Below are 56373 nucleotides of genomic sequence, written 5' to 3'. Positions count from 1 at the left end.
ACAAAAACCGTCAGGCCATAGGCACTCTGGGCAGCAAGAAGCGCCGCTGACACGCGTGGGGGATAATTGGGTCTGGTTTCATCTTCCAACCCCGAAATTCCAAGACTCACCATGCCAGCTTACCGTTCCAAGACATCCACTGCCGGCCGCAACATGGCGGGCGCACGCTCTTTGTGGCGTGCCACCGGCATGAAGGATGCTGACTTCAGCAAACCCATCATTGCGGTGGTGAATTCCTTCACCCAGTTCGTTCCCGGCCATGTGCACTTGAAAGACCTGGGCCAGCTGGTAGCGCGTGAAATCGAAGCAGCGGGCGGCGTTGCCAAAGAGTTCAACACCATTGCGGTAGACGATGGCATTGCCATGGGCCATGACGGCATGTTGTATTCGCTGCCCAGCCGCGACATCATTGCCGACAGCGTGGAGTACATGGTCAACGCCCACTGCGCGGATGCCATGGTGTGCATCTCCAACTGCGACAAGATCACCCCTGGCATGCTCATGGCTGCCATGCGCCTGAACATCCCCGTGGTGTTTGTGTCCGGTGGCCCGATGGAAGCTGGCAAGGTCAAGCTGCTCAACCCCACCACCCAGAAGATCGAGTTCAAGAAGCTCGACCTGATTGATGCCATGGTGATGGCTGCCGATGACAAGGTGAGTGACGCCGATGTGGCCGAAGTGGAACGCTCCGCCTGCCCCACGTGCGGCAGCTGCTCCGGCATGTTCACGGCCAACTCCATGAACTGTCTGACTGAAGCGCTGGGCTTATCCCTGCCCGGAAACGGTACGGTGGTGGCCACACACGCGGACCGTGAAAAGCTGTTCAAGCGCGCAGGCAGCCTGGCTGTTGAGCTGTGCAAGCGCTACTACGAAGAGGACGACACCAGCATCCTGCCACGCTCCATGGGCTTCAAGGCGTTTGAGAACGCGATTGCGCTGGACATCGCCATGGGCGGATCTACCAACACCATCCTGCACATTCTGGCGATTGCGCAAGAGGCCGAAATCGACTTCACCATGGCCGATATTGACCGCATGTCCAAGATCGTGCCGCAGCTGTGCAAGGTCGCGCCCAACACCAACAAGTACCACATCGAAGACGTGCACCGCGCCGGCGGCATCATGGGCATTCTGGGGGAGCTGGACCGCGCAGGCCGCCTGCACACCGATGTGCCCACCGTGCATAGCAAGACCATGAAGGACGCGCTAGACGCCTGGGACATCAAGCGCAACCCGTCTGATGAGGTCAAGACCTTCTATATGGCTGGCCCCGGCGGTGTTCCCACGCAAGTGGCCTTCAGCCAGGCTGCCCGTTGGCCCAGCCTGGATACCGATCGTTCGGAGGGCTGCATCCGCTCTGTGGACCACGCGTTCTCGCAACAAGGCGGTCTGGCCGTTCTGGTCGGCAACATTGCCCTCAATGGCTGTGTCGTCAAAACCGCCGGTGTGGACGATAGCCTGTTGGTGTTTGAAGGCCCCGCCCACGTGGTTGAAAGCCAGGACGAGGCGGTGGAAAACATCCTGGCCGACAAGGTCAAGGCGGGTGACGTGGTCATCGTGCGCTACGAAGGCCCTAAGGGCGGCCCCGGCATGCAGGAAATGCTGTACCCCACGAGCTACATCAAGTCCAAGGGCCTGGGCAAGGCCTGTGCGCTGCTGACGGACGGCCGCTTCTCCGGTGGCACCTCCGGCTTGTCCATTGGCCACGCATCGCCCGAGGCAGCCGCCGGTGGAGCGATTGGGTTGGTCCGCAATGGTGACCGCATCCGCATCGACATCCCCAACCGCAGCATCAACGTGCTGGTGTCTGACGACGAGTTGGCCAAGCGCCGTGTGGAGCAGGACAAGCTGGGCTGGAAGCCTGCGCAGCCCCGTCCCCGCAAGGTGTCTGCGGCGCTCAAGGCCTATGCCAAGCTGGTGATGTCGGCCGACAAGGGTGCCGTGCGCGATTTGTCCCTGCTCGACGACTGAAGTCCTGCGTGCATGACGTTCCCAAGGACCGAGATCGGTCCTTGGTCGGGGCACAATGCGGGTCATGCTGATCCATCCCCAAATTGACCCCGTCGCCCTGCAAGTGGGCCCCCTGGCTGTGCACTGGTATGGCCTCACCTATCTGGTCGCCTTTGCGCTGTTCATGTTTCTGGGCAGCCGCCGGCTGCGCCACGCACCGTACAACGCGCTCACAGGCCCGCAGGCCTGGTCCTTCAAGGACGTCGAGGACATCCTGTTTCTGGGCGTGGTGGGCGTGGTGCTGGGCGGGCGTATTGGCTACTGCCTGTTCTACAAGCCCGTGTACTACGCCACCCACCCGCTGGAGGTGTTTTTTGTCTGGCAGGGTGGCATGAGCTTTCATGGTGGCATGCTGGGTGTGATTGGCTCCATGGTGTGGTTTGCCCGTTCGCGCAGCAAACCGTTTTGGCAAGTGGCTGACTTTGTGGCGCCGTGTGTGCCCACTGGGCTGGCCGCTGGCCGGGTTGGCAACTTCATCAATGGCGAGCTGTGGGGCCGGCTGGCCGACCCCGCGCTCCCTTGGGGCATGGTGTTCCGCGGTGCGGGTGATGCACCACGGCACCCTTCGCAGGTCTACCAGTTCCTCATGGAAGGGCTGCTGCTGTTTGTGCTGCTCTGGTGGTACGCCAGCACACCGCGCAAGCAGGGGCAGGTGGCGTCGGCCTTCTTGTTTGGCTACGGCGTGTTCCGCTTCATCGCCGAATTCTTCCGCGAACCCGACGCCCACCTGGGCCTGCTCAGCCTGGGCATGAGCATGGGCCAGTGGCTATGCGTTCCCATGATCGTCGGCGGCGCCTTGCTCTGGCGCTGGGCCGGCGGCCGCGACACACAAGTTTGATCAGCCTTTAGGGAAAACACCAGTCAGGAAGCCTTGACCGGTGCGGGGGATGGATATGTAATTACCTGTAATTACAGAAAATTATGTCCATGCGTCTGATTCACAACTCTTTGCACGACGAGGTCGCAGACGGCCTGCGGGCGCGAATTTTTGAGGGAGTGCTGGCGCCGGGCAGTTTCATCGACGAAACCGCATTGTGTGAAGAGCTCGCCATCTCGCGCACGCCGCTGCGCGAAGCGCTCAAGGTATTGGCAGCAGAGGGGCTGGTACGCCATGAGCCGCGGCGTGGCAGTTTTGTGAGCCAGGTCACCGAGCAGGATCTGGACGAAATCTTCCCCATCATTGCGCTGCTGGAAGGCCGCTGCGCACTGGAGGCCACGCGCAACGCCACCGATGCCGACATCGCCGCGCTGGAGACGTTGCACACCAGCCTGCAGCAGCACGCCACGGCCAAGCGCATCACCGACTACTACGCAGTCAACTTCACCATCCACGAAGCCATCATCACGCTGGCCAACAACCGCTGGCTGGCGCAAAGCATTGCCGACTTGCGCAAGATTCTGAAACTGGCGCGCCTGCAGCAGCTGCATGCGCCGGGCCGGTTGGAGCAAAGCCTGAGTGAACACTTGGCTTTGTTTGCCGCCATCAAGGCGCGTGACGCCGATGCCGCCGATGCCGCCATGCGCACCCATTTACTGCGCCAACGCGAGGCGCTGCGCGAGCTGGCCCGCAACCAAAAAAGCAGGCTGCTGGCATGAACCAGGACTCGTGGATCAACCGCAATGTGGCGCGGCTCTTGCCCAAGAGTTCCAAGCGAAAAGAGGCGATAGCCCCCGTAAAAAATGAACAAGTTGCTCTTAAAAATGTAGCAACTGGCGTGCCGTCTGCCGCCGGTTCTGTGGCAGGAACCAAGGCGTTGGGCTCAGCGCGCTCCACGCGTGAGCGCCTCAATGCCACGCTGCGCCAGGGGGATGAGGCGCTGTCACCCCGCATGCTGCGCCGCACGCTGCAGGAGCTGCAGGCCGTCATCGACGACCGGGTGAGCGAAGTGGAGGGCGGGCGTCGCGCCACGGCGCTGGCCGCCTGGTATGCCGGTGCGACGTTGGCGCGCCGGCGCGACCTGTGGCTGCTGATGAGCGAAATGTTTGTGGCCGATGCACAGAAGGTCAAGGCCGCGCAGGCCACCTTCGCTGCCGCGGTGGGCACGCCCGATGAAGCCGCCGCCGAAGTGCACTACCGCCGCGCCACCGTGTCCCCGCGCCGCCGCCTGTTGCAGCGCTTCAGCGTGGACGCGCAGGGCATCCGCTTCCTGGTGAACCTGCGCGCCGAGATGCAGCCAGCGCTCAAAACCGACAAGCGCCTGCAGGCGCTGGATGTGGAAATGGAGTACATGTTCTCCACCTGGTTCGACGTGGGTTTTCTGGACCTGCGCCGTATCAGTTGGGATTCGCCCGCCTCGCTGGTGGAAAAACTCATCAAGTACGAGGCGGTACACGACATCAAGAGCTGGGCCGATGTGAAAAACCGGCTCGACTCGGACCGCCGCTGTTACGGCTTCTTCCACCCGCGCCTGCCTGACGAACCGCTGATCTTCGTGGAAGTGGCACTGGTGGACGCCTTGGCCGACAGCATCACGCCGCTCTTGGACGAGTCGGCCGACGCGGCCGATCTGAACGCCGCCACCACGGCCATTTTTTACTCCATCAGCACCACGCAGGATGGCCTGCGCGGTGTGAGTTTTGGCGATTCGCTCATCAAGCGCGTGGTGGAAACGCTGAAGGCCGAGTTCCCCAAACTCAAGACCTTTGCCACGCTGTCGCCTATTCCCGGCTTTCGCCAGTGGCTGGGCAAGAACGCGGCCAGCCTGATCGAACGGCTGGATGCCAACGCACGCGACGAGTTGGGCCGGGCCGTGGGGTTTGAGCCGGTGACGGCCACCCACTTTCTGGCCGCGGCCGAAAATGCGCTCTCGCTCAAACCTTCGTCGGCCGTGCGCCACATGCTGCTGCGCTGTGCCGCGCAGTACCTGGGCCACGAGACCACGCAGGGCAAGCCGCTGGACGGTGTGGCGCGCTTTCATCTCGGCAACGGCGCCCGCGTGGAGCGGCTGAACTGGGCCAGTGATCCATCCCCCAAGGGTCTCAAACAGTCGTACGGGCTCATGGTCAATTACCTGTACGACCTTAAACGCCTGGACAGGCACCGCGAGATGCTGGCCCAGGGCAAGATTCCGGTGGCGTCTGCCATCAGCGAGTTGACTTTCCAATAACGATTCTCAGGAGACAGACATGACTTTGACACGACGTAGTTTCACGCAGGCCATGGGTGCCAGCGCCTTGGCTGGCATGGCCGGTGGCTCTGCTTGGGCGCAGGCGGGCGGTGGGCTGAAAATCTCCCACCAATTTCCCGGTGGCACGCTGACGGAAGGTGACTTTCGTGATCGCCTGTGCCGCAAGTTTGCCGTCGACGTGGAGAAGCGCACGGGCGGCGCGCTCAAGGCGTCCGTCTACCCGGGATCGTCGTTGATGAAGACCAATGCCCAGTTCTCGTCCATGCGCAAGGGCGCGTTGGACATGAGCCTGGTGCCCCTGTCCTACGCTGGCGGCGAAGTGGCGGAGACCAATATCGGCCTAATGCCGGCCCTGGTGCCCAGTTACGAGCAGGGTGCGGCCTGGAAGAATGCCGAGGTCGGCAAGCTCTTGACCAAGGTGCTGGACGACAAGGGCATCATCGTTGTCAGCTGGATCTGGCAGGCCGGCGGTGTGGCCAGCCGCACGCGACCGCTGCTGACACCCGATGACGCCAAAGGCCTGAAGGTGCGCGGTGGCAGCCGCGAAATGGACATGATGCTCAAGCAAGCGGGGGCCTCGGTCATCACGCTGCCGTCCAACGAAATCTACGCCGCGATGCAGACCGGCGCCATGGATGCTGCGATGACATCCAGCACCAGCTTCATCTCGTTCAAGCTGGAAGAAATTGCCAAGCACTTGACCACGGGCCGCGACAAGACCTACTGGTTCATGTTCGAGCCCTTGATGATCTCCAAGGAGGTGTTTGCCAACCTTCCCAAGGCCCAGCAGGACGCGGTGATGGCGGTTGGTGGCGAGCTGGAAGTGTTTGCCCGCGACGCGGCCAAGGCGGACGACAAGGCTGCTGCCGACATCTACGCCAAAGCCGGAGCCAAGGTCTATGACATGGACGAGGCCACGCTGAAGAAATGGCAAGTCATCGCCCGCGAGACCGCGTGGAAAGACTTCAACGACAAGAACGAATCCTGTGCTGCGCTGCTCAAGGCTGCGCAAAAGCTGCTGTGAGCGGCGCCGTTGTTGGGGCGCAGCCCGCCGCGGTCGGCATAGACCCGGACACGCCGGGGTTCTTGCGGCCCTTGGCGCAGTTGCTGCTGTGGATCAACCAGGCCATGGTGCTGCTGGGCATGCTGGCGCTGTTGGCGGCCTCCCTGGTGTTGACCTATAGCGTGGTGTCGCGCTATGTGATGCAGGCCTCCACCGACTGGCAGGATGAAGCCGCCGTGTTCTGCCTGGTGGGTGCCACCTTTTTGTGCGGGGCCTACGTGCAGGGGTTGCGCGGCCATGTGGGCATCGAAGCTGTGGCCACGCTGCTGCCAACGACGGTGAACCGCTGGCGATTGGTGTTGGTCGATCTGATGGGGTTGGCGTTCTGCACTTTCTTCGCTTGGAAGTCGTGGACCTTGTTCCATGAAGCCTGGGTGGAGCAGCAAACGACGTCGTCATCCTGGGCCCCCCCCTTGTCCATTCCCTATGGCCTGATGGCACTGGGCATGAGCCTGCTGAGCTTGCAGCTGCTGGTTCAATGGGGTACGCGGGTCAATGGCCTGCGCAAGCACAACGCAGGAGCTGGCGCATGAGCATGTTGACCATAGGTTTGTTGTTTGGCGCAGTCACGCTGCTGTTCATGTTCTCGGGCGCGCCGATTTCGTTTGCGCTGGGCAGCGTGGCGGTGTTGTTCATGTACTTGTTCATGCCGGCGTCCGCGCTCAACACGGTGACGCAAAACGTGTACGAAGAGATGGCCAGTATCACGCTGCTGTCCATCCCGCTGTTCATCCTCAAAGGGGCGGCCATAGGCCGCTCGCGGGCGGGGCAGGATCTGTATGCCGCCATGCACGTGTGGATGGGACGCATACCTGGTGGCCTCGGTATCGCCAATGTGTTTGCCTGTGCGTTGTTTGCCGCCATGGCGGGCTCCAGCCCGGCCACCTGCTCGGCCATTGGCAGTGCGGGCATTCCCGAGATGCGCAAGCGGGGCTACTCGCCGGGCTTTGCCGCCGGCATCATTGCCGCCGGAGGCACGCTCGGCATCTTGCTGCCGCCATCGGTGACGATGATTTTGTACGCGGTGGCCGCGGAGCAATCGCTGGGGCGCCTGTTCCTGGCGGGCATCTTCCCGGGACTTTTGCTGGTGGCTTTGTTCTCGGTGTACGCCGTGCTGCGCTACCGCAAGGAGTACACGCTGGCCGAAGCCGAATTCAAACGCACCGGCGCCGCTTCGGCGCTCTTGGAGCGCGAGACCTTCAGCACCCGGCAGAAGTTTGAGATGCTCCCGCGCGTCGTGCCCTTTGTGCTGCTGCTGATCGGTGTCATGGTCGCGCTGTATGGCGGTTTCGCCACACCCAGCGAGACAGCGGGCCTGGGCGCGCTGCTCGCATTGGTGCTGATCGCCTCCATTTACGGGGTGTGGCGTCCACGCGATGTGGCGCCGATTCTCACCGCCACGCTGAAGGAGTCCACCATGCTGATGATGATCATCGGCATGTCACTGCTGTTCTCGTACGTGATGAGCTATTTGCACATCAGCCAATCCACGGCCGAGTGGATCGTGGCCATGCACTTGTCCAAATGGGTGCTGCTGGCGGCAATTCTGGTGATGGTGATTCTGTTGGGCTTTTTCCTGCCGCCGGTCAGCATCATCCTCATGACCGCGCCCATCATCCTGCCGCCGCTGAAGGCTGCGGGGTTTGACCTCATTTGGTTTGGCGTGCTGATGACCATCGTGATGGAGACCGGACTGATCCATCCACCCGTGGGGCTCAACATCTTCGTCATCAAGAACATCGCGCCGGACATCCCGCTCAAGGACATCATCTGGGGGGTGCTGCCCTTTGTGCTGCTGATGTTGCTGGCCGTCGTCCTGATCTGCGTATTCCCCGGCATTGCCACGGCGCTGCCCGACGCCGTGATGGGCCTTGCCGCCGTCAAAGCATGAGCGGTGCAATCAGCCTGGCAAGCGCGGACGGCATCGCCCGCGTGACCATCAGCCACCCGGGCAAGTTCAACGCCATGTCGCGCGCCATGTGGCGCGAGCTGCAGGCCGTGTTCACGGCCCTCCAGGCCGACCGAGGCCTGCGCTGCGTGCTGCTGCGCGGGGAGGGTGGCCACTTCTGTGCGGGCGGCGACATTGCCGAGTACCCCAGCTTCCGCTTTGACGAGGCTGCACTGCGCCAGTTCCATGAGGACGAGGTGTGGGGTGGCCTGCAGGCGATGCTGGACTGCGATGTACCGATCGTCGCGCAGATCGAGGGCAACTGTATGGGTGCGGGCGTGGAGATGGCCAGCTGCTGCGATCTGCGCTTGGCAGGTGCCTCGGCGCGCTTTGGCGCACCGATTGCACGCCTGGGCTTTCCCATGGCACCACGCGAAGCGGCCTTGGTCGCGCGGGCAGCGGGGGATGCGGTGGCGCGCGCCATGCTGCTGGCGGCTGAGGTGTTTGACGCATCCGCCTTGGTGGCGCGGGGCTTCCTGCTGCAGGTGCTGGACGACGCCGACGTGGCGGCCCACAGCGAGGCACTAGCCCAGCGCGTGGCCAGCCTGGCGCCTGCCGCTGCCCGCATGAACAAGCAGACTCTGGGGGCGCTTCAAGCATCCAATCGACCTCTAGCCCCCGTGGAGTATGCACAGACAGCTCCTGATTCCATAGCAGGCCTTGCCGCCGCGGCCTACGCCTATGCCGACAGTGCGGAGCACCGCGAAGGCATTGCCGCTTTTCTGGCCAAGCGCAAGCCGCAGTTCTGAACCGACCCTCTACACCAAGACATTCCCATGGCCCATACCGACAACGCCAACCTCTTTGCGGCCCTGCGCGCCGCCTTTCCCGCCGACCTGAGCGCCTGCGCGGTGGAAACCGACAGCGGCCTGCAGTACAGCTGGCGCGACCTGGATCAAGCCACCGCCATGGTGGCTAACCTGCTGGAGTTTCTAGAGCTGCCCCGGGGGGCGCGCATCGCAGTGCAGGTGGAAAAGTCGGTGGAGGCACTGGTGCTCTACCTGGCCACGCTGCGCGCTGGCTTGGTCTATCTGCCGCTCAACACCGCGTACCAAAGCGCGGAGATGGCCTACTTCATCGAGGACGCCAAGCCTTCGGTGGTGGTGTGCAGTGGGCGCAACTTTGGCTGGGTCAGCAAGATGGCCTTTCTGGCCGGCACTGCCCATGTGTTCACGTTGAACGACGACCGCACGGGCTCGCTGCTGGACCGTGCATCCCAGTTCCCCAAGACGCACACCATTGCCACGCGCGCGGCCGACGACCTGGCCGCCATCATCTACACCAGCGGTACTACCGGCCGCAGCAAGGGCGCCATGCTGAGCCACGGCAACTTGCTGAGCAACGCGCGCGTGTTGCAGACCTACTGGGATTGGAAGCCCGGTGATGTGCTCATCCACGCGCTGCCCATTTTCCATGTGCACGGCCTGTTTGTCGCCATCCACGGTGCACTCATCAACGGCAGCAAGATGGTCTGGTGCGCCAAGTTCGACCCCAAGGTGGTGCTGCAGCATTTCCCGCGCGCTACCGTGTTCATGGGGGTGCCCACGCTCTATGTGCGTCTGCTGGCGGAGGTCGGGCTGACTGCGCAGGTGAGCAAAAACATGCGCCTCTTTGTCTCCGGCTCGGCGCCCATGCTGGTGGACACGCACCACCAATGGCAAGCCCGCACCGGCCACACAATTCTGGAGCGCTACGGCATGTCCGAAACCGTCATGCTTACCTCCAATCCCGGCCGTGTGGCCGACGGCAAGCGCAAGGTGGGCACCGTGGGCCGGCCACTGCCTGGGGTGCAACTGCGCGTGCGCGACGAGGCGGGGAAGGATTTGCCACAAGGTGAAACCGGTGGCATCGAGGTGCGCGGGCCCAATGTGTTCCAGGGCTATTGGCAGATGCCCGAGAAGACCGCGCAGGAGTTCACGGCAGACGGCTTCTTCAAGACCGGTGACGTAGGTCGCGTGGATGCAGAGGGCTACGTGACCATCGTGGGCCGGAGCAAGGACCTCATCATCAGCGGCGGCTACAACGTCTACCCGGCTGAGATTGAGGGTTATATCAACAACCTGCCCGGCGTGAACGAGAGCGCCGTGGTGGGCGTGCCCGATGCCGATTTTGGCGAGGTGGGCGTGGCTGTCATCGTGCCCCTGGCGGGTGCTACGGTGGACCCTGCGCAGATCATTGCCACGCTCAAGTCCACCTTGGCCAACTTCAAGGTGCCCAAGCGCTGCGTGGTGGTGGCCGAACTGCCGCGCAACGCTATGGGCAAGGTGCAGAAAAATCTGCTGCGCGAGCAGTACCGCACCGCCTGAGGTCGGGCGCCCGCTGCCCTGTTGCCTCCAGCGGGTTAACCCCATGCCCGAGCGCGACAGTCAAGCCCTGCGGAACAGTCATACTTGGGGCTATGCAGTACGTACTCATCGTTGACGACAACGACGCCAACCTCCATCTATTCAGCACGTTGGTGGAGAAGCTGGAGGGCTGCGTTGCGGTGCCTTTTTCCAGCCCGCAAGAGGCGCTGGATTGGTCCAAGAAAACCCCCGTGGACTTGGTCATCGTGGATTACCAGATGCAGGGCATGGACGGGCTGTCCTTTATCCGCCTGTTCCGCAAACTTCCGGGTTGTGACATCGCGCCCATCATGATGGTCACGGCGAATGATCAAAAGGCGGTGCGCTACCGGGCGCTGGACTCTGGTGCCAATGACTTCCTCAGCAAACCGGTGGACAAGGTGGAGTTTCTGGCGCGCGCCAAGAACATGCTGATTCTCAGTGATGCGCGAAGCAAACTGGCTGACCGTGCGGCTTGGCTGGCGGCTGAGGTGCAAAAAGCCACCGCAGAAATTCTGGCGCGTGAGCGCGATACCGTGATGCGCCTGTCCAAGGCGGCCGAATTCCGGGACCCGGAGACGGGCGCCCATATCTCGCGCATGGCCCATTACTCCAGGTTGATTGCGCGGGATCTGGGCCTGTCCGAAGCCGATCAGGACCTGCTGCTGGAGGCCGCTCCCATGCACGACATCGGCAAGGTGGGCATTGCGGACAACATCCTGCTCAAGCCCGGGCGTTTGAATGAGGCCGAGTTCACCATCATGAAGCAGCACGCCGTCTACGGCTACGAGCTTTTGCGGGGCAGCGCCTCACGCGTGTTGCAGGCCGGCGCAGAAATTGCCCTGGGGCACCACGAAAAGTTTGACGGCAGCGGCTACCCCCGGGGACTCAAGGGTGAAGCCATTCCGCTGTTCAGCCGCATTGTGGCGGTGGCCGATGTGTTTGATGCGCTGACCTCCGAGCGCCCCTACAAGAAGGCCTGGACGCTGGAGGAGGCGGTGGACTTTCTGAACGCTGGCGCTGGCACCCATTTCGACCCCCGCTGCGTGCAAAGCTTCCTCAACGTCTGGGAAGACATCACCGCGGTGCGCGCCCTGCATGCCGACGATGGCGAATCGAAGTTGCTATCGATCTTGTAGCGAATAAGTCAATATATTCGGGGGGCAGCCCCCGTTTATCGCAAAATCAGTACGGGAATATGGCTGTGCGTGAGCACGTGCTGGGTTTCGCTACCCAGCAGTAGGCGTTGCAAGCCGCGCCGTCCGTGTGAGGCCATCACGATCAGGTCACAGTGCTGCTGCTTGGCGGCGGCCAGCAGCGCGTCTGAAACGACTTCGCCACGCACCACCAAGGCTTGGGCTTTGACCCCCTTGGCCTGGGCCGCTTTTTGCACGGCGTCCACCACCACCTGGGCGGCATCGGCCCAGCTCTTCTCCACGCGTTGCACGTCTTCCGATTCGAGTGCAATGCCACCATCGAAATAGGCCTGCGGGTACCGGTGCACCACTTGCAGGGCGATCAGTTCGGCACCGCACAGGGCGGCCAGGTCGATGGCACTGCTGACAGCCTTGTCGGACAGAGGGGCGCCATCGGTAGCGACGAGGATGCGTTGGTACATAAAGGCTCCTTGTAGGTAAGAGGCTTTCAGGTTACGCTCGTTTCCGCATGCCCGCTTGATCTGTATCAAGCTTTTTACACATGTAACCCCGCACACTTCAACCCATGAACGTTGCAAGCTTGCCCAGTCCCGCATTTGCGCCGCATGCGCCTGCCGTGCTGGCTTTGCTGGACGACCCGCTGGAGTGGAGCGCGTTCAGCCGGGCCAACGCCCAGGTGCCGGACCAGTGGGAATCCAGTGTGGTGATTGAGGGCATGCACTGTGCAGCCTGTTCGCTGACGGTGGAAGACGCCTTGCGCCAGGTACCCGGTGTGCTCAGCGCCCACGTAAGTGCGGCCAGCCAGCGTGCGCGCGTGGTGTGGTTGGCCTCTGCCGTGCAGCCCTCACGCTGGATGCAGGCGGTGCAGCGCGCGGGCTACCGCGCCGTGCCTGCCAACGATGTGTTCGCCAGCGAACGCCGCCGCGCGGCCTCCCGCCAGGCGCTGTGGCGCTGGCTGGTGGCGGGGCTGTGCATGATGCAGGTGATGATGTACGCATGGCCCGCCTACATTGCCCAGCCCGGTGACCTGACGTCTGAAATGGAGCAGCTGCTGCGCTGGGCTTCGTGGGTGCTGACGCTGCCGGTGATTCTGTTTTCCTGCGGCCCGTTTTTCAAGAGCGCCGTGCAGGACATCATGCACGCGCGCATCAGCATGGATCTGCCGGTGGCCCTGGGCATGGCGATTACTTTCGCCGTCAGCACCGCGGGCACCTTTGATCCCCAGGGCCTGTTTGGTCGCGAGGTCTACTTTGACTCGCTCACCATGTTTGTGTTTTTTCTGCTGACCGGCCGCTGGCTGGAGCTGCGCCTGCGGGACCGTACGGCCGGGGCGTTGGAGGCGCTGATGAACCGCCTGCCCGACAGCGTGGAGCGCCAGGCGGCAGACAGCAGTTTTGTGCCCGTAGCCGTGCGCCGTCTGCAGGTCGGCGACTTGATCCGTGTGCAGGCCGGCCAGGCCTTTGCCGCCGATGGTGTGGTCGAAGAGGGCCATACGCTGGTGGACGAGGCGCTCTTGTCAGGCGAATCGCGTGCGTTGCCTCGGGGTGTAGGCGCCAGTGTGGTGGCGGGTAGCCACAACCTGCATGCCACGGTGCTGGTGCGGGTGCAGCAAGTAGGGGAGGGGACGCGGTTTGCCCAGATCGTGGCACTGATGGACAGCGCCTCCACCACCAAGCCACAGGGCGTGCTGCTGGCAGACCGGCTGGCCAAACCTTTTCTTTTCTCAGTGCTGGTTGCGGCGGTGCTGGCCTGTGCCTGGTGGTGGGGGCGTGACCCCGGCCACGCGCTGATGGTGGCTGTGGCGGTGCTGGTGGTGACCTGTCCATGTGCGTTGTCACTGGCCACGCCCGCAGCCATGCTGGCGGCGGCAGGCCGCCTGGCCCGTGCGGGTCTGATGGTGCGCAGGTTGCCGGCGCTGGAGGCGCTGGCGGAGGTCGACACCGTGGTGTTTGACAAGACCGGCACCCTGACGCGTGAGGCCATGGGCCTGCATGCCGTGCACACGCGTGCCGGTATCTCGCAGGACGATGCGCTGGCCATGGCTGGCGCCGTGGCGCAGCATTCCTTGCATCCGGCTTCGCGTGCTCTGGCGGACGCGGCGCGCCAAGCAGGGCAGGCGAAGCGTTGGACCTGTGCCGCTGCCGAAGAATTTGCAGGCCAGGGCGTGCAGGGGGTGGTGGTGGGTGCCGGTATGGACGTGGCTGGGCATGGCAGTCTTCTGCGATTGGGCGCCGCCGCGTTTTGCCGAGTCAACAATCCTGCGCCGGGCCAGACCGGCCTGCAGGTGCACCTGAGCGATGCACAGGGTTGGTTGGCTACCTTTGATTTGGATGAGGACCTGCGTGCCGAGGCCGTCGCGGTGGTGCAGGCACTGCAGACGCAAGGTATTGCGGTGCACCTGCTGTCGGGGGACCGCATGGCGTCCGTGGCGCAAGTGGCAAGCCGCTTGGGCATCGCGCAGGCACAGGGTGGCTGTTCTCCGGCCGACAAGCTGGCCTACTTGCAGCAGCTGCAGCGCGCGGGCCACAAGGTGGCCATGGTGGGCGATGGGCTCAATGACGGGCCGGTGCTGGCCGGTGCCCATGTCTCGTTTGCGTTTGGCAACGCCGTGCCGTTGGCCCAGGCACGCTCGGACTTTGTGCTCCTGGGCGGCAGCTTGCAGCAGGTCGTGCTGGCGGTACAACTGGCGCGCAAAACTTTGCAGGTGGTGCGGCAAAACCTTTGGTGGGCGCTGCTCTACAACGCCGCTTGTGTGCCACTGGCCGTGGTGGGCTGGTTGCCCGCCTGGCTGGCGGGGTTGGGCATGGCCAGCAGCTCACTGGTGGTGGTGCTCAATGCCTTGCGTCTGAGCCGTGACACCGCCGCGTTTACACCCGTCGCACTGCAGGGGGCTTGATGGACATTTTGTATTTGCTGATTCCGTTGTCCGTGGTGCTGGTCTTCTTCATCCTGGGAGGATTGTGGTGGGCCATCGACCGCGGACAGTTTGAGGACATTGAGTCCGAAGGTGAGCGCATTCTGCGCGACCCTTGAACCGTGCGCGGGTTTTATGGCCCGCAGTTGATATGGGTCAACCCAGGCACCAGCGCCCGGACTGACACTCGCTTAGCAGTTATCCAAGAAGAGGTACCAATGGCATTTCCAAATCAACAGGCGACCGTGTACAACGACACCGTTGTGCGCCAGTTCGCCATCATGACCGTGGTGTGGGGCGTGGTCGGCATGCTGGTGGGGGTGATCATCGCCGCCCAGCTCGCCTGGCCCGAACTGAACTTCGGTATTCCCTGGCTGACCTACGGACGCTTGCGTCCCCTGCACACCAACGCAGTGATTTTTGCGTTTGGCGGTTGCGGTCTCTTTGCATCGGCCTACTACGTCGCGCAGCGCACCTGCCAGGTACGCTTGTTCGGCGACAAGCTGGCGGCCTTTACCTTCTGGGGCTGGCAGTTGGTCATTGTGGCCGCCGCCATTTCCTTGCCGTTGGGCTACACCCAGGGCAAGGAATACGCGGAACTGGAGTGGCCCATTGACATTTTGATTACCCTGGTCTGGGTGTCGTTTGCCATCGTGTTCTTCGGCACCATTGGCACCCGCAAGGTCAAGCACATCTATGTGGCCAACTGGTTCTTTGGCGCGTTCATTCTGGCGGTGGCCATCCTGCACCTGGTGAACAGTGCAGCGGTTCCTGCGGGTTGGATGAAGAGCTACTCGGCCTATGCCGGTGTGCAGGACGCCATGGTGCAGTGGTGGTACGGCCACAATGCCGTGGGCTTTTTCCTCACCGCGGGCTTCCTGGGCATGATGTACTACTTCATTCCCAAGCAGGCCGAGCGCCCTGTCTACAGCTACCGCCTGTCCATCGTCCACTTCTGGGCGCTGATCTTCACCTACATGTGGGCAGGTCCTCACCACTTGCATTACACCGCCTTGCCCGACTGGACCCAGTCCGTCGGTATGGTCTTCTCCCTGATCCTGCTGGCGCCCAGCTGGGGCGGCATGATCAACGGCATCATGACCTTGAGCGGCGCATGGCACAAGCTGCGTGACGACCCCATCCTGCGCTTCCTGATCGTGTCGCTGTCGTTCTACGGCATGTCCACGTTCGAGGGCCCCATGATGTCCATCAAGACAGTGAACGCCCTGAGCCACTACACCGACTGGACCATTGGCCACGTGCACTCCGGTGCCCTGGGCTGGGTGGGCTTGGTGACCATGGGTTCCATGTACTACCTGATTCCCCGCCTGTTCGGTCAAAAGCAGATGTACAGCGTCAAGGCGATTGAGTTGCACTTCTGGACTGCCACCATCGGCATCGTGATCTATATCGCCGCGATGTGGATTGCCGGTGTGATGCAGGGCCTGATGTGGCGCGCCATCAACCCCGACGGAACACTGACCTACACCTTTGTGGAATCGGTGAAGGCAACCTATCCCTTCTATGTGCTGCGCCTGATGGGTGGCCTGTTGTACCTGGGCGGCATGCTGATCATGCTGTGGAACACGCTGAAGACCGCAACCGCGGGGCGTGCGGTGGCCGTCAACATTCCTGCAGCCGTCGCACACGCTTGAGAGGCTATTCACATGACAAACCCAACACCCAAATCCGGTCTCTCGCATGAGAAAGTAGAGACCAACAACTTTCTGATGATTGTGCTGATCCTGCTGGTGCTGCTGGTTGGCGGCATGGTGGAAATCGTGCCCTTGTTCTTCCAGAAGTCCACCACCGAGCCCATCAAGGGCATCAAACCCTACACCGCGCTGCAACTGGCCGGGCGCGACATCTACACCCGTGAAGGTTGCTACAACTGCCACTCGCAGATGATCCGCCCTTTCCGTGCCGAAACCCTACGATACGGCCACTACTCGGTGGCGGGCGAGTCGGTGTACGACCACCCCTTCCAGTGGGGCAGCAAGCGCACCGGACCCGACCTGGCGCGCGTGGGCGGCAAATACAGCGATGAATGGCACCGCATCCACCTGACCAACCCGCGTGACCTGGTGCCTGAGTCCAACATGCCACCTTACCCCTGGCTGGAAAAGACCCTGGTGGACGCAGAGAGCCTGCCTAGCCACATGACGGCCCTGCGCAAGGTGGGCGTGCCCTACACGGACGAAGAAATCGCCAAGGCCACTGCTGATGTCAAGGGCAAGACCGAGCTGGAGGCGACCATCGCCTACCTGCAGTCCCTGGGCCTGGCTCTCAAGTAAGCCACGAGGAGCACAACATGGATATCAATACCCTGCGCTCGTTGACCACGGTGGTCAGTTTTGTGCTGTTCATTGGCATCGTCTGGTGGGCTTGGTCGCGCAATCGGTCTGCGGACTTTGAAGAAGCTGCCAACCTGCCTTTCGAGCAGGACTGACCCGAACAAGGAATCAAGATGAGTGACTTTACGAACAACTTCTGGTCTGTTTATGTAGCAGCCATCACGGTGGTCGGCATCGTGGCGTGCTTGCTGTTGTTGTGGTTTAGTGGCAAGGCCAAAGCCATGACCGCGAACGACAACACCACCGGCCACGTGTGGGACGGTGACCTGCGCGAGATGAACAATCCGCTGCCGCGCTGGTGGGTGTGGCTGTTCGTCATCACCTTGGTGTTTGCCGGGGTCTACCTGGCGCTCTACCCGGGTCTGGGCAACTTTGCGGGCAAGCTGGGTTGGACCCAGGCCAGCCAGTACCAGGCCGAGGTCGAGAAGGGCAACCAGGAGGTTGCACCTCTGTATGCCAAGTTTGCCACCATGAAGCCCGAAGACATCGCCAAGGATCCCCAGGCCCACGCCATCGGTGAACGGCTGTTCATGAACAACTGCGCCCAGTGCCACGGGTCGGACGCGCACGGTTCCAAGGGTTTCCCCAACCTGACCGATTCCGACTGGTTGCATGGCGGTACACCGGACAAGATCATCGAGACCATCACGCTGGGACGCGTAGGTCAGATGCCTCCCATGGCTGCTGCAGTGGGCACGCCGGATGATGTGAAAAACGTGGCCAACTACGTGCTGAGCCTGTCGGGCAGCCCGCACGACTCGGTGCGCGCCGCCCTGGGCAAGTCCAAGTTTGCAGCGTGCGCTGCCTGCCACGGACCGGACGGCAAGGGCAACCAGGCACTGGGCGCTCCCAACCTCACGGACGATATCTGGCTGCACGGCTACGGCGAGAACGCCATCATCTCCATGGTCAACAACGGCAAGATCAATCAGATGCCCGCCCAGGGTGAGAAGTTCAGCCCTGAGCAGATCAAGGTGCTCGCTTCGTATGTTTGGGGCTTGTCCAACGGGGCCGCAGCCAAGTAAAGGCTTTTGTCAGGAATCCGCTTGAACCCCTCCGCCAACGCCCCGCACAACAAGGTGATCCCTATCGCCGTGTCGCCTGACAAGGGGCCGATTGCGCCGCCTGAAGGGGCCGACGCGGAGATGGTCGCCCTGTACGAGGCGCATAAGAAGATCTATCCGCGCAGCGTGACGGGCTTCTTCTCGCGCTGGCGCTGGGCCTGCGTGTTCCTGACGCAGTTGGTCTTCTACGGTCTGCCCTGGTTGGAATGGGGCCAGCGCCAAGCTGTGTTGTTTGACTTGGGCGCGCGGCGCTTCTTCATTTTTAACTTGGTGCTGTACCCGCAGGACTTTGTTTACCTTACCGGCTTGCTGGTCATCTCTGCACTGGGGCTGTTCCTGTTCACCGCCGTGGCGGGCCGCCTGTGGTGTGGTTATGCCTGCCCGCAAACTGTCTACACGGAGATCTTCCTTTGGTTGGAGAAGCTCACCGAGGGCGACCGCTCGGCCCGTATGCGCCGCGATGCCGGACCGTGGACCCCCGAAAAGCTGCTGCGCAAAACGGCCAAACAGTGCTTGTGGATTGGCGTGGCGTTGTGGACCGGCTTCACCTTTGTGGGCTATTTCACGCCCATCCACGCACTGTCCCATGAAGTGCTGGCGTTGACGTTGGGTCCCTGGGAAATTTTCTGGGTTTTGTTCTACGGCTTTGCCACCTATGGCAACGCCGGTTTTCTGCGCGAGCAGGTGTGCAAGTACATGTGTCCCTATGCGCGCTTCCAGAGCGCCATGTTTGACAAAGACACGCTAGTGGTGACCTATGACCAGGAGCGTGGCGAGCCGCGGGGAGCGCGGTCCAAAAAAGCCGATCCCGCCGCCCTGAACCTGGGTGCCTGTGTGGACTGCAGTTTGTGTGTGCAGGTGTGCCCCACGGGCATCGACATCCGCAATGGGCTGCAGTACGAGTGCATAGGCTGTGGCGCTTGTGCCGATGTGTGCGACACGGTGATGGACAAGATGGGCTATGCGCTCGGGCTGGTGAAGTACTCCACCCAAAATGCCGTGAGCCAGCATTGGACCCCCGCCCAGACCTGGCGCCATGTGCTGCGCCCCCGCGTGCTGGTATATACCGGCATTCTGGGAGCGGTGGTCGTGGCCATGCTGGTCAGTTTGTACTTGCGACCCGGCTTCAAGGTTGACGTGGAGCGGGATCGCGGTGCGCTGGCGCGGATTGCCTCAGGCGGTCGTATTGAAAACGTGTTCCGCCTGCAGGTGATGAATGCGACCGAGACATCGCAGCGCTTTCAGATTGCGGTGGAGGGACTGCCAGGGCTGGCCGTGGCTTCAGAGCCCGCCGTCGAAATTGACGCCACGCAGTCACGCTGGGTCGCCGTGCGGGTGCAGTTGCCGTACGAAGGTGCAGCAGCAGGTTCGCACCCCATCCATTTCACGGTAACCGCCGAGCAGGACGGTGCCCGTGTTACCGAAAAATCTGTGTTCATTGTTCCCCGTTAAGGAGATTTTCATGTCCAATCCCGCAGCTGTTGATTCCCGTCCCTGGTGGCAATTTGGCCATGTGTGGCTGGTCGTCTCAGGCCCGCTGACCGTGGTCATCGCCAGCTTCTTTACGTTCTATCTGGCTGCAGTGGGCTCGGACCCACTGGTGGACGAGAACTACTACCAAAACGGTGTGGAGATCAACCGCACCCTGGCGGATACCCCGCAAAGCCTGGCGCCCGCCATGAAGGCCCGCAACCACGCAGCGACCGGGGTAGCAGATCCCATCGCGGCACCCAAGGCGCCCTGACCGGGGCCTGAAAGGAGTCCTATGCGCGGCAAATGGATGGCCATCGTCTGGCCGGCTTTTTTGATGGCCTGCGTGCTGGAGATTTTTGTTTTCGCCGTCGTGGATCCGCAGGATCTGCAGTGGCTGGGACTGCCCTTGGAGCTGCCTCGCAAGGGCGTCTATACCTTGGCTTTCTTCACGTTTTGGGCGGTGACATCGCTGTCCAGCGGCCTCACCGCCGTGCTCAGCCTGAGTGCGGCTGAAGTCAACGAATAAGGCTTAGTTGCAGACCTTGGGGTTGACAATGTCCTTGAGCGCATCGGTGTTGATGATGCGCACATGCCGCTGCTTCACTTCCACAATGCCGTCGTCCACGAACTTGGAGAACGTGCGGCTCACAGTCTCCAGCTTCAGGCCCAGATAGCTGCCAATTTCTTCGCGCGTCATGCGCAACACCAGCTCGGATTGCGAGAACCCCCGAGCATGCAGACGCTGCACCAGGTTCAGCAAAAATGCCGCCAGGCGCTCCTCGGCCCGCATGCTGCCCAGCAGCAGCATGACCCCGTTCTCACGCACGATCTCGCGGCTCATGATCTTGTGCACATGGCGCTGCAGCGCATTCACTTCGCGGGAGAGTTCTTCAATGCGCTCAAACGGCATGACGCAGACCTCTGCGTCTTCCAGTGCAACCGCATCGCAGCTGTGGCGCTCGCTCACGATGCCATCCAGCCCAATGACCTCGCCGGCCATTTGAAAGCCGGTCACCTGGTCACGGCCATCTTCCGAGGCCACGCAGGTTTTGAAAAAGCCAGTGCGAATAGCGTACAGGCTGGTAAAGCGCTCGCCACTGCGAAACAGGGTGTCGCCACGCTTGACCTTGCGCCGGCTGGCCACTACGTCATCGATGCGGTCCAGCTCGCTGGGGCTCAAGCCCAGGGGCATGCACAGTTCCCGCAAATTGCAATTGGAGCACGCCACTTTGATGGTCTGCGGGCTTAGAGGCGCCGTAGACACAGGCGTGATGGCGATGGGCGTTTGGGCCTCGCCTGGTTTTCCGGTCCGCAAAGTTGTTTCAAACATGGTGTTCCCCTGATGCAAGTCAATTATCCGCCTAGCCAAGCGCGTGCGACTTGATTTGGATCAAGTGCAGGGTCCGGCGTTTGCGTCACAGTTGCTGCGTTAGATGGAGCATTCATGAACGCAGTCGCCGAACCCACCTCTGTACCCGAAGGATTGTTGACCCGATTTGACGTTTCAGGGCCGCGTTACACCTCGTACCCCACTGCAGACCGCTTTGTAGAGGCTTTTACCGCCGAAGACTATGCCCAAGCACTGTCACAGCGCCGTAGCGGGGCCGCCGCGCTGGCGCTGCCGCTGTCCCTGTACGTGCATATTCCGTTCTGCGAGTCGCTGTGCTACTACTGCGCCTGCAACAAAATAATCACCAAACACCACGATCGCGCCGCGCCGTATCTGCGCTACCTGAGCCGCGAGGTGGACCTGCACACCGCCGTCATCGGCCGGGGGCAGACCGTCAGCCAGCTGCATCTGGGCGGCGGCAGCCCCACGTTCTTGAACGACGCCGAGCTGGGCGAGCTCATGGGCATGCTGCGGCGCAACTTCAACCTAGTGCCTGGTGGCGAATACTCCATTGAGGTGGATCCCCGCACCATCGATCCACAACGGTTGGACACCCTGGCCGAGCTGGGTTTCAACCGCCTGAGCTTTGGCGTGCAGGACTTTGACCCTGCGGTGCAGAAGGCAGTGCACCGCGTGCAGCCTGCCGACCAGGTGTTTGCGCTGGTGGAAGCCGCGCGCGCCCGGGGTTTTGAATCGATCAATGTGGATTTGATCTACGGACTGCCCCAGCAAAGCCCTGAGTCCTTTGACCGCACCCTGGCCCAGGTAAACCAGCTTCGGCCCGACCGCATTGCGCTGTACGCCTACGCCCATTTGCCCGAGCGTTTCAAGCCGCAGCGGCGCATTGCCACGGTGGCCCTGCCCAGTGCGGCCTCCAAGGTATCCATGCTGTCGCGCTCGCTCGAAGCCTTCATGGGCGCGGGGTACGTGTACGTGGGCATGGACCACTTTGCCTTGCCGGGAGACGCTTTGGCCGTGGCCAAGCGGCAGGGGCGCTTGCACCGCAATTTCCAGGGTTACAGCACCCAGCCCGATTGCGACCTGATCGCGCTGGGCGTGTCCGCCATTGGCCGCATTGGCGCCACCTACAGCCAAAACGCCAAGACGCTGGACGAGTATTACGACTACCTGGACCAGGGCCGCTTCCCCGTAGTGCGCGGCCTGGCCGTCACCCGCGATGACCTGGTGCGCCGCGCCGTCATCATGGCGCTGATGTGCCAGGGCCAGCTGCAGTTCGAGTCCATCAACCTGGCCTTTCTGGTGGAGTTCAAAAGCTACTTTGCCGCCGAAATGAAAGCCCTGGAAACCTTGGTGGAGCAGGGCTTGGTGACGGTGGATGACAGCGGCATCCAGGTCACCGCACAGGGCTGGTTCTTTGTGCGTGCGGTGGCCATGGTGTTTGACAAGTACCTGCAGACGGACCGTACCCGCGCCCGCTTTTCCAAGATCATTTAGCATCGCCGGATGCAAGCTTCTCTGGCGCTCACCGCCCTGATGATGGGCCTGGTGGGTGGCCCCCACTGTGTGGCCATGTGTGGTGCCGCCTGTGCCGGCATCGGGCAGGCGGCCGGTCCGCGCCAAGCCTCTGCGCTCCTCGGGTTTCAATTCGGTCGTGTGCTGGGCTACTCTGCGCTGGGCGCGTTGGCGGCTGCGTCCATGCAGGGCCTGGGCTGGCTCACGGTGCAAAGTGCGGCGCTGCGCCCGGTGTGGTCCATGGTGCATGTGGCCGCGCTGGTGCTGGGCTTGCTGCTGCTGTGGCAGGCGCGTCAGCCGCTGTGGTTGCAGGCCGGCGCCGGTGCCGTGTGGCGGCGTACCCGCAGCCTGGGCCTGCGCTGGGGCCGTGGTGCGCCCCTGTTTCTGGGCATGCTGTGGGCCTTGTTGCCCTGTGGGCTGCTGTATTCCGCGCTGCTGGTGGCTGCACTGGCGGGGGATGTGCTGGCGGGCGCCGGGGTGATGGCGCTGTTTGCCGCCGGTACCTCGGTGACCATGCTGCTGGGGCCCTGGTTATGGTTGCGCTTGCGCGGCGGACAGCTGGGGGATGGGCAGTGGGGTGTGCGTCTGGCCGGGGCCGCTTTGGCGGCCAGTTCGGCATGGGCTTTGTGGATGGGTCTGGTGCACAATCAGGCCCCATGGTGCGTGACTATTTGACTGCGCTCCGACTCACTCCCCAAGGACGGTGCCTCATATGGACAGTGCTGCCCACACGACCGAAGCCTTGCGGCTCTTGGAGTTGCATGGCCTAGGGATCCTGGATACCCCCCCAGAGCAGGCCTATGACGATGTGGTCAGCCTGGCTGCCTTCATCTGCGACACCCCGATTGCACTCATCTCCCTGATTGACGAAGACCGCCAGTGGTTCAAGGCCAGGGTCGGCCTCAACGACATGGAAACCCCGCGTGGCATCGCGTTTTGCTCCCATGCCATTACCAACCCCGACCAGCTGATGGAGGTGCCCAATGCGCTGGAAGACCCGCGGTTTGTCGACAACCCGCTGGTCACCGGTGGCCCGGAGATCCGCTTCTATGCAGGTGCACCCCTGGTCACCCCGTCGGGTGCGGCGCTGGGTACCGTGTGTGTCATTGACCGGGTGCCCCGTAAGCTGACCGAAGCCCAGGCCAACGCCCTCAAGGCGCTGTCTCGCCAGGTGGTGCAGCTGCTGGCCCTGCGCCGCGCCAATGCCGAGCTCAAAATGCTGACCCGCGCCCAGTTGCTGCGCCAGCAGGAGCTGGAGTCACATGAAAAGCAGCTGGAGGCAGAAAACCACACGCTGACCGAGCAAACCCTGACCGACGCCCTGACCAACCTGAAAAACCGCCGCGCGTTTGACCGCACGCTGGCCAACGAGTACGAGCGGTTTTTGCGCACACGTTCGGGTCTGGCGCTGTTGATGGTGGACGTGGACCACTTCAAGGCCTACAACGACCAGTATGGTCACCAAGCCGGTGACAAGGCCCTGCAGGCAGTGGCCGCGGCCATCAAGTCACAAGCCCGGGCCTATGACCATGTGGCCCGCTATGGCGGGGAAGAGTTTGGGGTGGTGCTGCCCGACACCCAGATTGCAGACATGCGCGCCGTGGCCGAGCGCATCCGCTTGGCGGTGCAGGCCTTGACCGGCCTGCACCGTCCGCTCACCGTCAGTGTGGGTGGTGCCATGGCGGATCCCAATACTTCGCCCGTGGTGCTGGTGGAGCGGGCCGACCAGGCGCTCTACCAAGCCAAGCAAAACGGTCGCAACCGGGTTCAGGCCTCCCTGTAAGGACCTGGCCACTGCCGGGTCAAGGCCGGGCTGGGATAATCCGTTCCATGTCTTCTGTCTTGCCTCTGTCCGGCACCCCCACGTCTGCGTTGAGCCCCTGGCGCCTGTCCGTCGCCCCCATGATGGACTGGACGGACCGCCACTGCCGCTACTTCCACCGCTTGCTGAGCCGCCACGCGCTGCTCTACACCGAGATGGTGACCACCGGCGCGCTCATCCATGGCGATGTACCGCGCCACCTGCGCTTCAATGCCGAAGAGCACCCCGTGGCGCTGCAGCTGGGCGGCAGCGAGCCAGCCGATCTGGCGCAGGCTGCCCGGCTGGGCCAGGACTGGGGCTACGACGAAATCAACATCAACTGCGGCTGCCCGAGCGAGCGCGTGCAGCGCGGGGCTTTTGGCGCCTGCCTGATGAATGAGGCTTCGCTGGTTGCGGACTGTGTGAAGGCCATGGTGGATGTGGTGGATATTCCCGTCACCGTGAAGCACCGCATTGGCATCGACAAGGAAGAGGGCTACGGCTTTGTGCGCGACTTTGTGGGCACCGTAGCTGACGCGGGGTGCGCGGTCTTCATTGCCCACGCACGCAACGCTTGGCTCAAGGGGCTCTCGCCGAAGGAGAACCGTGAGATACCGCCGCTGCGCTACGAACTGGTGCACCAGCTCAAACAAGACTTCCCCCACCTCACCATCGCCATCAACGGCGGGCTCACCACCAGTGCGCAGGTGGCTGAGCAACTGGAGCATGTAAACGGTGTGATGCTGGGCCGTGAGGCCTACCACAACCCCTTCTGGCTTGCCGAGTGGGATGCTACGTTTTTCGGAGCGCCTGGCGCAGAGCTGACGAGGGATAGCGTCGAATTGGCCATGGTGGAGTACATGGAGCGCGAGGCTGCGGAGCATGGTACCTCCTGGTACAGCATTGCCCGCCACATGCTAGGTCTGCGCCATGGCATGCCGGGTGCACGCAAGTGGCGCCAGGTATGGAGCGACCACCGCTACAAGACCCTGCCGGCCCGCGAGGTAATGGAGATCGCCCGGGGCCCTGCGCTTGCCACGGCTTGAGCAGGAGCGCTGGGCCCTGCTGGGGCTATGGCTGATTCCCGCGCTGTGGGCGGTGAACTTCATCGTTGCGCGCTGGGCGCCCGGCACCATTGCCCCTTATGCGCTGGCGCTGGGCCGATGGGCAGTTGCGGGTGTGCTGCTGGGTTGTGTGGCGCGCCAGGAGTTGTGGACACAACGAAGCGCCATTTGGGCCGTATGGCACCAGTACGTGGTGCTGGGTTTTTGCGGCATGCTGGTCTGCGGCGCCTGGGTCTACCTGGGCGCGCGCACCACGGGCGCCATGAATATTTCGTTGATATACGCCGCGTCGCCCGTGCTGATTGCCGTGGGTGCAGTGCTGTGGCTGGGCGAGCGCTTTCGCTTGCAACAGGTGCTGGGCGTGGTGGTGGCGCTGGCAGGGGTGGTGCACGTTATCGTCAAAGGCCAGTGGCTGGCGCTGGGCCAGGTGCAGTGGGTGGTGGGCGACGCGTGGATCGTGGCGGCCATGGTGGCGTGGGCCGCCTATGCGCTGCTGCAAAAACTGTGGCCCAGCCCGCTGGGGCCTACCGCGCGGCTGGCGGCCATTTGTGCGGGCGGTGTGCTTGTGCTGATTCCGTGTGCGGTGTGGGAAGCGCAACTGCCCGAGACACCGGCCTGGTCGTGGGCGGCCACCTGGCTGGTGCTGGCCGCGGCGTTGGCGCCTGGCTTGGCGGCCTACTGGATTTATGGCGCCGCGCAAAAGGTGCTAGGTGCCAGCCGCGTGGCGGTCACGCTCTACCTGGGGCCGCTGTACGCAGCTGTGGCCGCCTGGGGTGTGTTGGGCGAGCCGCTCGGTCTGCACCACCTGGTGGGGGCGGCGCTGATTCTGCCCGGCGTGTACTGGGTGTCGCGGCGCTGACGCGGGCCAGACGCCAAGGAGACAGCCATGGCCAAGCGCGCGCATCACCATGTGTATGTGGTGGAGTTGTCTCCCCAGGTGCTGCAGCAGGCCAAGTTCGTGCGGGCCAACCCCGGTTACATCACCGGCAAGCCCTGCGTGTACGTGGGCATGACCGGGCTGGACCCGGACATTCGCTTTGACAAGCACAAGGCCGGCATCCAGGCGAACAGCTACGTGCTGGAGTTTGGCCTGCGCCTGCTGCCCGACCTGTACGAGGCCTACAACCCCATGCACTACGAGGCCGCACGCGATATGGAGGTGGAACTGGGCATCAGCCTGCGTGCAGCCGGGTTTGGGGTGTGGCAGGCGTAGTTTTGAAGAAAAAAGCCTGCTAGCCCCCGTGAAATATGCGCTAGCAGCTATTAAAAGAGGAGTGATCGACATGCCGAAATCGCTTGAACCTGCAGCCGGACGAGCACCCGCTGCCGCCTTTTTGCCGCTGGATGCCCATGTATTCCGCGCCAGCCAGCTCACGCGCGGCCCCTGGCACCCACAACAACAGCACGCAGGCCCGCCCATCGCGCTGGTCAGCCACGCGCTGGAAGCTGCGGCGCAACCCCACGGCCTGTTGCACATGGCGCGGCTAACCGCCAACCTGCTGCGCCCGGTGCCGATTGCCGACATCGAGGTGCGGGTGCAGGAAGACTATGTGGGCCGCAACGCCGGGCACTTCTCGGCCGTGGCGCTGGCCGATGGCAAGGAGCTGATCCGCGCGACCGCCCTGTTCCAGCGCGAGGGGGAGGTCGACATTCCACAGGGCCTGCCCGGCCACCCGTTGCCCAAGGCGCCCAGGGCGCCAGCCGATTCACAAGTGCAGCGGTTCCCATTTGCAAAAGGCGAACTGGGCTACCCGGACCTGGTGGAGAGCCGCATTGCCGCAGGGCGCATGTTTGCGGGGCCCAGTGCCGTGTGGTTTCGCCTGAGCTACCCGCTGGTGCAGGGCCAAAAGCCCAGCCCTTACCAGCGCGTGGCGGTGGCGGCTGATTCGGGCAATGGCATCAGCGCCATCCTCGATTTGTCCACCCACGTGTTCGTCAACTCCGACCTCACCATCAACCTGTTGCGCCGCCCGGTGGGCGAGTGGATCTGCCTGGACGCCCGTACGCACCTGTCCAGCCACGGTGGCGGCCTGGCCGAGTCATCGTTGTACGACGAGGCGGGGCTGATTGGGCGAGCGACACAAAGCCTGTTTGTGCGCAAGCGGGAGTAGGGCGGCGGGTGCCGGTCTACAGCGGCAAAGGCCGGGTATCGGCCATGGCGTAGCTGGCAAACAGAAAGTCGCGAATGCTTGTCACCTGGCCATGCGACCATTCCAGCAGAACGAAGTAGTCGGGCTGCACATGGGTATGGCCGTCGCGCCAGATCAGGACTGCGGGGTGGCCTTCGACCATGCCCGGCGCTGCCCGCCAATCCGTGGTTTGCCCGTACCGTGTGTAGTACTCGCCAACGGCGGCGCCTTGCAGCTGAAGGCGATTCACCAGGTCCAGACGCACGTCGGCCGCCAACATCGCCCGGATAGCATCGAAATCGCGGGCATTGAACAGTGCGACGTAGTCGCGCAGCCGTTGCGCCTGGTCCGCGGAGAGCTGCGCCGGTGGCCCCGCTTTTTGCGGTAGTTCAGACATGGCACGCAGCCGACCGCGGCCCCGCTGCAGCAAGGATTTCACGGCGGGGACCTGCATGTCCAGAATCTCGCCAATGTCTTGCGCCGAGTACTCCAGAACATCAAAAAGAATCACCACGCTGCGCTGCGATGCAGGCAACTGCATCAAGGCAGGCAATGTCGCCGCGGTGGCCTCGCGCCGTGCCAACTCGTCCACGGGGTCGGGGATCAGGTCCACATCTTCCTCGCTTTGCGAAGGGCTGTGACGGGCCTTGCGTCTCAAGAAATCAAGCGCCAGGTTGTGCGCGATCCGGAACAGCCAGCCCTGCGGATTCTGGATGGACCGGTCGGGCGGGGCGGCTTCCAGCGCGCGCAGAAAGGCCTCCTGCACAATCTCTTCGCCGTCGATCACAGAGCCCACCATGCGCGCGCAGTAGCGGTGCAGCAGTGGCCTGAGGTTCTTGAGGTCGTGCGCAAGCACTTCTGGATGTGAAGTTACAGGAGCGTTCAACGGCGGCTGGGTCATGGGTCCTTGGAAGTTCAGGCGACAACGATGGACGTTACATCGCAGGTCATGGCTTCCATCTGTGCAATTTCTTTGATGCGTTCGAAGTATGCAGGCATCTCTGGATGGGCGCGCATGGCGGCTATGGCCTCGGTGTTGCGCCATTGCCCATAGATCACCACACGGCTGCTGTCGCGCGACAGGTGCATGGACGAGGATACAAAGCCGGGGATCTTGCAAATCCACTGGGTCGTTCCTTCCTTCAGCATCTGGACGAGGCGATCCCGGTGGTCGGGTGCGACGTGGAACACGTTGACCAGGGTGGTCAGTTGGGCATCAACGGCAATGGTGGGGGGCATGGTGGTATTCCTGTTGGGAGTTGGTCTACCCGCATAGACGATTCAGCGGGGCCAAAGGAATCGGTCCATTCAAAAAAAGCGGTCTAGGTGCCTTTGCTCCGGTCTTTCGCGAATGGAGAGCAGCGCAGCAAGGGGGGGGAATCCGCTACGCCCCCAATTAAGGACCGCGAACGGGTTCTCACCCGGCCTTCAGCGCAGCGGTGAGCGTATCCGCCAGTACTCGGGCGGCTGGATGCAGCCTGTCACCTTTGCGCATGATCAGCCCCAGAGTGCGTGTGATGGCTGGCTCTACCAACGGCACGCCAACCAGCCCGGGGTGTTGCACTTTTCCCAGCGCCAAGCCGGGAACTATGGCCAGACCGAGCCCTGCTGCCACCAAGTTGATAGCCCCGGTGACATGGTTGATTTCGTATTGGATGCTGGGGCGTTTTGCTGCCTTTGCAAATGCACTGTCAATCAGCAAGCGATTTCCGCTGGTGCTGGATACGGAGACCAACGGCGCGTTTTCAAGCAACCGCCACGCCACCGTCTTGCGGCGTGCCAAAGGATGGTTTTTGGGAACCACGACAACGTAGCGCTCAGTGCGGATAGGCCAGAAGTCCAACTCCACTTCTTGGCTACCCAGGAAGTTCAGGCCAAAGTCGGCGTGCCCGCTGATGACGCTGTTCAGAACGGTCTGCGCACTTTCGTCTATGACCTTGACCCGCACTGCTGGGTTCGATATGGAAAAGTCCTTCAACACGGCTGGCAACAAATGGTTTGCTACCGAGGGAATACACGCGATGCTGACCTTGCCCGTGCGGGCTACGGCCTTCGCCTCAATACCTTGATAAGCCAGCGTCAATTCATCCATGACGGCAGTGGCATGGGTCAGAAACTGTCTGCCCGCATCGGTGAGTGAAACGCGGCGGGTGGTTCGTTCCAGCAGGCGGCTTTTCAAGTCTTTTTCGAGCTTGTCGATCCGCCGGCTCAGAGCCGGCTGCGATATGAAGAGACTCTCTGCAGCAGCCTTGAAGCTCGACTTCTCGGCGACAGCGATGAAGGCCTGGAGTTCGCCAATATCTGTATTGATGCGCATGACGAATCAATATATCAGATCAATGCAATTGCCTTTCCAATCACGCGTGCGCATCATCCGTTTCCCAAGTTCCGAAAAACATAAAGGAGATGAGATGAAGTTTGAATTCGGTCGTGCAGGTTTGGCACGCCTTCTATGCTTTGCCATGGCACTGCCCGTGGTGCCGTTGGCCAGTGCGGATGAAATTCATGTGGCCAGCTCCGGTGGCTTTGCTGCCGCCTACCGTGCACTGGCCCCTGACTTTGAGGTACGCACCGGTCACAAGCTCGTAGCGGTTTGGGGCCCCTCCATGGGTGAGACCAGTGGCGCCATCCCCAAGCGTCTGGAACGTGGCGAACCCATTGATGTGGTCATCATGGTCGGTGAGGCTATGGACAAACTGATCCAACAGGGAAGTGTGGAAGATGCAGGGCACCGCCTGCTGGCCAACTCCAAGATAGGCGTTGCTGTGCCTGCGGGCGCATCCAAACCCAACGTCACAACGGTGGATGGCCTGAAGCAGGCGCTGCTGAACGCCCGCGCCATTGCCTATTCGGACAGTGCCAGTGGTGAATACCTCTCCAAGGTTCTCTTCCCGCGTCTCGGTGTCGCGGACCAAATCAAGGCCAAAAGCCGCATGATTCCGGCCGAGCCCGTGGCACAAGTGGTGGCACGCGGGGACGCTGACTTGGGCTTCCAGCAGGTCAGTGAGTTGCTGCCGATTCAGGGCATTGATTTCGTTGGGGAAATTCCTGCCGAAACGCAACAACTCACGCCGTTTTCGGCGGGCATTGTGACCCGTTCCAAAGCGCACGCCGCAGCCCAAGCCTTGATTGACTACCTCGCGTCGCCAGAGGCTGCCCCCTTGATCCGCAAGACAGGTTTGAGTCCTGCTGTTGCCGCTGCATATTGAAGGCCACCATCATGACAAACACAAAAAATTCAGAGCCATCCAAGCTGTCGACCGTGTTGCGGGTGACCAGCGGCAATTTTCTGGAAATGTTCGACTTCTTTTTGTACGGCTTCTACGCCACCTACATATCGAAGACCTTTTTTCCCAGCAATGATGAATACGCTTCGCTGATCCTCACCTTCGCAACCTTTGGTGCTGGATTTCTGATGCGGCCGCTGGGCGCCGTGATCCTGGGGAGCTACATCGACCGCATCGGCCGCCGAAAGGGGCTCATCGTCACACTGGGCATCATGGCTTTGGGCACAATTTTGATTGCCTTTGTGCCTGGCTACGCAACGATAGGCATTGCTGCCCCCATCCTGGTTCTGATTGGCCGCCTGCTGCAAGGCTTCTCGGCCGGCGTGGAACTGGGGGGCGTATCGGTGTATTTGTCCGAGATGGCTACGCCGGGCAACAAGGGCTTTTACGTCAGTTGGCAGTCCGCCAGTCAGCAGGTTGCCATCATGGCTTCGGCCATCATTGGCTTCCTATTGAGCCAGTGGCTGACGCCAGAGCAAATTGGTGCGTGGGGCTGGCGCATTCCGTTCTTCATCGGCTGCATGATTGTTCCCGTGATCTTTGTGATCCGGCGATCGTTGCAGGAGACAGAAGAGTTTCTGGCACGCAAGCACCATCCCAGTTTTCAGGAGGTCCTGCAATCGATTGGCAGTAACTGGCGTGTAGTCGTGGCCGGCATGATGATGGTGGTGATGACCACCGTGTCCTTCTACCTCATCACGGTGTACACGCCCACCTTCGGCAAAAGTGTGCTCAAACTCAGCACCGCGGACAGCTTGCTGACTACCTTTTGTGTCGGCATGTCGAATTTCTTCTGGCTGCCGGTGATGGGCGCTCTGTCGGACAAGATTGGACGCAAGAAGATTCTGGTGACGTTCACCCTGCTGCCCATAGTGACGGCGTATCCCATCATGTCCTGGCTGGTCGCCAATATCAGCTTCGAGAATCTGCTGGTGACAGAACTGTGGCTGTCCTTTATGTATGCCAGCTACAACGGTGCTGCGGTTGTGGCGCTGACCGAGGTCATGCCGGCCCATGTGCGCACGGTTGGCTTCTCCTTGGCATACAGCCTGGCAACTGCCATTTTTGGCGGATTCACGCCCATGCTGTCCACCTGGTTGATCGAAGTCACTGGAGACAAGGCAGCGCCTGGGTACTGGATGACTTTTGCAGCAATGTGCGGTTTGGCATCCGTATTCATTCTGTACAAAAACACCAAGGTGCCACGGGCTCAGACTTCTTACGCCGCATAAAGAGCCAACAGGACTACAGAATTCGAAGAAGGGCCTGGTCCTGGCGCTCGGCCTACCTCATCAACCGGTAGCCAACCCCCGTCTCCGTGAGCAAATGCTGCGGTTGGCTGGGGTCCGATTCCAGTTTTTGGCGTAAATGGCCCATGTAGATACGCAGGTAGTGCCCCTGCTCAGCATGGGAAGGGCCCCACACTTCGCGCAACAACTGGCGGTGGGTTAGCACCCGGCCGGCGTTCGCTACCAAGACCAACAGCAGGCGATACTCAATGGGTGTGAGGTGCACCTCGGTGCCCGCACGGCGCACCAGCCTGGCTTGGCGGTCCACCTCGACCTCGCCAAATCGAAACAGCGTTTCGTCGGCTTGGCCGTCGCTTCCCGTGTTGCGCGGCCGTCTCAAATTGGCCCGCACCCGCGCCAGCAACTCGCCAACACCAAAGGGCTTGGTGAGGTAATCGTCGGCTCCGGCATCCAAGGCCGCAATTTTGTCATCCTCCTCCACGCGCGCCGAAAGCACCACGATGGGTACGGCGGACCAACTGCGCACGTCACGAATCACCTCCAATCCATCGCCGTCTGGCAGGCCCAAGTCCAGCACCAGCAGGTCTGGTTTGCGTGTTGCTGCATCCCGCAAGCCGTGCTGGGCGGTGGCCGCTTCAAACACCTGCCAGCCTTCGGCTTCCAGCGCACTGCGCACAAAGCGCCGAATCTGCGGTTCGTCTTCAATCAGCACGGCAACAGGGGACGGGTTGGACATTGGGGAACGTGTCAATCGGTTTCAATGGGGGGCGGCTGCCGGCGCGGTAGCGTCACGATGAATTCTGCACCACCGCCCTCTGCGTTGCGCGCAGCAATGCGCCCTTTGTGTGCATCGACGATGGCCTTGCAAATCGCCAGGCCCAAGCCCACACCGCGTGTGGACGATTCGCTGGCGCCGCGTGTGAATTTCTCAAACAGGTTGCCCTCCCTCCCGCGGCTCGACGCGGGCAGCCCGGCGCCGAAGTCCCGCACCCGCAGTTCCAGCGTGCTCGGGGTCGTGGTCGCAGAGATTTCAACCGCAGGGGTGTGGGGCGTGCTGCCGGTTCCGTATTTGACGGCGTTCTCCAACAGGTTAACCAAGACCCGCTCCATCAGGCCGGCATCGAACTCCACCAGGGGAAATTCATCTGGCATGCGCGCGCTGACTTTCACCGTACCCAGGGCATGTCGCGCGGCCCGGATAGCACTTCCGATCAACTCTTCGACAGACTGCCATTCCACGCGCAACTCCACCTGTCCACTTTCGAGCCGTGCCATTTCCAGCAGGTTGCTGACCAGGGCGCTGAGTTCTCGGGCTTCTTGGCTGATGGACCCAGCCAGCTCCTTTTGCTCCTGGTTCAGGTTGTCAGATGCCGCCAGAGACTCGGCTTGACCCATCAGCGCGGTGAGAGGGGTCCGCACATCGTGCGACATGGCCGCCAACAGAGTGTTGCGCAAGCGCTCTGACTCCATCTGCACGACGGCTGACTGTGCCACCTCCACGTAGTGCACACGTTCCAGCGCAATGGCGATTTGCCGTGCCAAGGTTTCGAGTTGTTGCACCTGTTCGGGAATGAGTAGCCAGCGCGCCTCTGCTGGTTGCAGCACCAGCACGCCACGCGTGCGCATGGGGGCTTGCAGCGGCACATAGTGCCAGGGGTTGGACGGCAACGTAGAGGTCGCCAAACCGGCACGCTGTGCGCGGTGAAAGGCCCAGTCTGCAATGCTCTCGTCCATGCCGGCCGGCAGTGCGGTGGGAATGGCCAATTGGTCTGAGGCATCGGGGAGCAGGATTTTGGCGGCTCCACCAAACGTCCGTTGCACGGCCGCCTCGCCGAGCGCAACGACCTGTTCTGTCAGCAGCGCACCGGAGAGCTCGCGCGTGAGTTCAAACAAGGCCTGCGCACGCCGCTCCCGGCTGGACGACACATGCGCCGAGAAGCGCAGGTTGGCCGTCAGCTGCCCGATCAACAGCCCCACCACAAGCATCACGGCAAACGTTACGAGGTATTGCACGTCGCTGACGGCAAACGACAGGCGCGGCTCCACGTAGAAAAAATCAAACGATGCAACCGACAACACTGCGGCGAGGCTGGCGGGCCCGCGCCCGAACTTGAAGGCGACCAACACCACGCCCAGCAAGAACAGCATGACGATGTTCGCCAGGTCAAACCAGGGCAGCAAAGGCAGCGTGACCAGGGTGGCCAAAATGCAGGCTAGTGTTGCGCCCACATACCTCGTCCATTGCTCGCGCCAGGGCAAGGCTACGGGCTCGGTGTCCATGTTGCGGTTCAGCGGCTGGCCCAGTTTGCGCACGCTCTCGGTAAAGCCCACTTCGACAATGTTCAGCGTGGGCGCCAGGGATGCGAGCCGGCGCGTCAGCGTGGGACGCAGCATGAACCACGAGCCTTGCCAGGCCCGCGGGGCTGGGCGCCCCAAGACCACGGTGGCGCAATTCAATGTCTTGGCATGCAGCAACAAGGCATCGGCGATGTCATTGCCGGTGAGTACTGCGGTGCTGCCTCCCAACTCTTCCGCCAGCTTGAGCACGGCCAGCGTCCGATCACGGTCCGGCGCGGCCTGCCGCTGCAGGGCAGGCGTTTCCACGTAGGCGGCGTGCCAGCGTACGTTGAGCTGCCCGGCCAAGCGCGCCGCAGTGCGCACGGCATGCTCCGCCCCTGCGTGCGGCCCGACACACACCAGCAGGGCCCCCGAGGTGTTCCAGGCGGGTTGGTCCGTGGCGCTTTGCTGGCGCGAGGTTTGCACCAGATGCTGGCGGTAGCTGCGCACATCATCGCCCACATGCTCGGCCGTGCGGCGCAGGGCAATTTCGCGCAGCGCAATCAGGTTGCCCTTGCGGAAAAAGTTCTGGCTGGCGCGCTCGGCCTGCTGCGGGATGTAAACCTTGCCAGCCTTTAGCCGCGCCAGCAGCTCGTCCGCCGTCACATCCACCAGAACGATTTCATCGGCCCCATCCAGCACGGTGTCAGGCACGGTCTCATTGACGCGCACCCCGGTAATGGCGCCCACGGTGCCGTTCAGGCTTTCCAGGTGCTGTACGTTCAGAGCGGTCCAGACGTCGATGCCCGCATTCAGCAGCTCCTGTACGTCCTGCCAGCGTTTGAGGTGGCGTGAGCCCGGCGCATTGCTGTGTGCCAGCTCATCCACCAGCAGTACCTCCGGCTTGGCCGACAAGGCGGCATCCAGGTCCAGCTCCAGCAGCACCTGGCCGCGGTAAGCAATTTCCTGCAGTGGCAGTACCTGCAACCCGGACTGCAGCTCCATGGTGTCCTTGCGGCCATGGGTCTCCACCACGCCTACCAGCACCCGCTGGCCGGCCCGCTGCGCGCGTTGGGCCGCGCTGAGCATGGCGTAGGTCTTGCCCACACCCGCGTTGGCACCAAAGTAGATGCGCAGCTTGCCGCGCTGCTGCGAGGCCTGGGCCTCTTGCATCTGTGCCAGCAGGGCGTCCGGGTCCGGCCGGGAATCAGTTGGGCTTGCCATTCACGGAGTGTGCATCAAGCGCCAGGTTCAGTTGCAGCACATTCACCACGGGCTCGCCCAAGACACCCAGCAGCGGGCGTTCGGTGAACTGCGATACCAGTGCCCGCACAGTTTCCGGGGCGAGCTTGCGGGCTGCTGCCACACGGGGAAGCTGGTACAGCGCCGCAGCAGGGCTGATGTGCGGGTCCAGCCCGCTGGCAGAGGCGGTCACCAGCTCTACCGGCACCGGGGCGGTGTTGGCCGGGTCAGCAGCGCGCAGGGCATCCAGCCGGCCTTTGGCCGCATCCACCAGCGCGGGGTTCAGCGGGCCCAGGTTGGAGCCGGTGGACGCTGCGGCGTTGTTGCCAAACGGGCTGGTGGCAGAGGGGCGGCCCCAGAAGTGACCGGGGTCGCAGAAGTTCTGTCCTATCAATGCAGAGCCCACGGGTTTGCCATCCCGTACGAGAAGGCTGCCATGGGCCTGGTGCGGAAACACCGCCTGCCCGACACCTGTGACCACCAGAGGGTAGGCCACGCCGGTGATGAGCGTGAGTGCAGCAAACAGAACCAGCAGGGGGCGAAGTGTTTTGTTCATGAGGAAGCTCCTTAAACCAGATTCACCGCAACCAGCAACACGTCAATCGCCTTGATACCGACAAAGGGCACGATCAGCCCGCCCAGCCCGTAGACGGCCAGGTTGCGGCGCAAGAGCGCTGCGGCGCCCACGGGGCGGTACCTCACACCCTTGAGCGCCAGCGGAATCAGCACCACGATGATCAGCGCATTGAAGATGACGGCCGACAAAATGGCAGAGCTGGGGCTGCCTAGACGCATCACATTGAGCGCGGCCAGCTGTGGATAGGTACTCACAAAAATGGCCGGAATGATGGCGAAATACTTGGCCACGTCGTTGGCGATGGAGAACGTGGTGAGCGAGCCGCGCGTCATCAGCAGGGCCTTGCCGGTCTCCACAATCTCCAGCAGCTTGGTGGGGTTGGAGTCCAGGTCCACCATATTGCCGGCTTCTTTGGCGGCCTGGGTGCCGCTGTTCATGGCCACGGCCACATCGGCCTGGGCCAGTGCAGGCGCATCGTTCGTGCCGTCACCGGTCATGGCGACCAGGCGGCCCTCGGTCTGGTAGCTGCGGATCAGCGTGAGTTTGTCTTCGGGCGTGGCCTCGGCCAGGAAGTCGTCCACGCCTGCCTCGGCCGCAATGGCGGCGGCGGTGAGTTTGTTGTCGCCGGTGATCATCACGGTCTTGATGCCCATGCGGCGCAGCTCGCCAAAGCGTTCCTTGATACCCGACTTGACGATGTCCTTGAGCTCCACGATGCCCACCACCCGCGTGCCATCGGAAACAGCCAGCGGCGTACTGCCCCTGCGCGCAACTTCGTCTGCAGCGCGCAGCATTTCAGGGGGCATGTGGCCTCCCATGGACACCACAAAACTGCGCACAGCCTCGACGGCGCCTTTGCGCAAATACCGTGTGCTGCCGTCGGGCCGAATCACATCTGCACCACTCATGCGTGTCTGGGCTGTGAAAGGCACCTCTTGGGTGAAGCCCGGCGTGACCTGGATGGACACCATGGTTTCAGCCAGTTTGACGATGCTGCGGCCCTCAGGTGTTTCATCCACCATGGACGCTTGCGCTGCGCACAAGGCCAGTTCATTCTGGGTCATGCCGGGTGCCGGAATGAACAACGCCGCCTGACGGTTCCCGTGCGTGATGGTGCCGGTCTTGTCCAGCAGCAGCACGTCCACATCACCGGCAGCCTCCACCGCGCGGCCCGAGGTGGCAATCACATTGGCTTGCATCATGCGACTCATGCCCGCCACGCCTACAGCCGATAGCAGACCACCAATGGTGGTGGGGATGAGGCACACCAGCAGCGCAATGAGGGCGGTGATGCTGACCACGGTGCCGCTGCCAGCCGCTTCGACACTGAAAATGGAGAAGGGCAGCAGCGTAACGGTGACCACCAGGAACACGATGGTCAGCGCCACCAGCAGAATCGTCAACGCCACTTCGTTCGGCGTCTTCTGGCGCTTGGCGCCTTCCACCATGCCAATCATGCGGTCCAGAAACGACTCGCCAGGGTTCACATCAATACGCACTACCAGCCAGTCGGAGAGCACGCGGGTACCGCCGGTGACCGATGCAAAGTCGCCACCCGACTCCCGCACGACCGGGGCCGACTCGCCGGTGATGGCGCTTTCGTCCACCGTAGCCATGCCCTGGATGACTTCACCATCCACGGGGATCATCTCTCCGGCTTCCACCAGCACCACATCACCCTTGCGCAGATTCTCGGCCTGCTCTGGTAGCCAGGTGGAGCCATGCACGGGCTCTTTGAGCTTCTTGGCCCAGGTGCTTTTCTTCAGACCCTTGAGCGAATCGGCTTGGGCCTTGCTGCGTCCTTCGGCCAGGGCTTCGGCAAAGTTGGCAAACAGCACCGTGAACCACAGCCACACCGCCACGGTGAGGATGAAGCCGGGCGAATCGCTCACGTTGCCTTGCAGCGCCTGCAGGCCCAAAAGCGTGGTGACGATGCTGCCGATGTAGACCACAAACATCACCGGGTTGCGCCACTGCACCGCAGGGTGCAGCTTCGCAAACGCGGCCCACACGGCTGGCTTCACCAGTGCGGGGTCCATCAGGGTTAGGGAAGTTTTGCTTGTCATAAATTTCTCTCGCAAAAAGGAGCGTGCAAACAACGAGCGTTTAAACAAAGGGCCATAGCATCAGGTGCTCGACCACCGGGCCCAATGCCAGCGATGGCACGTAGTTCAGCAGGCCCACCAACAGCACCGTGCCTATTAGCAGCACCACAAACAGCGGACCGTGGGTTGGGAAGGTGCCGGCGGTGGCAGGCAGGCGCTTTTTGGCGGCCAGCGCACCGGCAATCGCCAGCACCGGCACGATGACGCCAAAGCGGCCAAACCACATGGCAATGGCCAGCAGCACGTTGTAGAACGGCGTGTTGGCGGACAGGCCCGCAAAGGCGCTGCCGTTGTTGTTGGCGGCCGAGGTCAGCGCGTAGAGGATTTCCGAGAAGCCATGGGCGCCGGGGTTGGCAATGCCGGCCTTGCCTGCACCCGCCAGCACGGCAACGGCGGTACCTGCCAGTACCAGGATGGGTGTGACCAAAATGGCGATCGAGGTGAGCTTCATCTCGTGCGCCTCGATCTTCTTGCCCAGGTACTCGGGCGTACGGCCAATCATCAGGCCGGCAATGAACACGGCCAGGATGGCGAAGATCAGCATGCCGTACAGGCCGGTGCCAGTGCCGCCAAACACCACCTCGCCCAGCTGCATCATCACCATGGGCACCATGCCGCCCAGGGGGGTGAAGGAGTCGTGCATGGCGTTCACCGCGCCGCAGGATGCGGCGGTAGTGATGACCGCAAACAGGCTGCTGGCGTTGATGCCGAAGCGGGTTTCCTTGCCTTCCATATTGCCGCCGCTCTGCAGGCTGCTGGCGGCTTGGTCCACGCCCAGCGGGGCGATCTGCGGGTTGCCCGCCTGCTCGGCAGGCATGATGGCGATGACGGCAATGACAAACATCACGGTCATCGCTGCCAGTACGGCCCAGCCCTGGCGCTGGTCACCCACCTCGCGGCCAAAGGCAAAACACAGCGCTGCCGGGATCAGGAAGATCGCCAACATCTGCAGGAAGTTGCTGAGTGACGTGGGGTTTTCGTAAGGGTGGGCCGAGTTGGCATTGAAGAAGCCGCCACCATTGGTGCCCAACATCTTGATGGCCTCTTGCGATGCCACCGGCCCCATGGGCAGGGTCTGCGTCTGGGTGCTGGAGTCTTCCATCACGGGTGCGCCCTTGTCGTCCAGCACAGGCTGGCCGTCTGCGCTCAACTTGGGTTGCTGGAACTGGGTGGTTTCCAGCGTGGTGACATCCTGGTAGGCGTCAAAGTTCTGAATCACGCCCTGACCCACCAAAAATACGGCGAACACCAGCGACAGCGGTACCAGCAGCCACACGGTGATGCGGGTGATGTCTGCCCAGAAGTTGCCAATCACGGCAGTCGACTTGGCAGCAAAGCCACGGAACAGCGCAAACACCACCGCTATGCCGGTGGCGGCAGACAGAAAGTTTTGCACGGCCAAACCCAGCATCTGTGTGAGGTAGCCCATGGTGGACTCGCCTGCATACCCTTGCCAGTTGGTGTTGGTGACAAAGCTCACCGCGGTGTTGAACGCGGAGTCCACCGATACATCTGCCATGCCTGCGGGGTTGAGCGGCAACACGGTTTGCCAGCGCTGCAGCAGAAACACGGCCAGCACGCCCAGCGCATTGAAGGACAGCAGTGCCCAGGTGTACTGCTTCCAAGACATGGGCTGGTCGGGTGAAGCGCCTGCCAGCCGGAACAAAGGCGCCTCCAGGCGCAGCATCCACTGTGGCAAATGGCCGGAACTCAGGCGCGCAAGCCAGATGCCCAGAGGCCAGGACGCGATCAAGAGTGTGGTGAGAAAAAGGGCCAGCAGCCCCCAAGCTGAGCTGCTCATCAAAAGTCCTCCGCGCGCACCAGCGCATAGACCAAATACACCAACAGCAGGGCTGCACACGTGCCGCCCAAGCCGTACACCACGTGAAGGGTGTTTACTGTTTCCATCGTTTTCTCCTGCATCAAAGCGATGGGAGAAGTGTGTTCAGGCGCGCGTAAAAACGGGGATGAGATTGCTTGGGCGGGTGTAAAAAAAGCGTAAACGCCGTCTAGTCGTCAACCGCGTGTCTTACATCTGACTCATGCCGCCATCGGCAATGATCTCGGTGCCGACAATAAAGCCGGACTCCTTGGACACCAAGTGCAGCACCGTGGCGGCGATTTCTTCGGGTGTGCCGAAGCGGCCCAGAGGAATCTGCGTCTGAATGCCGGCGGCCATGGCTTGCAGCTGGTCGGGCGCCAGGGCCAGCTTGCCGTACAGCGGTGTGCTCACCGGGCCGGGGCTCACCACATTCACGCGCACGCCCTGCGGCAGCAGCTCGGCGGACAAGGTCTTGGCCAATGAAATCAACGCGGCCTTGCTTGCGGCATAGACGCTGGAATTCGGCATGCCAATGTGGGCGTTAATCGAGCCATTCAGCACGATGGAACCACCACGCTGCATCAGCGCCGCCAGGCGCTGGATCAGGAAGTAGGGGCCTTTGACATTGGTGTCAAAGCTGCTGTCCCACAGCGTTTCGTCGATCTGCGCCAGCGGGCCAAACTTGGCCACACCTGCGTTGATGAATACGCCGTCGATCATGCCCATCCGCGCCTGGAGCTCCGCTACCAGCGCGGTCTGGGCAGACACGTCACCAGCCTCACTGACCAGCGCCAGCGCGTTCGGGCCCAGTTCGGCTTTTACACGGGCCAGGGCTTCGGCGTCCCGGCCGGTAATGGCCACCCGGGCGCCTTCGCGGGCAAAGGCAATAGCGGCTGCGGCGCCAATGCCACTGCTGCCACCGGTGACCAAAATGTTCTTTCTTTCAAAGCGGTTCATGATATTTCCTTCAGTTGTTTCGTTGATGTTTTTTGGGGTTTTCAACCCCACTGCAGGGTTGATAAGGCAAGTGTCCTGCGATTGATCGGTCTACAGGCGCCATGATTTCGTTAAACATGTGCGAAACTGTCGAATATGTTGAGTCTGGAAGATCTTCAGCTGCTGGAAGCGGTGCGCGCCACTGGCAGCCTGTCGCGCGCGGCCGAGCGCTTGGGCAAGGCCGCGTCCACCGTGTCCTATGCGGCACGCCAACTCGAAGAACGGCTAGATGCGCTGCTGTTTGACCGCGCCGGCTACCGCATTGCGCTCACGCCTGCCGGCCTGCTGCTGGTGGAGCAGGGCGCGCAATTGCACGCGCAGGCGAGGCGCCTCTCGGAGCGCGTGAAGCAAGTGGCGCGCGGCTGGGAGTCCGAGCTGCGTATCGTGACCGATGAGTTGGCGAACATCGAGGCACTGCTGCCGTTGGTGGCTGACTTTGATGCGCTCAACAGCGGGGTGCGCCTGCGTTTTGCCCACGAGGTGTTGGGTGGCACTTGGGAGGCGCTGCTCGACCAGCGTGCCGATCTGGTCGTCGCCGCCACCAACGAACCGCCCGCGATGGCGCATCTGCAATGGTTTGAGTTGACGCAGCTGGAGTGGGTATTTGCCGTATCGCCACACCACCCGCTCGCGCGCGAGGCAAAGGACGAGCAGCCCCTGTCGGTGGAGGCCATTACCGCGCACCGTTCAGTGGTGGTGGCCGATACGTCGCGCTTGGCAGTTGCCCGCAGCTACGGCGTGCAGACGCACCAGGAGCGCCTGGCCATGCCCAGCATGCGCGCGAAGATCGCAGCCCAGGTGGCTGGCCTGGGCGTGGGCTGGCTGCCTCTGGAAAAAGTGCGCCAGCATCTGGCGCAGGGCACGCTGGTGGCGCTGGCTACACAAGACCCGCGTGAACCAAATCTGCTGTTTGTGGGCTGGCATTCGCACCGTGCCGGGCCAGCCGTGCAATGGTGGGTGGAAAAGCTGCGCGACCCGCGCCTTATTCCCCCGCTGCTGCACCAGAACTTCTGATGCATTCGCCGGCCTTTGCTATTAAAAGAGTAGCTGCATGTGCATATTCTGCGGGGGATGGAGGTTGATTTTCTCTATGCTTCGGCGTTACCCAGGTACTTTAGGAAGGGCGCGTGCGGCGTAGATTAGCCCTTCAGAACGGCGTTCCGAAACCGGGTCACCAGCGGCCGCTGATCGTCCGTGCGCCAGATTAAATGCACACGGACCCGTAGATCTAGCCAGGGTAGTTCCCGGAACACGACGCCTTCCAATGCATTGGCAACGCCCAGGCTGGCTTGCACTACCGCGAGCCCGACGCCCGCGCTGACCAACTGCAATGACGAGAGCGGGTCCGAAGTTTCATAGACGATATCGGGTGTGAAGCCTGCGCGTTGGCATCCCGCCAGCAATGCGGTGCGTATGGTGTCTACCGGCTGGCGGGTCACTGCGATCCAGGGACGTTGGTCGAGTTGCCTTGGTTGGATGTGTTTCGACTTGCGCAAGGGATCATTCTTGGGCATTGCCAGTAGCAGCGGCTCGTCCACGACGACAGTACCGCTCAGGTCGGGCGCCTGTTCGGGTTCCCTGTAAGTAAAACCAATATCGAGGGTACGCTGACGCAGGTGCTCAAACTGAGTCGTGGTGCCCAGTCCCTGCAAGGACAAGGCAACTGCTGGACTGGTACGTCGAAACCGTTGAAGCGCCGGACTAAGTACGTTGGCATGCATCGCGCCTTCGACATAGCCAATCGCCAGACGCCCTGCCGTGCCTGAGCCCAGGCGTTTGCCAAAGGCTTCCACCCGTTGGGCGTTCGCCATCAGTGCACGCGCCTCGCCCAGCAGATCGTGTCCCTCCTGCGTCAGGCGCAGGCGCTTTTTGTTCCGCTCGAACAGCAATACGCCGAGTTGGTCTTCGAGCTGCTTGATCTGCCGACTCAGTGGCGATTGTGAGATATGGAGGTTTTCTGCCGCACGGCCGACGTTTTCGGTCTCTGCGACTGCAATGAAATACCGGAGTTGGCGCAGATCAAGCATGGTTAAGTCCTTTTAGGTCTCAACTGTCGCACATTCCGTCTTGGACAGAAATTCTCTGTTCGTCGATTCTCGGGACATCACAACTTCTGAGCATCACCATGCAAATTCTTCACATCGATTCCAGCATCCTGACTGACGCTTCCGCATCTCGGTTGCTGAGCGCAGACATAGTCAAAGCGGTTCGCGGCGAACGCCCGAACGCCACGGTGGTCTATCGCGATGTCGTCGCTGACCCTATCGCTCATTTGGATGGCCCTATTGCCGCTGGCTTTCGACCCATTCACAGCGAAAAGCCCCAATCCAGCGTGGCGGAGGAACATACCCGCTCACAAGCGCTTGTCGCCGAGTTGATGGCCAGCGACCTGATCGTCATTGGGGCGCCCATGTACAACTTCTCCATCGCAAGCCAGCTCAAAGCCTGGATCGACCGCGTGGTGCAACCCGGAAAAACCTTTCACTACACCGACAAAGGTCCGGTTGGCTTGGCTGGCGGAAGGCGTGTGATCGTCGCCTCCACGCGCGGAGGCCTCTATTCCGCAGGGTCCGCAGCCGTGATGGATTTTCAGGAGAGCTACCTGAAAGTTGTCTTCGGATTCATGGGCATTACAGACGTGACGTTCGTGCGTGCAGAGAACCTGTCCCGTGGTGCCGAGGCCAAGTCGCTGTCCATGCAGGCTGCGCACGCATCGGTAGCTGATGTTGTGCGCCAGGCTCTCTCCATCTGATTTTTCAACCACTTACCGAACGGAGAGACCCATGCTGTACCTTGTTACTCTGACTTACATCCGCCCTATTGAGGAAGTGAATGCGCACCTGGATACGCACCGCGACTGGCTGATCACCCATACACGAAGCGGTCATATCCTGGTTGCTGGCCCGCTGGAAGACCGAACCGGTGGGTTCCTGTTGGCGCGCGCCGGCAGCCGCAATGAACTGGACCGCATGCTCGCGCTGGATTTCTTTGCGGTGCAAAGTTTGGTGGAGCACCAGGTTCGGGGCTTCGACGGAGCGTTGCGCGCACCGGCATTCCCAGCCGACTGGGCACCCAGTGCCAAAGCAATTGCATGAGGCCGAAGGTGCTATGTCCAATACATCTCACTTCTGGCGCAGCTTGGGTTGCGTCATGGCATTGATCGCCAGTGTTGCGTGGGCGTCCGGTGCCGCCGCCGCTACGCAACCATCCAAGCCGCCAGAGCCTCCAATACGCAACATCGTGCTGGTTCATGGTGCCTTTGCTGACGGGTCCAGTTGGTGGCCCGTGATCAAAATCTTGCAGCACAAGGGCTACCACGTGACGGCGGTGCAGAGCCCGCTGACGTCGCTGTCCGATGATGTTGCCGCCACGCGGCGTGTCCTTGAAAGACAGCAGGGGGATGTGATCCTTGTCGGACATTCCTGGGCTGGAGCCGTTGTGACAGAAGCGGGTCACGCTGACAATGTGCGTGGGCTTGTGTATCTGTCTGCACTGGTGCCTGACGCTGGCGAGTCTGTGGGTGGCATGCTGAGCCGTCTGGCGGCTCCCATGGAAGGGCTGACGCCCGACAAAGACGGGTTTGTCTGGTTGGACGATCCGCTGGCGTATCGGCAGGTCATGGCGGCCGATGTTTCCCTGCCCAGGGCACGGCTGCTGGCGGCCAGCCAGCAGCCGATATCGGTGCGCACCTTTGCTGACAAGGTAACGGTAGCTGCTTGGCAAAGCAAACCCAGTTGGTACCTCGTGACGGAGGAGGACAAGGCCCTCCCGCCGCACGTTCAACGTGCGCTAGCCCAGCACATCGGGGCGAAAACCGTCACGCTAAAGTCCAGCCACATGTCGTTGATCAGCCACCCTGCGGCAGTAGCTTCCCTGATTGTGCAGGCTGCGCGTTCTGCCGGAAGGTAGACCCCAAAGGGCTGGCTTACTTGCTGTAAGTCAAAACAAAGAAGCGGTCAGGGAAGAAGGTGTTGGCGTAGTACGGCGACACACTGGTAGTGATCTTCTTGGCGTAGTCGGCACTGCCTTCGGCAGCGATGGCATACACCTTCTTGGTCTTGGGATGCAAAGCGAAAGTGCGAACTCCCGCTTGCGTTCCCAGTGCTTCCAAGGGCTTGTAGGTGTCTGCATTGACCTGCTCAAAAATGTTCATGACGGCATTGACGCCATTGGCCAGGAACACGCGCTTCAACTCGGGGTCGTAGGCCACGTCGTCGTTACCGCCACCAATTTCTGCGGTGTAAATGATGGCGCCGGTGGTCGCATTCATCACGGCAAATGAGGGCTTGGTCGTGGCATTGCCACGGCAGCCCAGGAAGATGCGACCATTGGCGGCATCCAGCGCCAGACCGTTGGTGGCGGCACAGCCGGGGGTGGGCCACTTAGCAGTCACGGTCAGATCCTTGGTATTGATGCGGTACACCATGTTCTCGTCACGCGAGGCCAAGTAGAAGTTACCCTTGCCATCGGCTTCGGCGTGTTCAGGCTTTTTGGTCGAAACTTTGACAGAACCAACCTTCTGCATGGAAGGCAACTGCAATACGATCAATTCGGTGCCATCTGCTTCAGAACCCATGTTCACAATCACCCGCTGGGTGGCGGGGTCGTAATGCGCCGAGTCCAGTTCCTCACCCAGCTTGATGTCGGGCATGGCTTCCAGCGTGGACAGCTTGAACGGCGACAACGTACCGTTTTCGTTGAACGACAGTCCCAGATCAAATTCGGGGATGATGGTTGCGCCATTGGAGCTGTTGGCGGGTGTATTGCCGATGGTCTTGATCACCTTGCCCGTGGCAATGTCATACACCTGTAGCCCCAGGCCGCGACGTCCGATAAACAGATGGTTAGTGGCAACGTCCAGGCTGACGTAGTCATACGCGCCATTTTTTCCTGGAATGGCAGTGGAGTTTTCCAGCTTCCAGCCGTCAAGGGCGTGGGCGGTGAGGGTAGCAATCGCCAGGCTGGCGGCGGCGATATGGTGGGGTTTGAACGACATGGGGTCTCCTGTTGGCTGAAGGGATGGATCTTGATCCGCCACCATCAAATCACTTTTAGGATCCGCAGCCTAGTCGTAGTTTCCACATTCTTGAGGGCCCCGGTTGGCACCCAATGGCCGTTTTGGGGCGACCAGTGATCAACGCATTAACGCGCCATAGCCGCTGTAAGCCCGGCCCCGTCGTGACAGTCGACGCGATCGGTACTCGGCAGGCTAAGACTTGCGGTCAGGTAACGGACACTGGCAGTCGGGCTCAGCGTCCCGAACTACTCCGCCGCCTCCAAGCCATTCGCAAAATGCTCCCGCACCCGCAGCACCGTCAGCGCTGCGTCGCGCGCGGCCAGTGCTTCCATGATGGCGCGGTGCTCGGCCAGCGACTCTTCAATACGCCCGGTCTTGAGCAGCGAGTTGTGGCGGTTCAGCTTCATCACCTTGCGCAGGTCGGCCACCATCTGGTCGCGCCAGCGGTTGTTGGCAATCTGCAGCAGGCGCATGTGGAACTGTTCGTTCAGCGCAAAGAATTGGTCGGTATTGGCCTTGCCGGGCTTGGCGGCAGTCTCCAGCGCCTTGTGCAGGGCCTGCAGTTCTTTCAGTTCCGCGTCGGTGGCCTGGGTGGCCACCACGCCGGCAGCATCGCTCTCCAGCAGGCTGAGCAGGTGGTACACGTCGGACAGGTCCTGCTGCGACACCTCGGTCACATAGGCGCCACGGCGCACCTTCATGGTCACCAGGCCTTCGGTGGCCAGCACCTTCAGCGCCTCGCGCAGCGGCGTGCGGCTGATGCCGAATTCCTCCGCAATCTTGAGTTCGTCAATCCAGCTACCCGGCTCCAGCTCGCGCTTGAAGATGCGCTGGCGCAGCAGCTCGGCCACTTCCTCGTACAGAGGGCGGGGGGCCAGCGAGACGGCGGGGCGGTTGTCAGACATCAAGGTGGGCATGCAGGTGGAGAGGCCAGTTCAAAAAAGTTGGGAGATTGTAAGCTGCAACCAATATTTTGAATCAATAATTATGAATAATGTAAACTTGCTTCCACCCAAACGCTGCCGGGATTACCCTCCCGTTTCTACCTTGGGGGAGCCCATGAACGACCTGCGGACCACGCCATGACTGACCAGAACCCTGAATTCAAAACCGCCACGCTGGAGCAGTGGGCCAAGGCCGCAGCCAAGTCGGCCCCTGGCGGCAATGTGGACGCGCTGAACTGGATCACACCCGACGGCATCGCGGTCAAACCCCTTTACACGGCTGCTGACACGGCCGGCCTGTTGCACGCCGACACGCTGCCGGGCTTTGAGCCCTACCTGCGCGGCCCGCAGGCAACGATGTACGCGGTGCGCCCCTGGACGATCCGCCAGTACGCAGGTTTTTCGACGGCCGAGGAGAGCAATGCCTTCTACAGAAAGGCACTGGCGGCAGGTGGTCAGGGCGTGAGCGTGGCTTTCGACCTGGCCACCCACCGTGGCTATGACTCCGACCACCCGCGCGTGACGGGCGACGTGGGCAAGGCCGGTGTGGCGATTGATTCAGTCGAGGACATGAAGATCCTGTTCGATCAGATTCCGCTGGACAAGGTATCGGTCTCGATGACGATGAACGGCGCGGTGCTGCCGGTTTTGGCGGGCTATGTGGTGGCGGCCGAAGAGCAGGGCGTGGCACAAGACCAGCTCTCGGGGACGATTCAGAACGACATTCTGAAAGAGTTCATGGTGCGCAACACCTACATCTACCCGCCCGCGCCCAGCATGCGCATCATCGGCGACATCATTGGCTACACGGCCAAAAACATGCCCAAGTTCAACTCGATCAGCATCTCGGGTTACCACATGCAGGAGGCGGGGGCCAACCAGGCGCTGGAGCTGGCCTTCACGCTGGCCGACGGCAAGGAGTATGTGAAGACCGCCATTGCCACCGGGCTGGACGTAGACGACTTTGCCGGGCGCCTGTCGTTCTTCTGGGCGATTGGCATGAACTTCTATCTGGAAGTGGCCAAGATGCGCGCCGCGCGCCTGCTGTGGTGCCGCATCATGAAGGGCTTTGACGCCAAGAACCCCAAGAGCCTGATGCTGCGCACGCATTGCCAGACCAGCGGCTGGAGCCTGACCGAGCAAGACCCCTACAACAACGTAGTGCGCACGACCATCGAGGCGATGGCCGCGGTGTTTGGCGGCACGCAGAGCCTGCACACCAACAGCTTTGACGAAGCCATCGCGCTGCCCACCGAGTTCAGCGCGCGCATCGCCCGCAACACCCAGCTCATCATCCAGGAAGAGACCCACATCACCAACGTGATCGACCCGTGGGCGGGCAGCTACATGATGGAGAAGCTGACGCAAGACATGGCCGACGCGGCGTGGACCATCATTGAAGAAGTGGAAGCCATGGGCGGCATGACCAAGGCCGTGGACAGCGGCTGGGCCAAGCTGAAGATCGAAGCTGCCGCCGCCGAGAAGCAGGCCCGCATCGACAGCGGGCAGGACGTGATCGTCGGCGTCAACAAGTACAAACTCAAGACCGAAGATACCATCGAGGCGCGCGACATCGACAACGTCGCGGTGCGCGACGGGCAGATTGCCCGCCTTAAGGAAATCAAGTCAAAACGTGATGCAGCCCTCGTGGATACTGCGCTGGCTGCTATCACTTCTGCAGCAGAGGCGAATACCGGCAACCTGCTGGACATGAGCATCAAGGCGATCCGTCTGCGCGCTACGGTGGGCGAAGTAAGCGACGCTTTGGAGAAAGCCTTTGGCCGCCACCGCGCGGATACCAACAAGGTCTCGGGCGTGTACGCTGCGGCTTACGATTCGGCAAACGGAGACACCATGGAATACTGGAACGCCCTGAAGGCCGACATTGCAGGTTTCGCCGAAAAGCAGGGCCGCCGTCCGCGCGTGATGATCAGCAAGCTGGGCCAGGACGGCCACGACCGCGGCGCCAAGGTGGTAGCCACCGCGTTTGCCGACCTGGGCTTTGACGTGGACATGGGACCTCTGTTCCAGACCCCCGAAGAATGCGCCCGCCAGGCGATTGAAAACGACGTGCACGCGGTCGGCGTATCGACCCTCGCCGCAGGCCACAAAACGCTGGTGCCCGCCATCATTGCCGAACTGAAAAAGCAGGGCGCCGACGACATCATCGTCTTCGTCGGCGGCGTGATTCCGCGGCAAGACTACGACTTCTTGTATGCCGCGGGCGTCAAAGGCATCTACGGGCCGGGCACGCCGATTCCGGTGTCTGCGCGGGATGTGTTGAGCCAAATCGAAAAGGCCCTCGGGTGACCCCTGATGCCGTGCAGGCCGGTTTGCTGGGGGGAGAGTCCCCCTTGCAGCGCCGTGCCATCGCCAAAGCCATTACGCTGCTGGAGTCCACGCGCGCGGATCACCGCGCCCAGGGCGATGCGCTACTGACGGCGTTACTGCCACATACCGGCAAGTCCCTGCGCCTGGGCATCAGCGGTGTGCCGGGCGTGGGCAAATCCACCTTTATCGAGGCGCTGGGCCTGTACCTGATCGAGCACGGCCACCGCGTGGCGGTGCTCACCATCGATCCGTCTTCCAGTGTGTCTGGTGGCTCCATCCTGGGTGACAAGACGCGCATGGAAAAGCTCTCCATGCACGAGAAAGCTTTTATCCGCCCCAGCCCTTCCAGCGGAACGCTGGGTGGCGTGGCCGAGAAAACGCGCGAGGCCATGCTGGTCTGCGAGGCGGCGGGTTACGACATCGTGATTGTGGAGACCGTGGGCGTGGGCCAGAGCGAGACAGCGGTGCAGGGCATGACCGACATGTTTGTACTGATGCAACTGCCCAATGCGGGCGATGACTTGCAGGCGATCAAGAAGGGTGTGATGGAGCTGGCGGACCTCGTGGTCATCAACAAGGCCGACATTGACGCCGATGCAGCCACGCGCGCGCAAGCCATGATCACGTCGAGCTTGCGCTTGCTGGGCATGCATGGCAACCCGAACGATCCGCACGATGCCAAGCACTGGAATCCCAAAGTCATGAGCCTCAGCGCATTGCACGGCACGGGCGTGGACAGCTTCTGGGCCGCGGTGTCCGAATTCAAAACCCTGCAAACGACCAACGGCCAGTTCCAGGTACGTCGTCAGCACCAATCGCTGGCATGGATGTGGGAGCGCATTGACGCGGGGCTCAAGCACGCGTTCAAGCACAACCCGGCCGTGCGCGAAGCCCTGCCCCGGCTGACGGCAGCGGTGCAGGCGGGGGAGCTTGCGGCCAGCACTGCAGCACGAAATCTGCTTGCAGCCATCGAATCCATTGCGCCAGCAGCTCCTAAATAAATAGCAATCAGAACGTTTCAGACGAGAAGGATTTCCCATGCAAGCCATTCTTGAACAACTCGAAGCCAAGCGCGAACTCGCGCGCCAGGGTGGTGGTGAAAAACGCATTGCCGCGCAGCACAAAAAAGGCAAATTGACTGCGCGTGAGCGGCTAGAGATCCTGCTGGACGAGGGCACGTTTGAAGAGTGGGACATGTTTGTCGAACACCGCTGTGTGGACTTCGGCATGCAGGACCAGAAGATCCCCGGCGACGGCGTGGTCACCGGCTACGGCATGATCAATGGCCGCTTGGTCTTTGTGTTCAGCCAGGACTTCACGGTGTTTGGCGGCGCACTGTCGGAGGCGCATGCCGAGAAGATTTGCAAGGTGATGGACCAGGCGATGAAGGTCGGCGCACCGGTGATTGGCCTGAACGATTCGGGCGGCGCGCGGATTCAGGAAGGCGTGGCGTCTCTGGGCGGCTATGCCGACGTGTTCCAGCGCAACGTGATGGCCAGCGGCGTGATTCCGCAGATCAGCATGATCATGGGCCCCTCGGCTGGTGGTGCGGTGTACAGCCCTGCCATGACCGACTTCATCTTCATGGTGAAGGACAGCTCCTACATGTTCGTGACCGGCCCCGAAGTGGTGAAGACGGTGACGCACGAAGAAGTGACGGCCGAGGAGCTGGGCGGCGCACTCACCCACACGACCAAGAGCGGCGTGGCGGACCTGGCGTTTGAGAACGATGTGGAAGCGCTGCTGATGCTGCGCCGCCTCTACAACTACCTGCCGCTCTCCAACCGCGAGAAGGCCCCGGTGCGCAAGAGTGGCGACCCGATCGACCGCAAGGATCTGAGCCTGGACACCCTGGTGCCCGACAACCCCAACAAGCCCTACGACATGAAGGAGCTGATCGTCAAAACCGTGGACGATGGCGACTTCTTCGAGATCCAGCCCGAGTACGCCAAGAACATCATCATTGGCTTTGCGCGCATGGACGGCCAGACCATCGGCATCGTGGCCAACCAGCCGCTGGTGCTGGCAGGTTGCCTGGACATCAAGAGCTCCATCAAGGCCGCACGCTTTGTGCGCTTCTGCGATGCGTTCAACATCCCCGTGGTCACCTTTGTGGACGTGCCCGGCTTCATGCCCGGCACCTCGCAAGAGTACGGCGGCATCATCAAGCACGGCGCCAAGTTGCTGTATGCGTATGCCGAGTGCACCGTGCCCAAGATCACGGTGATTACCCGCAAGGCCTATGGTGGCGCGTATGACGTGATGGCCTCCAAGCACCTGCGCGGCGACGTGAACCTGGCCTGGCCCAATGCCGAGATCGCGGTGATGGGCGCCAAGGGCGCGGTGGAAATCATCTTCCGCGAAGACAAGGGTGACCCGGTCAAGCTGGCCGCCAAAGAAGCCGAATACAAGGCCCGCTTTGCCAACCCGTTTGTGGCCGGCGCACGTGGCTTTATCGACGACGTGATCCTCCCGCACGAAACCCGCAAGCGCATCTGCCGTTCGCTGGTGATGCTCAAGGACAAGAAGCTGGAAAACCCGTGGCGCAAGCACGGGAATATTCCACTCTGAGACACAAGACCATGGCGAGTTGGAGTACCTGGTTGGACGCATGGCTGAGTGCAGGCGCAGTGCGCCGCGCGCGCCTGGCGCCGCCTGCCGCCTTGCCGGTGCGCTGGGTGAACACCACGCAAGCAGCCATCCGTGTGTTCGATTCCGGGGGCGACAAGCCCTGCATCGTGCTGTCGCCCGACGGCCCCAATGTGATCGAACACTATGCGGAACTGATTGCGTTGTTGACGCCGCATTGCCGTGTGCTGTGCTTTGACATGCCGGGCTTCGGCTTCTCGGCGCCCGGCAGTACCTACGATCACAGCCTGCAGCGTGGCGCCAAGGCCATGCTGGAATTGATGGATCAGTTGGGTGTTGCCAGGGCCACGCTGGCGCTGAGCTGCGCCAATGGCTTCTACGCCATCCGCGTGGCGCAAATGGCGCCGCAGCGGGTGGAGCGCCTGGTGCTGTCGCAAACGCCATCGCTGCAAGCCATGCACCGCTGGACCGACCGCGTGGTGCCCAAGGTGCTGAAGCTGCCGCTGTTGGGCCAGTTGCTGAGCCGCGTGTTCCGCGAGAAGATGGCCAGCGCCTGGTACCGCATTGCACTGCCCAAAACGACGAATGCGGAGCCCTTCCAACGCGTGTCGCGCCACGCGTTGCGCTGCGGGGGCTGTTTCAGTCTGGCCGGAGTGGTGCAGGGCCTCTTGCGCGAGCCGGCTGATGCCACGCGTCTGCATGGCGTTCCCTGCACGGTGCTGTGGGGCACGCAAGACCGCTCACACAAATACACCGAGCCCCGCGCCATCCTGCACGATGTGCCGCATGCGCAGGTGGTGGTGCTGGAAGACTGCGGTCATTTCCCGGATCTGGAAGACCCGCAGCGGTTGGTGCAGACCCTGTTGCAAGGTCTGCCGGAGGTTTCTCGCCATGCCTAAAGCCACCAACGCCGCAGAGGCCCGCGTGCTGACCGACATCCCCAATATCGGCAAATCCATTGCCGGGGACCTGCGCGGCCTGGGCGTGAACACGCCTGCCGATGTGGCGGCCATGGACCCCATTGCCGCCTACGAGGCCTTGCGCACGCCCATGGGGCAGCGCCATGACCCTTGCGTTTTCGACACCTTTCTGGCCGCCAAAGATTTCATGAATGGCGGTCCGGCACTTCCCTGGTGGCACTTCACGCCGCTGCGCAAAGCACAAAAACTGATTCCCGAATAGGAGACTTCGAATGTTCACCAAAATCCTGATTGCCAACCGCGGCGAAATTGCCTGCCGTGTGATTGCCACCGCCAGAAAAATGGGCATCCAAACCGTGGCCGCGTATTCCGATGCGGACAAAGAAGCGCGCCACGTGGCGCTGGCCGACGAGGCAGTCCACATTGGACCCGCGCCCAGCCGCGAGAGCTATTTGCTGGCCGACAAGATCATTGCCGCCTGCAAGCAGACGGGCGCGCAGGCTGTACACCCCGGCTATGGCTTTCTGAGCGAGAACGCCGAGTTCTCCAAACGCTGCGAGGAAGAGGGCATTGTTTTCATCGGCCCCAAGCACTATTCGATTGGCGCCATGGGCGACAAGATCGAATCCAAGAAGCTGGCGGGCAAGGCGGGCGTGAACTGCATCCCTGGCGTTAACGACGCGATTGAAACCGCGGAGAAAGCGGTGGAGATTGCCAAAGGCATTGGCTACCCCGTGATGATCAAGGCATCGGCCGGCGGCGGCGGCAAGGGCTTGCGCGTGGCCTTCAATGACAAGGAAGCCCTGGAAGGTTTTACCTCCTGCCGCAACGAGGCCCGCAACAGCTTTGGCGACGACCGCGTTTTCATCGAGAAGTTTGTGGAGGAGCCGCGCCACATCGAGATCCAGCTGATTGGCGACAGCCACGGCAACGTGATTTACCTGAACGAGCGCGAATGCTCGATCCAGCGTCGCCACCAAAAAGTCATTGAAGAGGCGCCGAGCCCCTTCATCAGCGACGCCACGCGCAAGGCCATGGGCGAGCAGGCTGTGGCGCTGGCCAAAGCCGTGAAGTACCAAAGCGCGGGCACGGTGGAGTTTGTGGTCGGCAAGGACCAGAGCTTTTACTTTCTGGAAATGAACACGCGCTTGCAGGTTGAGCACCCGGTTACCGAGGCCATCACCGGCCTGGACCTGGTGGAGCTGATGATTCGCGTGGCGGCTGGTGAGAAGCTGCCGCTGGAACAAAAAGATGTGCAGCGCAATGGCTGGGCCATCGAGTGCCGCATCAACGCCGAAGACCCGTTCCGCAACTTTCTGCCCTCCACCGGCCGTTTGGTGCGCTTTGCGCCACCCGAGCAGACCATGTGGCAGGGCAACACAGACCACCTGCTCGGCGTGCGCGTGGATACCGGCGTGCAGGACGGCGGCGAGATCCCGATGTTCTACGACTCGATGATTGCCAAGCTCATCGTGCACGGCAAGGACCGCCATGACGCGATTGCCAAGATGCGCGAAGCGCTGAACGGTTTTGTGATCCGCGGCATCAGCAGCAACATTCCTTTCCAGGCAGCGCTGCTGGCCCACCCCAAGTTTGTGGCGGGGGATTTCAACACCGGCTTTATTGCCGAGAACTACGGCAAGGGTTTCCACGCCGAAGATGTGCCGCACGACGATGCGAATTTTCTGGTGGCCCTGGCAGCCTTTGTGCGCCGCAAATCGCGCGAACGCGCAGCCGGCATCAGTGGCCAGTTGCCGGGCTATGCGGTGAACGCAGGTAAGGACTACGTGGTGGTCACCCTGACCGCGGACGGCCAGAACGCTTACACCGCGGTGCACGTGGACGAGTTCGAGGGTGAAACCGGATCCGCCCGCGTGCTGGTGGGCGGCAGCGGCTACGTCATCCGCAGCAAGTCGCGCCTCAACGACATCGCGATCAACGGTACCGTGAATGGCAAGCCATTCACGGCGCAGATCGAGCGCGGCACCCCCAAGAATCCCTTGGCCCTGCGCGTGCAGCACGATGGCACCCGTATCGACGCGTTGGTGGTTTCCCCGCGCATGGCCGCGCTGCACCAGCTCATGCCGCACAAGGCTCCGCCGGACATGAGCCGCTACGTGCTCTCGCCCATGCCAGGCTTGCTGGTGGATGTGGCCGTAGTGCCTGGCCAGAAGGTGCAGGCCGGTGAACGTGTGGCTGTGATCGAGGCCATGAAGATGGAGAACGTGCTGTTTGCCGCCGCCGACGGCGTGGTGGGCAAGGTGCTGGCCGCCAAGGGTGAGAGCCTGAGCGTGGACCAGGCGATCGTGGAATTTGAAAGCTAGAGCCAGCGTACCTAGGTGTAACGCAGGGAGTAAAAAAGATGTCTGTTCAAAAAGTAAGTTACCGCAACCTAAAGGACGCTATCGGAGCGGTGAGGCAAGCCAACGGTGAATGCGTTGTGTTGATGGGGGCTGGTTGCTCCTTTAGTGCTGGCATTCCTTTGGCAGGCGCTTTGGTGGATGAAATTCGCAAGGAGTATCCAGAGGCATACGAACGTGCAAAGCTAGACGCCAAAGCACAAGGTCTTCCAAGCTACAACGAGTTGATGGAGCAGTTGTCGCTTTCTGAGCGTCAACGCTTGCTGAGTGGCTACATCGACCACGCGAAAATTAATTGGGCGCACTTAGCTCTGGCGCAGCTATTCGCCAATCAGAAGATAGATAGGGTTTTGACGGTCAACTTTGACCCATTGCTAATCAAGGCTTGTAGCTTGGTAAATTTTTTCCCTGCTATTTACGACTTGGCCAGTACCAACGAGTTTCGCTCTCATCGCGTAGCTCCTAAATCGCTTTTTTATTTGAATGGGCAGCACACTGGCTTTGTTATCTTGAATGCTGGCGATGAATTGCAGCGGCACAAAGAAAAGCTCCGTACCATTGTCAAAGAAACAGGTGTGAGGCGTACTTGGTTGGTAGTTGGATATAGCGGAGAGGCTGATCCGTTGCTAGATGTGTTGACCGAGTGTGAGTGCTTCGACGGTGATATGTATTGGCTCGGTCATGGCGTTGAACCATCTCCTCACTTGGTTCAGTCAGAGCTTTTTCGTCACGGGCGGCATGCTTTTTATGTAGGAGGGCAGGATGCGGACAAAAGCTTGACCGAAATAGCGCAAAAACTGGACAGCTTTCCTCCGGCGCTGTTAGTTAATCCAGAAAGACATCTACAAGCGGCAATTGAGCATATTAATTTCTCGACTGGCGGTGAGGCTGCGGCCAGTATGCGGAGCAGTTTTGAGGCAAAAGTACAAAGACTGATAGGTACCTCGTCTGAGCCACAAAGCGATAGCCATCTCAGACAAGCGGAAGAATGGTTGCTAAGTGGGCAGTACCAACAAGCGATTGATGCTTTGGCTGGAACGGAAGTAACGGAGCTCAAAGGCATGCTGGCGTGGGCATTTTTAATGCAAGGCAATGCGCTTGACGATGACGCGATGGAGCTGGCCAAGACGAACCTGATCGAAGCGCGCAAGCTTTGGGCCCAGGCAGGTGAAAAGTACGCACAGGCTCTGAGTGTCAAGGTGGACATGCACGAAGCTCTCTACAACTGGGGCAGTACGCTTAGCGCTGAAGCCAAGGAGCTGGCCAAGACAGACCTGACCGAAGCGCGCAAGATCTGGGCCCGCGCAGGTGAAAAGTATGCACAGGCCTTGGGCATCAAGGCGGATAAGCACGAAGCTGCCTAC

At 61.8% G+C, this 56373-nt stretch carries 55 protein-coding genes (1 of these 55 running past the window's edge); 40 read left to right on the top strand and 15 right to left on the bottom strand.

Annotated elements, in window-relative coordinates; all coding sequences use genetic code 11:
• The 11 genes from AC07OE_RS05675 to AC07OE_RS05625 all read left to right on the top strand — a co-directional run.
• Window positions 1-50: the end of a TIGR04438 family Trp-rich protein gene (locus AC07OE_RS05675; protein WP_477889270.1), read on the top strand. 196 nt of this gene lie to the left of the window's left edge; the window shows 50 of its 246 coding nt (coding positions 197-246); its start codon lies beyond the left edge, outside the window; the stop codon is at window positions 48-50.
• Between the two features lie 61 nt (window positions 51-111).
• Entirely contained in the window at window positions 112-1971 is a 1860-nt protein-coding gene (ilvD, locus tag AC07OE_RS05670; RefSeq protein WP_495069584.1) for a dihydroxy-acid dehydratase, read from the top strand.
• Between the two features lie 64 nt (window positions 1972-2035).
• Window positions 2036-2848 (top strand): prolipoprotein diacylglyceryl transferase, encoded by an 813-nt coding sequence (lgt, locus tag AC07OE_RS05665; protein WP_495069583.1) that lies wholly within the window; start codon window positions 2036-2038, stop codon window positions 2846-2848.
• 89 nt (window positions 2849-2937) lie between these two features.
• On the top strand, window positions 2938-3606 hold the full coding sequence (locus AC07OE_RS05660) for a GntR family transcriptional regulator (RefSeq protein WP_495069582.1): 669 nt from the start codon (window positions 2938-2940) through the stop codon (window positions 3604-3606).
• The gene (locus tag AC07OE_RS05655) at window positions 3603-5117 is read left to right on the top strand and encodes a malonyl-CoA decarboxylase domain-containing protein (RefSeq protein WP_495069581.1); all 1515 of its coding nucleotides are present in this window, start codon (window positions 3603-3605) and stop codon (window positions 5115-5117) included. The genes AC07OE_RS05660 and AC07OE_RS05655 overlap by 4 nt, the downstream gene beginning before the upstream one ends.
• A gap of 19 nt (window positions 5118-5136) precedes the next feature.
• On the top strand, window positions 5137-6162 hold the full coding sequence (gene dctP, locus AC07OE_RS05650) for a TRAP transporter substrate-binding protein DctP (protein WP_495069580.1): 1026 nt from the start codon (window positions 5137-5139) through the stop codon (window positions 6160-6162).
• Window positions 6159-6734: a TRAP transporter small permease gene (locus AC07OE_RS05645; RefSeq protein WP_495069579.1), complete on the top strand. Its 576-nt coding sequence runs from the start codon at window positions 6159-6161 to the stop codon at window positions 6732-6734. Before dctP ends, AC07OE_RS05645 begins: the two co-directional genes overlap by 4 nt.
• The gene (locus AC07OE_RS05640) at window positions 6731-8092 is read left to right on the top strand and encodes a TRAP transporter large permease (protein ID WP_495069578.1); all 1362 of its coding nucleotides are present in this window, start codon (window positions 6731-6733) and stop codon (window positions 8090-8092) included. Before AC07OE_RS05645 ends, AC07OE_RS05640 begins: the two co-directional genes overlap by 4 nt.
• Window positions 8089-8898 carry an enoyl-CoA hydratase/isomerase family protein gene (locus AC07OE_RS05635; protein ID WP_495069577.1) on the top strand — a complete coding sequence of 270 codons (810 nt, stop codon included), beginning with the start codon at window positions 8089-8091 and terminating at the stop codon, window positions 8896-8898. Before AC07OE_RS05640 ends, AC07OE_RS05635 begins: the two co-directional genes overlap by 4 nt.
• 27 nt (window positions 8899-8925) lie before the next feature.
• A complete protein-coding gene (locus AC07OE_RS05630; protein ID WP_495069576.1) occupies window positions 8926-10455 on the top strand; it encodes a malonate--CoA ligase in 1530 nt (509 codons plus the stop codon).
• A gap of 92 nt (window positions 10456-10547) precedes the next feature.
• A complete protein-coding gene (locus AC07OE_RS05625) occupies window positions 10548-11612 on the top strand; it encodes an HD-GYP domain-containing protein (protein ID WP_495069575.1) in 1065 nt (354 codons plus the stop codon).
• Window positions 11613-11647: 35 nt separating this feature from the next.
• On the opposite strand, the gene AC07OE_RS05620 is transcribed toward AC07OE_RS05625, so the two are convergent.
• Window positions 11648-12091, bottom strand: coding sequence for a universal stress protein (locus AC07OE_RS05620; protein ID WP_495069574.1), 444 nt, complete (start codon window positions 12089-12091; stop codon window positions 11648-11650).
• 104 nt (window positions 12092-12195) lie between these two features.
• Here AC07OE_RS05620 and AC07OE_RS05615 point away from each other — a divergent pair, with 104 nt between their 5' ends.
• The 9 genes from AC07OE_RS05615 (at window position 12196) to AC07OE_RS05575 (ending at window position 19961) form a co-directional block, all read left to right on the top strand.
• Window positions 12196-14526: a heavy metal translocating P-type ATPase gene (locus tag AC07OE_RS05615; RefSeq protein WP_495069573.1), complete on the top strand. Its 2331-nt coding sequence runs from the start codon at window positions 12196-12198 to the stop codon at window positions 14524-14526.
• A complete protein-coding gene (gene ccoS / locus AC07OE_RS05610) occupies window positions 14526-14663 on the top strand; it encodes a cbb3-type cytochrome oxidase assembly protein CcoS (RefSeq protein WP_094478692.1) in 138 nt (45 codons plus the stop codon). Before AC07OE_RS05615 ends, ccoS begins: the two co-directional genes overlap by 1 nt.
• Window positions 14664-14762: 99 nt before the next feature.
• Window positions 14763-16199 carry a cytochrome-c oxidase, cbb3-type subunit I gene (gene ccoN, locus AC07OE_RS05605; RefSeq protein ID WP_495069572.1) on the top strand — a complete coding sequence of 479 codons (1437 nt, stop codon included), beginning with the start codon at window positions 14763-14765 and terminating at the stop codon, window positions 16197-16199.
• A 12-nt stretch (window positions 16200-16211) separates the two neighbouring features.
• Window positions 16212-16838 (top strand): cytochrome-c oxidase, cbb3-type subunit II, encoded by a 627-nt coding sequence (gene ccoO / locus AC07OE_RS05600; protein WP_495069571.1) that lies wholly within the window; start codon window positions 16212-16214, stop codon window positions 16836-16838.
• A 17-nt stretch (window positions 16839-16855) separates the two neighbouring features.
• Window positions 16856-16993: a cbb3-type cytochrome oxidase subunit 3 gene (locus AC07OE_RS05595; RefSeq protein ID WP_495069570.1), complete on the top strand. Its 138-nt coding sequence runs from the start codon at window positions 16856-16858 to the stop codon at window positions 16991-16993.
• An 18-nt stretch (window positions 16994-17011) separates the two neighbouring features.
• Entirely contained in the window at window positions 17012-17923 is a 912-nt protein-coding gene (ccoP, locus tag AC07OE_RS05590; protein ID WP_495069569.1) for a cytochrome-c oxidase, cbb3-type subunit III, read from the top strand.
• A gap of 21 nt (window positions 17924-17944) precedes the next feature.
• On the top strand, window positions 17945-19414 hold the full coding sequence (gene ccoG, locus AC07OE_RS05585) for a cytochrome c oxidase accessory protein CcoG (protein ID WP_495069568.1): 1470 nt from the start codon (window positions 17945-17947) through the stop codon (window positions 19412-19414).
• A 10-nt stretch (window positions 19415-19424) separates the two neighbouring features.
• Complete coding sequence (locus AC07OE_RS05580) at window positions 19425-19706, top strand: FixH family protein (protein ID WP_495069567.1); 282 nt, start codon at window positions 19425-19427, stop codon at window positions 19704-19706.
• Window positions 19707-19727: 21 nt separating this feature from the next.
• Window positions 19728-19961 (top strand): hypothetical protein, encoded by a 234-nt coding sequence (locus AC07OE_RS05575; RefSeq protein ID WP_495069566.1) that lies wholly within the window; start codon window positions 19728-19730, stop codon window positions 19959-19961.
• Between the two features lie 3 nt (window positions 19962-19964).
• Here AC07OE_RS05575 and fnr read toward each other — a convergent pair whose 3' ends face one another.
• Entirely contained in the window at window positions 19965-20765 is an 801-nt protein-coding gene (gene fnr / locus AC07OE_RS05570) for a fumarate/nitrate reduction transcriptional regulator Fnr (RefSeq protein WP_495069565.1), read from the bottom strand.
• A 114-nt stretch (window positions 20766-20879) separates the two neighbouring features.
• On the opposite strand from fnr, the gene hemN reads away from it, so the two are divergent.
• The 7 genes from hemN to AC07OE_RS05535 all read left to right on the top strand — a co-directional run bounded on the left by hemN (window position 20880) and on the right by AC07OE_RS05535 (window position 27274).
• Window positions 20880-22280 carry an oxygen-independent coproporphyrinogen III oxidase gene (gene hemN / locus AC07OE_RS05565; protein ID WP_495069564.1) on the top strand — a complete coding sequence of 467 codons (1401 nt, stop codon included), beginning with the start codon at window positions 20880-20882 and terminating at the stop codon, window positions 22278-22280.
• A gap of 9 nt (window positions 22281-22289) precedes the next feature.
• Entirely contained in the window at window positions 22290-22973 is a 684-nt protein-coding gene (locus AC07OE_RS05560; protein ID WP_495069563.1) for a sulfite exporter TauE/SafE family protein, read from the top strand.
• A gap of 37 nt (window positions 22974-23010) precedes the next feature.
• Window positions 23011-24081, top strand: coding sequence for a sensor domain-containing diguanylate cyclase (locus tag AC07OE_RS05555; protein WP_495069562.1), 1071 nt, complete (start codon window positions 23011-23013; stop codon window positions 24079-24081).
• Window positions 24082-24128: 47 nt separating this feature from the next.
• Window positions 24129-25145 (top strand): tRNA dihydrouridine(20/20a) synthase DusA, encoded by a 1017-nt coding sequence (gene dusA / locus AC07OE_RS05550; protein WP_495069561.1) that lies wholly within the window; start codon window positions 24129-24131, stop codon window positions 25143-25145.
• Window positions 25132-26022, top strand: a complete 891-nt coding sequence (locus AC07OE_RS05545; protein WP_495069560.1) for a DMT family transporter — start codon at window positions 25132-25134, stop codon at window positions 26020-26022. The genes dusA and AC07OE_RS05545 overlap by 14 nt, the downstream gene beginning before the upstream one ends.
• A gap of 27 nt (window positions 26023-26049) precedes the next feature.
• Window positions 26050-26376 (top strand): hypothetical protein, encoded by a 327-nt coding sequence (locus tag AC07OE_RS05540; RefSeq protein ID WP_495069559.1) that lies wholly within the window; start codon window positions 26050-26052, stop codon window positions 26374-26376.
• 70 nt (window positions 26377-26446) lie between these two features.
• Window positions 26447-27274, top strand: coding sequence for a thioesterase family protein (locus AC07OE_RS05535; RefSeq protein WP_495069558.1), 828 nt, complete (start codon window positions 26447-26449; stop codon window positions 27272-27274).
• A 16-nt stretch (window positions 27275-27290) separates the two neighbouring features.
• Here the strand turns inward: AC07OE_RS05535 and AC07OE_RS05530 are convergent, their stop codons facing one another.
• The 3 genes from AC07OE_RS05530 to AC07OE_RS05520 form a co-directional block, all read right to left on the bottom strand.
• The gene (locus AC07OE_RS05530; protein WP_495069557.1) at window positions 27291-28193 is read right to left on the bottom strand and encodes a sigma-70 family RNA polymerase sigma factor; all 903 of its coding nucleotides are present in this window, start codon (window positions 28191-28193) and stop codon (window positions 27291-27293) included.
• A 14-nt stretch (window positions 28194-28207) separates the two neighbouring features.
• Window positions 28208-28531, bottom strand: coding sequence for a putative quinol monooxygenase (locus tag AC07OE_RS05525; protein ID WP_495069556.1), 324 nt, complete (start codon window positions 28529-28531; stop codon window positions 28208-28210).
• 178 nt (window positions 28532-28709) lie between these two features.
• Window positions 28710-29609, bottom strand: a complete 900-nt coding sequence (locus AC07OE_RS05520) for a LysR family transcriptional regulator (protein ID WP_495069555.1) — start codon at window positions 29607-29609, stop codon at window positions 28710-28712.
• A gap of 94 nt (window positions 29610-29703) precedes the next feature.
• Here AC07OE_RS05520 and modA point away from each other — a divergent pair, with 94 nt between their 5' ends.
• Entirely contained in the window at window positions 29704-30501 is a 798-nt protein-coding gene (gene modA, locus AC07OE_RS05515) for a molybdate ABC transporter substrate-binding protein (protein ID WP_495069554.1), read from the top strand.
• Window positions 30502-30512: 11 nt separating this feature from the next.
• The gene (locus AC07OE_RS05510) at window positions 30513-31811 is read left to right on the top strand and encodes an MFS transporter (RefSeq protein ID WP_495069553.1); all 1299 of its coding nucleotides are present in this window, start codon (window positions 30513-30515) and stop codon (window positions 31809-31811) included.
• Window positions 31812-31863: 52 nt separating this feature from the next.
• Here the strand turns inward: AC07OE_RS05510 and kdpE are convergent, their stop codons facing one another.
• The 7 genes from kdpE to AC07OE_RS05475 form a co-directional block, all read right to left on the bottom strand.
• Window positions 31864-32565: a two-component system response regulator KdpE gene (kdpE, locus tag AC07OE_RS05505; protein ID WP_495069552.1), complete on the bottom strand. Its 702-nt coding sequence runs from the start codon at window positions 32563-32565 to the stop codon at window positions 31864-31866.
• An 11-nt stretch (window positions 32566-32576) separates the two neighbouring features.
• Window positions 32577-35330, bottom strand: coding sequence for a DUF4118 domain-containing protein (locus AC07OE_RS05500; protein WP_495069551.1), 2754 nt, complete (start codon window positions 35328-35330; stop codon window positions 32577-32579).
• Window positions 35314-35904 carry a potassium-transporting ATPase subunit KdpC gene (gene kdpC / locus AC07OE_RS05495; RefSeq protein ID WP_495069550.1) on the bottom strand — a complete coding sequence of 197 codons (591 nt, stop codon included), beginning with the start codon at window positions 35902-35904 and terminating at the stop codon, window positions 35314-35316. Before kdpC ends, AC07OE_RS05500 begins: the two co-directional genes overlap by 17 nt.
• A gap of 11 nt (window positions 35905-35915) precedes the next feature.
• Window positions 35916-37991 (bottom strand): potassium-transporting ATPase subunit KdpB, encoded by a 2076-nt coding sequence (kdpB, locus tag AC07OE_RS05490; protein ID WP_495069549.1) that lies wholly within the window; start codon window positions 37989-37991, stop codon window positions 35916-35918.
• 40 nt (window positions 37992-38031) lie between these two features.
• Window positions 38032-39831, bottom strand: a complete 1800-nt coding sequence (gene kdpA / locus AC07OE_RS05485) for a potassium-transporting ATPase subunit KdpA (protein ID WP_495069548.1) — start codon at window positions 39829-39831, stop codon at window positions 38032-38034.
• Complete coding sequence (gene kdpF, locus AC07OE_RS05480) at window positions 39831-39938, bottom strand: K(+)-transporting ATPase subunit F (protein ID WP_495069547.1); 108 nt, start codon at window positions 39936-39938, stop codon at window positions 39831-39833. Before kdpF ends, kdpA begins: the two co-directional genes overlap by 1 nt.
• A 121-nt stretch (window positions 39939-40059) precedes the next feature.
• Window positions 40060-40809 carry an SDR family oxidoreductase gene (locus tag AC07OE_RS05475; protein WP_495069546.1) on the bottom strand — a complete coding sequence of 250 codons (750 nt, stop codon included), beginning with the start codon at window positions 40807-40809 and terminating at the stop codon, window positions 40060-40062.
• Between the two features lie 135 nt (window positions 40810-40944).
• Here AC07OE_RS05475 and AC07OE_RS05470 point away from each other — a divergent pair, with 135 nt between their 5' ends.
• Entirely contained in the window at window positions 40945-41862 is a 918-nt protein-coding gene (locus tag AC07OE_RS05470) for a LysR family transcriptional regulator (RefSeq protein ID WP_495069545.1), read from the top strand.
• A 125-nt stretch (window positions 41863-41987) separates the two neighbouring features.
• On the opposite strand, the gene AC07OE_RS05465 is transcribed toward AC07OE_RS05470, so the two are convergent.
• Window positions 41988-42875 (bottom strand): LysR substrate-binding domain-containing protein, encoded by an 888-nt coding sequence (locus tag AC07OE_RS05465; RefSeq protein ID WP_495069544.1) that lies wholly within the window; start codon window positions 42873-42875, stop codon window positions 41988-41990.
• Window positions 42876-42973: 98 nt separating this feature from the next.
• Here AC07OE_RS05465 and AC07OE_RS05460 point away from each other — a divergent pair, with 98 nt between their 5' ends.
• Genes AC07OE_RS05460 through AC07OE_RS05450 form a run of 3 tightly spaced genes read left to right on the top strand, consistent with a single transcriptional unit; the run spans window position 42974 to window position 44757 of the window.
• On the top strand, window positions 42974-43600 hold the full coding sequence (locus AC07OE_RS05460; RefSeq protein WP_495069543.1) for an FMN-dependent NADH-azoreductase: 627 nt from the start codon (window positions 42974-42976) through the stop codon (window positions 43598-43600).
• A 31-nt stretch (window positions 43601-43631) separates the two neighbouring features.
• Window positions 43632-43943, top strand: coding sequence for a YciI family protein (locus AC07OE_RS05455; protein WP_495069542.1), 312 nt, complete (start codon window positions 43632-43634; stop codon window positions 43941-43943).
• A 13-nt stretch (window positions 43944-43956) separates the two neighbouring features.
• Complete coding sequence (locus AC07OE_RS05450; RefSeq protein ID WP_495069541.1) at window positions 43957-44757, top strand: alpha/beta fold hydrolase; 801 nt, start codon at window positions 43957-43959, stop codon at window positions 44755-44757.
• Between the two features lie 16 nt (window positions 44758-44773).
• Here AC07OE_RS05450 and AC07OE_RS05445 read toward each other — a convergent pair whose 3' ends face one another.
• Together AC07OE_RS05445 and AC07OE_RS05440 are read right to left on the bottom strand one after the other, a co-directional pair.
• Complete coding sequence (locus AC07OE_RS05445) at window positions 44774-45844, bottom strand: YncE family protein (protein WP_495069540.1); 1071 nt, start codon at window positions 45842-45844, stop codon at window positions 44774-44776.
• A 266-nt stretch (window positions 45845-46110) separates the two neighbouring features.
• On the bottom strand, window positions 46111-46782 hold the full coding sequence (locus AC07OE_RS05440; protein WP_495069539.1) for a GntR family transcriptional regulator: 672 nt from the start codon (window positions 46780-46782) through the stop codon (window positions 46111-46113).
• A 165-nt stretch (window positions 46783-46947) separates the two neighbouring features.
• On the opposite strand from AC07OE_RS05440, the gene scpA reads away from it, so the two are divergent.
• From scpA to AC07OE_RS05405, 7 genes are all read left to right on the top strand, one after another.
• Window positions 46948-49119, top strand: a complete 2172-nt coding sequence (gene scpA, locus AC07OE_RS05435; RefSeq protein ID WP_495069538.1) for a methylmalonyl-CoA mutase — start codon at window positions 46948-46950, stop codon at window positions 49117-49119.
• Window positions 49116-50141 (top strand): methylmalonyl Co-A mutase-associated GTPase MeaB, encoded by a 1026-nt coding sequence (gene meaB, locus AC07OE_RS05430; protein ID WP_495069537.1) that lies wholly within the window; start codon window positions 49116-49118, stop codon window positions 50139-50141. The genes scpA and meaB overlap by 4 nt, the downstream gene beginning before the upstream one ends.
• A gap of 37 nt (window positions 50142-50178) precedes the next feature.
• A complete protein-coding gene (locus AC07OE_RS05425; protein ID WP_495069536.1) occupies window positions 50179-51711 on the top strand; it encodes an acyl-CoA carboxylase subunit beta in 1533 nt (510 codons plus the stop codon).
• An 11-nt stretch (window positions 51712-51722) separates the two neighbouring features.
• Window positions 51723-52628, top strand: coding sequence for an alpha/beta fold hydrolase (locus AC07OE_RS05420; RefSeq protein WP_495069535.1), 906 nt, complete (start codon window positions 51723-51725; stop codon window positions 52626-52628).
• Window positions 52621-52911, top strand: a complete 291-nt coding sequence (locus tag AC07OE_RS05415; protein WP_495069534.1) for a helix-hairpin-helix domain-containing protein — start codon at window positions 52621-52623, stop codon at window positions 52909-52911. The genes AC07OE_RS05420 and AC07OE_RS05415 overlap by 8 nt, the downstream gene beginning before the upstream one ends.
• A 10-nt stretch (window positions 52912-52921) precedes the next feature.
• Entirely contained in the window at window positions 52922-54973 is a 2052-nt protein-coding gene (locus tag AC07OE_RS05410) for an acetyl-CoA carboxylase biotin carboxylase subunit (RefSeq protein WP_495069533.1), read from the top strand.
• A 38-nt stretch (window positions 54974-55011) separates the two neighbouring features.
• A partial coding sequence (locus AC07OE_RS05405) for an SIR2 family protein (RefSeq protein ID WP_495069532.1) occupies window positions 55012-56373 on the top strand: 1362 nt, incomplete at its 3' end.

This window comes from Rhodoferax sp. GW821-FHT09E07 (assembly GCF_059416145.1).
Note: the sequence above shows the minus strand (reverse complement) of the source record. Positions and strands in the feature narration are given on the sequence as shown.

Coding starts and splice junctions, on each gene's coding strand:
- ilvD (WP_495069584.1), top strand. CDS start 112: ATGCCAGCTTACCGTTCCAAGACATCCACTGCCGGCCGCAACATGGCG.
- lgt (WP_495069583.1), top strand. CDS start 2,036: ATGCTGATCCATCCCCAAATTGACCCCGTCGCCCTGCAAGTGGGCCCC.
- AC07OE_RS05660 (WP_495069582.1), top strand. CDS start 2,938: ATGCGTCTGATTCACAACTCTTTGCACGACGAGGTCGCAGACGGCCTG.
- AC07OE_RS05655 (WP_495069581.1), top strand. CDS start 3,603: ATGAACCAGGACTCGTGGATCAACCGCAATGTGGCGCGGCTCTTGCCC.
- dctP (WP_495069580.1), top strand. CDS start 5,137: ATGACTTTGACACGACGTAGTTTCACGCAGGCCATGGGTGCCAGCGCC.
- AC07OE_RS05640 (WP_495069578.1), top strand. CDS start 6,731: ATGAGCATGTTGACCATAGGTTTGTTGTTTGGCGCAGTCACGCTGCTG.
- AC07OE_RS05635 (WP_495069577.1), top strand. CDS start 8,089: ATGAGCGGTGCAATCAGCCTGGCAAGCGCGGACGGCATCGCCCGCGTG.
- AC07OE_RS05630 (WP_495069576.1), top strand. CDS start 8,926: ATGGCCCATACCGACAACGCCAACCTCTTTGCGGCCCTGCGCGCCGCC.
- AC07OE_RS05625 (WP_495069575.1), top strand. CDS start 10,548: ATGCAGTACGTACTCATCGTTGACGACAACGACGCCAACCTCCATCTA.
- AC07OE_RS05620 (WP_495069574.1), bottom strand. CDS start 12,091: ATGTACCAACGCATCCTCGTCGCTACCGATGGCGCCCCTCTGTCCGAC.
- AC07OE_RS05615 (WP_495069573.1), top strand. CDS start 12,196: ATGAACGTTGCAAGCTTGCCCAGTCCCGCATTTGCGCCGCATGCGCCT.
- ccoS (WP_094478692.1), top strand. CDS start 14,526: ATGGACATTTTGTATTTGCTGATTCCGTTGTCCGTGGTGCTGGTCTTC.
- ccoN (WP_495069572.1), top strand. CDS start 14,763: ATGGCATTTCCAAATCAACAGGCGACCGTGTACAACGACACCGTTGTG.
- ccoO (WP_495069571.1), top strand. CDS start 16,212: ATGACAAACCCAACACCCAAATCCGGTCTCTCGCATGAGAAAGTAGAG.
- AC07OE_RS05595 (WP_495069570.1), top strand. CDS start 16,856: ATGGATATCAATACCCTGCGCTCGTTGACCACGGTGGTCAGTTTTGTG.
- ccoP (WP_495069569.1), top strand. CDS start 17,012: ATGAGTGACTTTACGAACAACTTCTGGTCTGTTTATGTAGCAGCCATC.
- AC07OE_RS05580 (WP_495069567.1), top strand. CDS start 19,425: ATGTCCAATCCCGCAGCTGTTGATTCCCGTCCCTGGTGGCAATTTGGC.
- AC07OE_RS05575 (WP_495069566.1), top strand. CDS start 19,728: ATGCGCGGCAAATGGATGGCCATCGTCTGGCCGGCTTTTTTGATGGCC.
- fnr (WP_495069565.1), bottom strand. CDS start 20,765: ATGTTTGAAACAACTTTGCGGACCGGAAAACCAGGCGAGGCCCAAACG.
- hemN (WP_495069564.1), top strand. CDS start 20,880: ATGAACGCAGTCGCCGAACCCACCTCTGTACCCGAAGGATTGTTGACC.
- AC07OE_RS05560 (WP_495069563.1), top strand. CDS start 22,290: ATGCAAGCTTCTCTGGCGCTCACCGCCCTGATGATGGGCCTGGTGGGT.
- AC07OE_RS05555 (WP_495069562.1), top strand. CDS start 23,011: ATGGACAGTGCTGCCCACACGACCGAAGCCTTGCGGCTCTTGGAGTTG.
- dusA (WP_495069561.1), top strand. CDS start 24,129: ATGTCTTCTGTCTTGCCTCTGTCCGGCACCCCCACGTCTGCGTTGAGC.
- AC07OE_RS05540 (WP_495069559.1), top strand. CDS start 26,050: ATGGCCAAGCGCGCGCATCACCATGTGTATGTGGTGGAGTTGTCTCCC.
- AC07OE_RS05535 (WP_495069558.1), top strand. CDS start 26,447: ATGCCGAAATCGCTTGAACCTGCAGCCGGACGAGCACCCGCTGCCGCC.
- AC07OE_RS05530 (WP_495069557.1), bottom strand. CDS start 28,193: ATGACCCAGCCGCCGTTGAACGCTCCTGTAACTTCACATCCAGAAGTG.
- AC07OE_RS05525 (WP_495069556.1), bottom strand. CDS start 28,531: ATGCCCCCCACCATTGCCGTTGATGCCCAACTGACCACCCTGGTCAAC.
- AC07OE_RS05520 (WP_495069555.1), bottom strand. CDS start 29,609: ATGCGCATCAATACAGATATTGGCGAACTCCAGGCCTTCATCGCTGTC.
- modA (WP_495069554.1), top strand. CDS start 29,704: ATGAAGTTTGAATTCGGTCGTGCAGGTTTGGCACGCCTTCTATGCTTT.
- AC07OE_RS05510 (WP_495069553.1), top strand. CDS start 30,513: ATGACAAACACAAAAAATTCAGAGCCATCCAAGCTGTCGACCGTGTTG.
- kdpE (WP_495069552.1), bottom strand. CDS start 32,565: ATGTCCAACCCGTCCCCTGTTGCCGTGCTGATTGAAGACGAACCGCAG.
- AC07OE_RS05500 (WP_495069551.1), bottom strand. CDS start 35,330: ATGGCAAGCCCAACTGATTCCCGGCCGGACCCGGACGCCCTGCTGGCA.
- kdpC (WP_495069550.1), bottom strand. CDS start 35,904: ATGAACAAAACACTTCGCCCCCTGCTGGTTCTGTTTGCTGCACTCACG.
- kdpB (WP_495069549.1), bottom strand. CDS start 37,991: ATGACAAGCAAAACTTCCCTAACCCTGATGGACCCCGCACTGGTGAAG.
- kdpA (WP_495069548.1), bottom strand. CDS start 39,831: ATGAGCAGCTCAGCTTGGGGGCTGCTGGCCCTTTTTCTCACCACACTC.
- kdpF (WP_495069547.1), bottom strand. CDS start 39,938: ATGGAAACAGTAAACACCCTTCACGTGGTGTACGGCTTGGGCGGCACG.
- AC07OE_RS05475 (WP_495069546.1), bottom strand. CDS start 40,809: ATGAACCGCTTTGAAAGAAAGAACATTTTGGTCACCGGTGGCAGCAGT.
- AC07OE_RS05470 (WP_495069545.1), top strand. CDS start 40,945: ATGTTGAGTCTGGAAGATCTTCAGCTGCTGGAAGCGGTGCGCGCCACT.
- AC07OE_RS05465 (WP_495069544.1), bottom strand. CDS start 42,875: ATGCTTGATCTGCGCCAACTCCGGTATTTCATTGCAGTCGCAGAGACC.
- AC07OE_RS05460 (WP_495069543.1), top strand. CDS start 42,974: ATGCAAATTCTTCACATCGATTCCAGCATCCTGACTGACGCTTCCGCA.
- AC07OE_RS05455 (WP_495069542.1), top strand. CDS start 43,632: ATGCTGTACCTTGTTACTCTGACTTACATCCGCCCTATTGAGGAAGTG.
- AC07OE_RS05450 (WP_495069541.1), top strand. CDS start 43,957: ATGTCCAATACATCTCACTTCTGGCGCAGCTTGGGTTGCGTCATGGCA.
- AC07OE_RS05445 (WP_495069540.1), bottom strand. CDS start 45,844: ATGTCGTTCAAACCCCACCATATCGCCGCCGCCAGCCTGGCGATTGCT.
- AC07OE_RS05440 (WP_495069539.1), bottom strand. CDS start 46,782: ATGCCCACCTTGATGTCTGACAACCGCCCCGCCGTCTCGCTGGCCCCC.
- scpA (WP_495069538.1), top strand. CDS start 46,948: ATGACTGACCAGAACCCTGAATTCAAAACCGCCACGCTGGAGCAGTGG.
- AC07OE_RS05425 (WP_495069536.1), top strand. CDS start 50,179: ATGCAAGCCATTCTTGAACAACTCGAAGCCAAGCGCGAACTCGCGCGC.
- AC07OE_RS05420 (WP_495069535.1), top strand. CDS start 51,723: ATGGCGAGTTGGAGTACCTGGTTGGACGCATGGCTGAGTGCAGGCGCA.
- AC07OE_RS05415 (WP_495069534.1), top strand. CDS start 52,621: ATGCCTAAAGCCACCAACGCCGCAGAGGCCCGCGTGCTGACCGACATC.
- AC07OE_RS05410 (WP_495069533.1), top strand. CDS start 52,922: ATGTTCACCAAAATCCTGATTGCCAACCGCGGCGAAATTGCCTGCCGT.